Here is a 51,683-nt window from a genome sequence, read left to right as displayed (position 1 = left end):
AGTCAAGGTCGAGAAATTGAGTATAAAAAGTTGCATTCACAGCAGCTCCAACTCTTCTAAATACCTCGAAGCTCTGCTTCGAGGATCCTTTATTTAGATGGCTATAACAATCGCGCAAAATGAAATGACACCGCTTATCCCTTTTCAGTTTTGAAGGGTAAAAAATAACTCTTTTAATACGATAAGCAATAAAAATAGCACTCCGATCAAATATAGAAAATATATGCAGCAAAACGAATTGCGATATAAAAAAAGCATCAAAACGTAAAATCAAACGAACTATTCTATTTTTTTTATATCATTCATTTCATATCAAAAACCTCTTCTGAAACCTGTTTCGCATCGCGATTTCAGTGTTGATTCCGACATCTGGATCATGACGCTTTTTCGCGATGACTGTTCACCGCTCCGCCGAAAGGTTGATGCGACGGAAGGTTTCGAAGCAGGTTCCGCTTGGCTGAAGGGTGCGCTCGACCATGCGACGGGCGACGGAGTCGCGGAATGAGCCGCGCTGGCTTTCAGGCAGGCAGGGCAGCAGCGGCACGATGCTCGGCTGATCGATCCAGCGGATCATCGCCTCCTTGTCGGGGAAGTAGCGGTCGGCGTTGCCGCCTCAGACCCTGACGTTGCGCAAGCCGCTCTCTTCGGCGAGCGCCGTGTAATCGGCGACGGAGGGCATGTACCACGGCCACTCGAAGCCGTCGAACGCCTCCGCGAAGGGGTCGAGCGCCATCGCTTCCCGGATCGTCGCGAAGAAATTGATGCAGTTGCCGTCGCCCGCGAAGTCGAAGCGCACCCGCCCGCCGGGCCGCAATGCGCGCCGGACGTTGCGCAAAAGGCGGCGGTGATCCTTCACCCAGTGCAGCGTGGCGTTCGAGAAGATAACGTCGAACTCATCGTCGAAATCGAGATCGTCGATGTCCATCACCCGGAACTCCAGCCCCGGCTTCGCCTTCGGCGTGGTGGCCTCGATCATGCCCCGCGAAGCGTCGATGCCAGGCACGCGGCCCGCCGGAAGCTGGTCGGCGATCATGCGGGTCAGCGCGCCGTCGCCGCAGCCGAGATCGAGCACGCTTTCGTTGCCCCGGAGATCGAGTTCCGCGATCACCTTCGCGCCCCACTCCTTCTGGTGAGCCGAGGCCTGCTCGTACTTTTTTCCGTCGAATTCGTGCGCCATGGTTCAGGGGTTGATAATTGAGGAAATGCGGATTGCCAAACGGCTACTCGCTGTTGTCGCCATTATCATCTATGTCGAGCGTGCCCTGGGCGGCGATCGCGCCGGAGGTGGTGGGCGGGCCTTTGAGAATCCATTCGAAGACGACACCGATCAGCGCTCCCGAGAGCGGCCCGGCGACGTAAATCCAGGCAAGCGCGGTGTCGCCGCACACCAGCGCGGGAGCGAGGGAGCGCACGGGATTCATCGAGGCTCCGCTGACCGGCCCGGCCCACATTCCCGCCAGCGCGATGTAGCCGCCGACGGCAATGGCGCCGTTGGTGCCGATGTTCCGCGCGCCCGACGAGGTGCCGAGAATCGTGTTCACCAGCGCGGCGGTCAGCACGGCCTCCATGGCGAGCGCTTTCGGCGGCGTGATCCCGTGGCCCGGCAGCGTCATGCCTGCCGCGACAGCTCCGTCGCCGAACATGAAGCCGAGAAAGAGCGCCGCCAGCCAGCCTCCAGTGATCTGGGCAATGATGTAACCGGGTACGCGAATCCAGGGAAAGTTGCGGCGGATGGCGAAGGCGATCGTCACGGCGGGATTGAGATGCGCGCCGCTGACCGTACCCATGAAGTAGATGATGGCCATCACCATGAGGCCCGGGGCAACCGGCAAGAGCGCATCGCCCGAATGATTCCCGGAACCGGCAACCGCGACCGGGCCGCCAGCCGCCACAAGCACCAGCAGAAAGGCGCCCCACAGCTCGGCGAAAATCCGTTGCCATTCGTGTTTCGGATCGAGAAAGTTCGGCGCAAGCTGCGTCAGCAGCATCCGGTCGCGTTCCGCTTCCGGGCAGTTGAAATTGTTGGCCGTCATCACGCCTCCTTTTCAGATACTCTGTTTAGCGAACTCCCGCGAAAGCCGGGCAAACCCGGTTAGCGTAAAGGTAATCAATGAAAGAGATGCAGCTCCATTCCTGCTGGCAGACAATTGCGCGGGTTGCCGAAGAATCGCTATCTTTCCTGCACTTCAGAATTCCGACAAATCCCTTTCAAGGAGCCAGCGTCCATGACCGAACACGAAGCTATCGTCCAGCACTTTCAGGCCGTCCAGAACGCCAGCCGCAAGATCGTCACGCTCGACGAACAGACCATCAACGCCCTGCTCGTCGATCTGGCCGACCGCATTCCCGCCGCCGCCGAATCGATCCTCAAAGCCAACCGCAAGGATCTCGAACGGATGGACGCCGCCGATCCGCGCTACGACCGGCTGCTGTTGAACGAGGCGCGTCTCGACTCGATCGCCTCCGACCTGCGCAACGTGGCCGCGCTCCCCTCGCCGCTCGACCGGGTGCTCGAAGAGCGCACGCTGCCCAACGGGCTGGAGCTGAAGAAGGTCTCGGTGCCGCTCGGCGTCATCGGCATTATTTATGAATCGCGCCCGAACGTCACCTTCGACGTCTTCGCGCTCTGCCTGAAATCGGGCAACGCCACCGTGCTCAAAGGCGGCAGCGACGCGGCGTTCTCGAACATCGCCATCGTCGAGCTGATCCAGACCGTGATCCGAGACCGCGGCCTCGATCCGGAGATGATCTACCTCCTGCCCGCCGAGCGAGAGGCGGCGCACATCCTGCTCAACGCGGTGGGCTACATCGACGTCATCATTCCGCGCGGCAGCCAGCAGTTGATCGACTTCGCCCGCAAGCACTCCACGGTGCCGGTGATCGAAACCGGCGCGGGCATTGTGCACACTTACTTCGACGAGAGCGGCGACCTGGCGATAGGCCGCGACATCGTCTTCAACGCCAAGACGCGCCGCCCGAGCGTCTGCAACGCGCTTGACACGCTCATCGTGCACGAAAGCCGCATCGACGACCTGCCGGTGCTGGTGGAGCTGCTCGAAGAGAAGATGGTGCAGCTTTACGCCGACGAAGCGTCGTATTACAAACTGCTGAACCGCTATCCGGACGAGCTGTTGCAGCTCGCCACGCCGGAGAATTTCGGCACGGAGTACTTGTCGCTGAAGATGTCGATCAAAACCGTCGCAAGCTTCGAGGAGGCGCTCGACCACATCGCCCGCCACAGCTCGAAGCACAGCGAAGCGATCATCGCCTCCGACCAGGCGCAGATCGACGCCTTCATGAAGCGGGTCGATGCGGCGGCGGTCTATGCCAACACCTCGACCGCCTTTACCGACGGGGCGCAGTTCGGCCTCGGCGCGGAGATCGGCATCAGCACGCAAAAGCTGCACGCGCGCGGCCCGATGGCGCTCCGGGAGCTGTGCACCTACAAATGGCTGATCGAAGGCCAGGGGCAGGTGAGGCCCGCCTGATGCTCGAAGCACGCAAGCTCGTCAAATCCTACGCCCTGCCCGGCCAGCCGCCGCTGCGCATTCTCGACGGCATCGACCTCTCGGTGGGGCCTGGTGAAATGGTGACCGTCATCGGCGCGTCAGGCAGCGGCAAGACCACGCTGCTCAACCTGCTCGGCACGCTCGACGCGCCCGACGAGGGCGAATTGCGCTTCGACGGCTCGCCGATCTTTGAGGGAAGCCGCTGTATGCTGTCGAAAAAGGAGCTGGCCGCTTTCCGGAACCGCAAGATCGGCTTCGTCTTTCAGTTCCACCACCTGCTCTCGGATTTTACGGCGCTCGAAAATGTCGCGATGGCGGAGTTCATCGGCACCGGCAAGCTCAAGCCCGCCAAGGAGCGAGCCGCCGTGCTGCTGGAAAAGCTCGGCCTCAAGGCGCGGCTCGACCACCTCCCCTCGGAGCTGTCGGGCGGCGAACAGCAGCGCGTCGCCATCGCCCGCGCGCTGATGAACGAGCCGAAGCTCGTGCTCGCCGACGAGCCGAGCGGCAACCTCGACAGCCGCAACAGCCGGATGCTCTACGAACTGATGGCCACGCTCAGCAAAGAACGCCAGACCTCGTTCGTCATCGTCACCCACAACGAAGAGTTCGCCGCCACCGCCGACCGCTGCCTCCACATGCAGGACGGCCGCCTGCGGGTGTGCGGGGGGTGAGGCATTCTGACGACTCACAATCCAAATCGAAATCGGCATCGCTGACATCATTGAGCATTACATTGCCTTGCAGGGGCATTTCAACGAATCGCGACACACACGAAACCACCTGACCAACGCACGGCATGAACGAACAAATACCCGAGGCACAGATGCTGCTGGAGGTGGCCAATAAATCCTCGGAGCGGCTTGCGGTTTTGCACGCCGGGTTCATGGCGACCTGCGTGTATGTGCTGGTGATCGTGTTCGGCACCACCGACCTCGACCTGTTGATCGGCAAGGGGGTGCAGTTGCCGTTGGTAAATGTCGAGGTGCCGATAGTCGGTTTTTACGTCTTCGCGCCGTTCATCCTGACGCTGGTGCATTTCAACCTGCGGCTCCAGCTTCAGTTGCTCTCCCGCAAGCTCCACGCCTTCGATGCAGCGGCAGCGCCGGAGGACGGCGAAATTGGCGGCCTGCGCGACCGGCTGCACATCTTCCCCTTCACCTACTACATCGCCGGCAGACCCGGCCCCCGCGTGCAGCCATTCGTGGCGCTGATCGTTTCAATCACCGTCATCATGCTGCCGCTCGTTACCCTGCTCGTGCTCCAGATGGTGTTTCTCGCCTATCAGGAAGAGCTGTTGACGTGGATGCAACGCATCGCCATCTGGATGGACATGTTGTCGGTCGCCTACTTCTGGCCACTCATCATCAACCCCTCCGGCTCACTGGGCAACTACTATCGCGACCTCTACCGCGCTCACCTGCCGAGGAAAAGAGACTGGATACCGGTCGGGCTTTTTGCGAGCGGGCTGATACTGTTTTTGTTTGGAACGACTTTCGATGTTGAGAAACCAACGCCATTCACCGACAAAATCGTCGAGATATTACCACCACTGACGGGAATGCTCCTGATTCCCCTTTCCGCCATTACAGCACTTTTTCTGCGCAAATCGAAGCTGCTTGCGCGACCCGGCAGCCTGCTGCTTGCACTGCTCGGTACTGGAACCTGTTTCTTCCTGATCTCCTCGCTCGCTCCCTATCTCGTGATCAGAACAGGCGTTGTTGCGTCCGTAACCTTGATCGTACTGTACGCTATCCTGCTTTTCCGGCAACCCGACGCACCTCGCGGCAGCCTTGCCTTGCTGCTCTCGCTCTTCCTGGGCTTGCCTCTGACGCTTGCCATGCTGGTGGATGGAGAAATACTCGAACGCAGCATCACAACCATGCAAGGCTCACATGACCGCCAAACGCCGTTTTGCTACTTTTTTTTGAAGGGCAAGCGAACGCTGGAACTTCGAGAACAAGTGTTGTTCGCCAAACAGCCACAACCGGAAACGCTTGCGCTGATTCGTTCTGATGAGTGGGAAAAAGGTATTCGGCAGATCGAGCCACTCAATCTAAAAGGCAGGAAGTTACGACATGCTGACCTTTCTGGGTGTATTCTTGTTCGGGCTGATTTAAGGGGGGCTGATCTTAAAGGTGCTAATCTCACCAGCACTCAGCTTCAGGGCGCTGATCTCGGAATGGCTCAGTTCCAGGGTGCTTATCTCGAAAGTGCTCAGCTTCAGGGCGCTCATCTCAGAGGCGCTCAGCTTCAGGGCGCTCATCTCGTAGGTGCTGAGCTTCAGGGCGCTGATCTCGGACGTGCTCAGCTTCAGGGCGCTGATCTCGAAATTGCTGCACTTCAGGGCGCTGATCTCGGAATGGCTCAGCTTCAGGGCGCTGATCTCAGAAGTGCTGAGCTTCAGGGCGCTGATCTCGAACGTGCTCAACTTCAGGGCGCTTATCTCGGAGGTGCTCAGCTTCAGGGCGCTGATCTCGAACGTGCTCAGCTTCAGGGCGCTGATCTACGTGAGTCTGACATGTACGGCGCTTCATTTGGCGAGACAGAAACAGCCCTTGTCGATGCAAGAGGTATCGTTTTCTCCCCTATGCCGGATTCAGTATATGAAGAGCGACGCAACGAGTTACAGGCGATCTACATGGATAAAAAAACAAAGGATGCCGCTCTGGAACGTTTGAAAAAAGCTACCCAACCTGGACTCCCTGCCCCGACTCTTGACTCCTGCCTCATCTCGGAAAATTCGCCGATCAAGTGCACGAATCGACTCGTTGAACCAGAGTACACCGCGCAGCTGCACACCTATCTTGCCGACCTTGCCTGTAAATCTCCAGACATCGCTCGCGGAATCATTCAACAAATAACCAATGCTGAGTCTTACAATTCTACATCATCCCGTATTGGCCTGAAACCCATCCTGCGCAAACGCCTTCAAGCCGGAAATTGCAACGAGCTGAATGGGTTGACGGATGAGGAAAAACGTAAGTTATTGGACACCAGCGAATGAGCATCGGATTCTTCGGAGGCCAAAAGATGCCGAGCAGGCGCTCGGCGCTCCCAGAGAACCCAAAACACCGCAACCCTTTGGAACCAAAGCGCAATAATTTCATTTATACAACAACACCTTATTCAACCCTATCCACCGCACATCTATCCCGATGACCGATAACTCCTCCTCCAACGCCAAATTAGGCCCCATCGAACTGGCTCCGTCGGTACTGCCCCGCCATGCGTGGAGCTTCCTTTTCGCGTCGTTCTTTTCGATCGGTATGGTCACGTTCGTGTCGATTGGCCAGGCCTACATCATGAACGAGCATCTGCACATTCCGGTGTCGGAGCAGGGCACCCTCAGCGGCGACCTGGTCTTCTGGACGGAGATCGTCACGCTCCTGCTCTTCGGCCCGGCCGGGGCGATCATGGATCGCATCGGCAGAAAGCCGGTCTATGCCACGGGCTTTCTCGTGCTGGCCATCGCCTACCTCGTTTACCCGCTCGTGACCGACGTGTTCCAGCTCACCATCGCCCGCATGATCTACGCGGTCGGCGTGGTGGCCGTCACCAGCGGCCTGGCGACGGTGCTGGTCGATTACCCGAAGGAGCGGTCGCGGGGCAAGCTCATCGCCATCGTGGGATTCCTCAACGGCCTCGGCATCGTCATCCTGAACCAGTTTTTCGGCGGTCTGCCCAAGACGCTCGTGGCGAGAGGATTCAGCGGCACGGAGGCCGGATTCTGGGCGCACGCGGCCATCGCGGGCACGGCGGTGCTCGCGGCCATTGTGCTCTTTTTCGGCCTCAAGGGCGGCACGCCGGTGCGCCACGAGGAGCGGCTACCGTTGAAAGAGCTGCTCACCAGCGGCTTCCGCCACGCCCGCAATCCGCGAATTCTGCTCTCCTACGCGGCGGCCTTCGTGGCTCGCGGCGACCAGTCGATCATCGGCACCTTCGTGCCGCTCTGGGGCATGACCACCGGCATCGCCATGGGCATGGAGCCAGCCGAGGCGGTCAAGAAGGGCACTTTCATCTTCATCGTCTCGCAGGCCGCCGCGCTCCTCTGGGCGCCGGTCATCGGCATTTTCATCGACCGCTGGAACCGCGTCACGGCGCTCACCTTCTGCATGGGGCTGGCGGCCATCGGCTACCTCTCGCTGGCGATGATCGGCAACCCGCTCGAAACGTACTCGCTCATCTTCTTCGTCTTGCTCGGCATTGGCCAGATCAGCGCTTTCCTCGGCTCGCAATCGCTCATCGGCCAGGAAGCCCCGAAGGAGGCGCGCGGTTCGGTGATCGGCGCATTCAACATCAGCGGAGCCATCGGCATCCTCTTCATCACCACCACCGGAGGCCGCCTCTTCGACGGCATGAGTCCCAAAGCCCCCTTCATCATCGTCGGCGCGGTGAATTTGCTGGTGATGGCGGGCGGCATGTGGCTGCGGGCGCGGGAGGCAAAGGATGGGTGACCTGTAGGGACGGGTCTTGTGCCCGTCCTGAATGACGTGCAGGGGCGGGTCTCGCGTCCGTCCCTCTTGAAATGCAAAATTATCCGGCAATGATCCAGCAACGCTCCGTCAAACCGTATCGGCACAGCCGCCAGAGAGAGCGGCTTCTGGCGATCCTTCGCTCCACCGAAAGCCATCCGACGGCGGCGTGGCTCTACGACCGGCTGAAAGCGGAGTTTCCCAGCCTGAGCCTCGGCACGGTCTATCGAAACCTCGCCATCCTGATTGAGCAGGGGCTGGTACGTAAAATCGACGCGGGCAGCACCTTCGACCGGTTCGAGGCCAAAACGAAGCCGCACTACCACCTGATCTGCAACAAATGCGGCAAGATCATCGATTTCGAGGAGTGCTTCTTTCCGGAAATCAACGATACCATCGGCACATCGGCAGACTTCGATATCGAGTCACACCGCATCGACTTTTTCGGAATCTGCTCCGATTGCCGGACAAAAAGCTGAAATCCTCTGGGAATATGGGGATATTTTTTTAATCTCTTATTAGTAATCGTTCCGATTTGCAGTTATGACGAAAAGGCGCGCCGTTTCACGTCAAGAACCAATGCGAGCGAATAAGACTTATAAAAAGGAGTAACTGAACGTTCCCATCAAGAAAACAGGAGAAACATCATGAGCGAACAGAGTAAATGCCCGGTTACGGGCCGAACAGCCGCTCATCCGGCCACGGGCGGCGGGCGGTCGATCCGCGACTGGTGGCCGAACCAGCTCGATCTCGACATGCTGCATCAGCACTCCTCGCTGAGCAATCCGCTCGACGAGGAGTTCGATTACGCTGAAGCCTTCAAAACGCTCGACCTGGCAGCCGTCAAGCGCGACCTCCACGCGCTGATGACCGATTCGCAGGAGTGGTGGCCCGCCGATTACGGCCACTACGGCGGCCTCTTCATCCGCATGGCGTGGCACAGCGCGGGCACCTACCGCATCAGCGACGGGCGCGGCGGCGGCGGCACGGGCAACCAGCGCTTCGCGCCGCTCAACAGTTGGCCCGACAACGCGAACCTCGACAAGGCGCGCCGGCTGCTCTGGCCAATCAAGCAGAAGTATGGCAAGAAACTCTCCTGGGCTGACCTCATGATTCTGGCGGGCAACTGCGCGCTGGAGTCGATGGGTTTCAAGACCTTCGGTTTCGGCGGTGGACGCGAGGACATCTGGGAGCCGGAGGAGGATATTTACTGGGGCAAGGAGGTCGAGTGGCTCGGCAACAATCGCTACACCGGCGAGCGCGATCTCGAAAACCCGCTGGCCGCCGTGCAGATGGGGCTGATCTACGTCAATCCCGAAGGGCCGGATGGCAACCCCGATCCGGTTCTGGCGGGCAGGGACATCCGCGAAACCTTCGCCCGCATGGCGATGAACGACGAGGAGACCGTGGCGCTGGTCGCGGGTGGGCACACCTTCGGCAAATGCCACGGCGTCGGCGATCCGGCGCTGCTCGGCCCGGAGCCGGAAGCCGCGCCTATCGAGGAGCAGGGTCTCGGCTGGAAGAGCGGCTACGGCAGCGGCAAGGGGGACGAAACGATGACGAGCGGACTGGAAGGCGCGTGGACGCCCGACCCGATTCACTGGGACATGGGCTACCTCGGAATGCTCTACCGGTACGAGTGGGAGCTGACCAAAAGCCCCGCTGGAGCCTGGCAGTGGCAGCCGAAAGATGTGGCCGAGGAGGATTTGGCTCCGGCGGCGCACGATCCATCGAAGCGCGTGCCCACCATGATGACCACCGCCGACCTGGCGATGCGCATGGATCCGCTCTACGGGCCGATCTCGAAGCGCTTCTACGAGCATCCCGACCAGTTCGCCGACGCTTTCGCACGGGCGTGGTTCAAGCTGACGCACCGCGACATGGGGCCGCGCTCGCGCTACCTCGGCGCTGAAGTGCCGGATGAAGACCTGATCTGGCAAGACCCGGTGCCGCCGGTCGATCACGAATTGGTCGGCGACGAGGAGATCGCGGAACTCAAGAAGCGGCTGCTCGCCTCCGGCCTGTCGATCCCGGAGCTGGTCTCGACCGCCTGGGCCTCGGCCTCGACCTTCCGAGGCTCCGACAAGCGCGGCGGCGCGAACGGCGCTCGCATCCGGCTCACCCCGCAGAGGGAGTGGGAGGTCAACCAGCCGGAGCAACTGCAACGGGTGCTGGGCAAGCTTGAGGAAATCCGCGCCGCGTTCAATGGCGAGCGGACGGACGGAAAGCGGGTGTCGTTCGCCGACCTGATCGTGCTCGCCGGATGCGCCGGAATTGAAGAGGCCGCAAGACGCGCAGGCAGCGAGGTCGCCGTCCCCTTCACGCCGGGCCGCACGGACGCCACGCAGGAGCAAACCGACGCGGAGTCGTTCGCCGTACTCGAACCGAGAGCCGACGGATTCCGCAACTACGCCAAACAAAAATATAGCGTATCGGCGGAGGAGATGCTGGTTGACCGCGCGCAACTGCTCACTCTCACTGCCCCGGAAATGACCGTGCTCATCGGCGGCCTGCGCGTGCTGAACGTGAACTACGGCCAGTCGCAACACGGCGTCTTCACCAAACGACCGGAAACGCTCAACAACGACTTCTTCGTGAACCTGCTCGACATGGGCACGGAGTGGAAGCCGCTCTCCAGAGAGCACGACACCTTCGAGGGCCACGACCGCAAAACCGGCGAAGCGAAATGGACGGCCACCCGCGTCGATCTCATCTTCGGCTCAAACGCAAGGCTACGCGCCGTCGCAGAAGTTTACGGAAGCGATGACGCGCAGGAGAAGTTCGTGCACGACTTTGTCGCCGCATGGAACAAGGTCATGAACCTTGATCGGTTCGATATTGGGTGAGGTTTAGTGGGGAAAAGCCCGGTAGGCTGAGGGATAGCTGTTATCCTGAGGCCTGCCGGGCGTTTTTGTGTCGTAAGGCAAGCGCTTCTCAATTTTCTGAGAGAGGCAGAAGGAATAAATGCCTTGTCATGCTGAGCGAAGAGATGCATCCAGCTTAGACTCGATCCCAGAAAAACGCCGTAAACCAGAACGCTCAGCGCGGGTGCCGCTGACCGTCATGGCCCGTGAACACGATGGCGTCACCCAGGCGATGTCGGTGTGATTAGGAAGATTGAGATTTTTGGCTACATCTGTGAGGTTTTGACAGGAACGATCATCAGATTATTCCTACTTTAGTAGAATAAGAAAGCCAAGCCAAGCGCACTGTTTTTATGAAGATTGACTTTGATTGAGAGGAGCACCATGTCAACACCTGCCATCAGTACAGAATATTTGAAGCTTTCCGTGTCCGAGCGGATTCAGCTTGTCGAAGACATTTGGGACAGCATTGCCGCTGAGGCATCTGAGACGATTGAACTGTCACAGGCGCAAAAGGATGAACTGCATCGTCGCGTCGCCGAACATCGCGCTGATCCTTCAACAGCCGTTCCGTGGGAACAGGTCAGATCGCGATTGTTTTCAGGGAAGTCGTGATGAGAATTGTTGTTCGACCAGAGGCGGAAAAAGAGCTTCTGGAGGCTCAGGCATGGTATGAATCAAAAGCCCAAGGCCTTGGCTTTGAGTTTGCCCGAGCTGCCGATGCTGCAGTCGCCTCCGCACTTCGGACTCCTTTGGGGTATGGACGTATCGAAGCAGAGTTTCGCCGTGTACTCCTTCGCAAGTTTCCTTATTCGCTTATCTATCTACCGAGTGATGACGAGTTGCTCGTGGTGTCGTTCTTTCATCAGCATCGTGAGCCGGGCGTTTGGCTTGAGAGGCTTTGACAGCTATTATAACTGATTTTATTATGGCAAACCCTTAATTGCTACCTTTATGAAGTCGGAAATAAAAAATTATCATATCTGGCTCATTGGTTTAGCTATTATTTTTATAACTGGAATTATAGCTGGCAAATATGGCAGCAATGATACCAGTATTTTTTTCAGCAATAATAAGTCGGCTGACAAGTGTAAATGTAAAAAAGAGAAGTCGGGCGACGGATATAAATATAAAAAATCCTACTGCCAATACGACATTGATTCGACTACAACTGCAAAACGAGAACAATATCGTTTAAGACTTAAAACCGCATCTTATTCGCTTAATATCCCTTCAAGTGTAAAAGTTGACACTCCATTCACAATTTATTTTGTATTGAACCCTGTTGAAAATCCAAAAATACTGGCTAAGAAGCTCGAAAAAATCATAAGCCAAGACCCTGCAAAAACACAAAGAATAGAAGCAGATACGACGAAGTTGAGTTCCAAAATGCGTGTAAAATTGACAGGTGAAGATTTTGAGATTACGCCAGTCGAGGGGAAAGAGTTTGATGGATTAAAATCAACACAACCATCTGGTGATACTCGTTGGGGATGGCATATACAGGCAAAACATGCTGGTGAAAGTTTGCCGTTATACCTCAATGTGTGGTGTGAATTGCCTGTCGCGCTTGGAGGCCCTATAGATATGCTACCTACTTTAACCAGGTATATCAATGTTGAAGTGACACCAATTTGGCTAATAAATACTTATTGGGAAAGGTGGCAATGGTTTATTGGAGGTATTGGGGCTGTTCTTGTAACTGCTATCGGATGGTGGCTGAAAAATAGATACGAGAAAAACAATACGCCCTCAGAACAAAATAACGAAACTTAAAGGAGGTATCTGAAAACATTACATTGCATAGCTATTCTTTTCCAACAAAGCATTGGCGAAACCGGAAGCGCCGACAGCTTCGGTTACTACACCGTCGAGCGCTCCCGGCAATTTCTCACGCCCTCGTAATCACCCCGCAAATCTGATCGATCTCCTCTTCCTTCAAGTACGGATGCATCGGCAGGGCGAAAACCCTTGCGCTGAACTCTTCCGAAACCGGGAAGTCGCCCGGTTTGTAGCCGAGATTTTCGTAGGCTTTCTGGAGGTGCAGCGGAATCGGGTAGTAGATCGCCGAGGGAATACCCGCGTCTTTCAGCGCGCCCATGAGCTTCGTGCGGTCGTCGGTGGTGTCGGCAGGCATCGCGAGGAAAGTCGCAAGGCTGGTGCCGGTGGGGGTGATGAAAGGGTAAGGCGAATTATGAATTATGAATGCTGAATTATGAATTGAAAGAGAAGATCACCCGCGCTTTCCTGTCCACCAAGTCCACAACGTCCACCAGCAGCTACCCTCTCGGGTGAAAGCTCCGGTGCACCTCTTTTATGAACGAGCGGTCGATGTGGGTGTAGATTTGGGTGGCGATGATGGAGCTGTGGCCGAGCATCTCCTGCACGACGCGCAGGTCAGCGCCGCCTTCGAGCAGGTGGGTGGCGAAGGAGTGGCGGAAGGTGTGCGGGCTGATCGGTTTTTCGATGCCCGCGATGATGGCGTACTGCCGCACGATGTTCCACGTACCCATTCGCGAGAGCTTGCCACCGCGCGAGTTCAGGAAGATCGTGTCGTACGACGCCGCGCTCGTCATGGCGGGGCGCAGCTCGTCGAGGTAGCGTTTCATCCACGAAATGGCCGTCTGGCCGATAGGGACGAGTCGCTCTTTCGAGCCTTTGCCGAAGACCCGCACGAAGCCGTCATCCATGTGCAGATTCAGCCGGCTGAGGTCGATCAGCTCGCTGACGCGGACTCCCGTGGCGTAGAAAAATTCGAGCATCGCCTTGTCGCGCAGCATGAATTTACCGGTCGGGTGACGCCTGAGCGGGGCGTCGAGCAGCAGCGTCATCTCTTCGACGGTCAGCACGGCGGGCAGGTAGCGGGCCAGTTTTGGCTGGTGGATGTTCTCGGCGGGGTTCATCGCCGCGAGCCGCTCGGTGAGCAGGAACTTGTGGAACGAGCGGATCGCCGAAATGTTCCGGGCCACCGAACTTGCTTCGAGGCCAATGTCGTGCAGCTCCTGTATGAATTTGCGGATGTCGCCCGGCGCGGCCTCGCCTGGCTTGACGCCGCCCTCGTGCAGCCAGGCGAGGTAGCGGCCAAGATCGTTCAGGTACGAGGCCCGCGTGTTGGCAGAAAAGTTGCGTTCGAGGGTCAGGTAGTTCAGGAAGGTTTCGAGCGCGTCGCGCCACGGCGCATCGGGTTCGGCCATCCTCACGCCTCCAGTTTGCGGAACCGCGCGGCGTAGCCGCCGTCGAATCCCTCGCTCGATCCCGGCAGGGTGAGCCGCGACGCTTCCGTCACAAAATCGGGATGGCGTTGCAGAAACGCTTCGGCCTGTTGCTCGTTCTCCTCCGGTTCGACCGAGCAGGTCGCGTAGATGAGCACGCCGCCGGGCCGGAGCAGCGAGGCGGCGCGGTCGAGCATCGCTTTCTGGAGACCCGCAAGTTCCCGGAGCTTTTCGGGCGTCGTGCGCCAGCGCAGTTCGGCGCGGCGACCGAGAACGCCCGTGCCGGTGCAGGGGGCGTCGAGCAGGAGGGTGTCCACCGCGCACTCCGGATCGAAGGTGAGCGCGTCGCCTTCGCGCGGCTCGATGATAGTGATGCCGAGCGCCTCGGCGTTCGAGGCGATGCGCGCGACTTTGGCCGGGGTGCGGTCGAGCGCGATGACGCGGCCCCGGTTCTCCATCAGCTCGGCCATGAAGGTCGCCTTGCCGCCCGGCGCGGCGCACATGTCCAGCACGGCGCCGCCCGGCTGCGGCGCGGCCAAGAGGCAGGCGAACCCCTGCGCCGGATTCTGCACACTGACGAGGCCCTCCTTGAGCAGCGGTTCCATCCTGTCGAACGACTTCGAGAAGAAGAATCGGTCGAGTCCTTCCGCGTCCGCAACTCGTTTTGCGTCCGAAAGTTCAGGCCTCGCCAGCAGCGTTTCGGGATCGGCCTTGAGCCGGTTGATCCGGTAGCCGGTGGCTGGCGGCAGGTTGCCGTGCGCGAGCATCGCGAGCGTTGCGTCGGGGCCGTAGCGCGCGAGCCAGCGGGCGGCGAGCCACTCCGGGAAGGAGTAGAGAATCGAGAGGCGCTGTGCCTCCGGCATATCAGCCGTCCATGCGTCGAGATCGATGGTCGCTTTCGAGATGTTGCGCAACAGACCGTTGACCAGCTTCGCCAGATGGTCGCCCTTGAACTTGCGGGCCAGCTTGACCGATTCGTTGACCGCCGCCGATTTTGGCACACGGTCGAGGCGCAGAAGCTGATAGACGCCGAGGCGCAGGATGTTTTTCAGCACTTCGGCGGCTTTGGCGTAGTCGTGGCGATAGAATCGCTCGATGACGTAATCGCACTGCCGCCGGTACTTCAGGGTTCCGGCCACCAGCTCTTTTGCCAGCGCCCGGTCGCTGCGTTCGAGGTGGGAGGTTTCGAGCATCCGGTTGAGCAGCTCGTCGGATTTCTTCATTCCGTCGAGTTCGACGAGGACGCGGAGGGCGATTTCACGTGCGGTCATAGGCGGAGCAGATGGCGGGCAATATTTCGGAAAGCAGATGGCAACGTCTTGTAAAATAGTATCATCTGTCGTAGATTCATGAAATTTGAACGTTCTTTTCAAGATTTCGAGCTATCATCCAGAAAGGCGGAGGGACTGGCCCTGCGAAGCCTTGGCAACCTTCATTCCACATGAGCGGTGCCAAATCCATCCCGGAGGAGATTCGGGAAAGATGATGTATGCATGACCTTTGACTTCATACCTCACCTGAGCGCTTACCGCACCTATATCCTGACCACGATTCCCCTGCATGGAGCGTAAGCTTCAACTATCCATTTTTTTGCCATGACCCAGGACAATTCCTACCGGTTCGAGACCTTGCAGGTTCACGCCGGGCAGGAGCCTGATCCGGTGACCGGATCGCGCGCCGTGCCGATTTACCAGACCACCTCCTACGTGTTCGAAAACGCCGGGCACGGCGCCGATCTGTTCGCGCTTCGCAAGGCGGGAAATATCTACACGCGCCTGATGAACCCGACCACCGACGTGCTCGAAAAGCGCATGGCGGCGCTCGAAGGGGGCAAGGCGGCGCTTGCCGTGGCGAGCGGCCACTCGGCGCAGTTCATCGCCATCGCCACCATTTGCCAGGCGGGCGACAACATCGTTTCGTCGAGCTACCTGTACGGCGGCACCTACAACCAGTTCAAGGTCGCCTTCAAGCGCATCGGCATCGAGGTTCGCTTCGTTGACGGCAACGATCCCGAAGCGTTCCGCCAGGCCATCGACGGTAACACCAAGGCGCTCTACACCGAGTCGATCGGCAATCCGGCGTTCCACGTGCCGGACTTCGAGGCGCTGGCGGCCGTCGCTCGCGAGAACGGCATTCCGCTGATTGTCGATAACACCTTCGGTTGCGCGGGCTACCTCTGCCGCCCGATCGATCATGGCGCTTCGATTGTGGTCGAGTCGGCCACCAAGTGGATCGGCGGGCACGGCACCTCGATGGGCGGCATCATCGTCGATTCGGGCGCGTTCGACTGGTCGAACGGCAAGTTTCCGCTCTGCGCGGAGCCTTCGGAGGGGTACCACGGCCTGAAGTTCCACGAGACTTTCGGCGACGTTGCTTTCATCGTCAAGGCGCGGGTCGAGGGGTTGCGGGATTTCGGCCCGGCCATCAGCCCGTTCAACTCCTTCATGCTGTTGCAGGGTCTCGAAACGCTCTCGCTCCGGGTGCAGCGCCACCTCGACAACACGCTCGAACTGGCCCGCTGGCTCGACGGTCACGAGTCGGTCGAGTGGGTGAACTATCCCGGCCTCGAAAATCATCCGACGCACGAGCTGGCAAAGAAATATCTGACGCACGGCTTCGGCTGCGTGCTCACTTTCGGTGTCAAGGGCGGCTACGAAAAGGCGATCAGGTTCATCGACAGCGTCAAACTGGCCAGCCACCTGGCCAACGTTGGCGACGCCAAGACGCTGGTGATCCATCCGGCCTCGACCACGCACCAGCAGCTCAGCGCAGAGGAGCAGCAGTCGGCGGGCGTCACCGCGGATATGGTGCGCGTGTCGGTGGGCATCGAGCACATCGACGACATCGAGGCTGACTTCAGCCAGGCTTTCGAGAATTTAGCATGACCCGAATGGAGCATATACCGATCATTTCCGACAGTACCCTCTTCTTCAAATCGCACGAACCGTTGCCGCTCGAACTGGGCGGAACGTTGCCGGAACTGACCATCGCCTACCGCACCTGGGGCAAGCTGAACGCCGAGAAAAGCAATGTCATTCTCGTCTGCCATGCGCTCACCGGCAACGCCGATGTCGATAGCTGGTGGTGCGGCATGTTCGGCGAGGGGCGGGCGTTCGACGAGACCCGCGAGTTCATCATTTGCAGCAACGTCGTCGGAAGCTGCTACGGCTCGACCGGGCCGCTGTCGCTCAATGCCGAGACCGGCAAACGCTACGGCCCCGATTTTCCGCGCATCACCATCCGCGACATGGTTGCCGCGCAACGCCTTCTCTTGCAATCACTTGGCATCGACAAAATCCGCCTCGTCATCGGCGCGTCGCTTGGTGGAATGCAGGTGCTCGAATGGGGCGCGATGTATCCCGACATGGCCGGAGCGCTGATGCCGATGGGCATTTCGGGCCGTCACTCGGCGTGGTGCATCGCGCAGAGCGAGGCGCAGCGGCAGGCCATCGCCGCCGACGCGGAGTGGCTCGGCGGCTGGTACGATCCGGCGACCCAGCCGCGCAAAGGACTTTCCGCCGCCCGGATGATGGCCATGTGCACCTACCGCTGCTTCGAGAACTATCAGGAGCGGTTCGGGCGCAAGCAGCGCGAGGACGGCCTGTTCGAGGCGGAGAGCTACCTGCGCCACCAGGGCGACAAGCTGGTCGGGCGTTTCGACGCCAACACCTACATCACCCTCACCAGAGCGATGGACATGCACGATCTCGGACGCGGACGCGAGTCATACGAAGCGGCGCTCGGAGCGCTGAAGATGCCGGTGGAGATTCTCTCCATCGACTCGGACGTGCTCTATCCCAAAGAGGAGCAGGAGGAACTCGCCCGCCTCATCCCCGGCTCGCGCCTGCTTTTTCTCGACGAACCCTACGGCCACGACGCCTTTCTCATCGACACCGACACGGTCAGCCGCATGGTCTGCGAGTTCAAGGATAAAATCGGCTGAAAATGAAAGAGGCGCGGTGTTTTTCCGCGCCTCGCTTTCCTGTCCACATCGTCCACTTTTCACCATCACCCGATCACCTAAACCCGCGTAAGGCCGCAGCGCCTCCGTGCGGTGGCGTGCTTGTGAAAATGCCCCGTTTTCTGTACCTATAAAGAGTTTACGCTTGGCCGCTTTTCCCCGTTTTCCCGCCTTTTCGCGCGGCCTTCGATACGATTGGCAGTCAGTACGTAACCGGTGTGCTTCGCGTGATCCGATTTCAGTTCATCGTTTGTTCCTGAAACGTTTTCTCTTTTCATCAAAACGACGAGGAGGAACTCATGACCGGGAAATTCAGGGCTGTTTTCGCGCTGCTGTATCTGTTTGCAGCGGCCTGTACGCAGGTGCATTACGTCACCGTCGAAAAAATCAGGGCGACGCTTCCGCCTCAGCCGATTGTCGCCGGATTCGACATCGACGACACCGTGCTCTTCTCCAGTCCCGGATTTTATTACGGCGTGAACAATCACGATGGTCCCGGCGGCAGGAACCGGTATCCCGTCGGCGACAGCTTGTGGACGTCAAAAGCGTTCTGGAACGACATGAACGGAACGTTCGACAAGTTCAGCATTCCGAAAGCCTCCGGCACGGCGCTGATCCAGATGCACAAGCAGCGCGGCGACACGATTGTTTTCATCACCGCTCGCGACAGCTCGCAAGTGAACATTGTGCCGCAGATTCTCAGGCAATGTTTCGATTTGAAGAAAGCCGAGGTGATTTTTACCTGCAACCAGTCCAAAACGCCCTCGATAACCGCCAAGGAGGTGAAGATTTATTACGGCGACTCCGACACCGACATCACCGCCGCGCAATCCGCCAAAGCCCGCCCGATCCGCGTCCTCCGCTCGCCGCTCTCGACGAATAAAACTTCGTACGAGCAGGTCGGCAAAAAGGGCGAGGAGGTGTTGAGGGATTCGGAGAATTGAGGAGGTTGGGGGAGTCGCGATCTTTTTGGTTTGAAGACGGTTCGATACGTGCTGCGGGGCATGTCACAACAGGATAACGCCAAGGCCGGAAGTGAGTGGAGCTTCCGGCCTTGTTGAGGAATGCGGAAAAATCAGACAAACATTTCGGCGGTCAACTCTCCCGGAGCAACTCCGGTCAGGGTCACGGTATCCGTGCCGCAGGTAAGCACCGTACCTCCATGACCGTCGGAAACTGCCGAGGCAAGCAACGCGGTGATATCACAGCCATCCGGGACATCGATCAGATCACCAGGCTCACCATAAGCAAGGATGATGTCATCCATGGCGACATGTTCTCCGCCACCATCAAGTCCGGCATTGGTTCCACCCACTCCATCAATTTCAACGGTGTCGATGCTGGTGAATCGATTGGTTGCATTTTCATAAGCACTGAAATCAATCAATTCCTTGGTTGGATCGAGGAGCAGATTTGCTGTTCCGACAAGGACACCATCATCATATGCCTTAACAGTCACTTCAAGGTCATTATTCCATGCTGCCGCCATATTCGCACTGACAAGGTCAAAATCTTCAGCACTGTTAGAGAACGACAGGCCCAATGCAGCATTATCGAACCCAACATAATTGCCTGAGTTGAGGACATTATCATATCCGCTTCCTGAGTGATAATCGTGACGTAAAGCCGCCGCATTATTCCAGTCAAGACCCATATATCCGTCTGGAACCCAATCAGCAAAAGGAGAAGTAGTTATTCCCTCAAAATCGATGGTGTCGTAGATCTTTACGGTTGCTTCAAAATCCTGGATCACATCCTGCCCACGGGAGAGCGCAAAAGTATCGATGCCGCCATTTCCCATCATGATGTCGTTGCCGGCTCCGCCATCGATGTAGTCAGCACCGGAGCCTCCCGTGATGTTATCATTGCCGAAGCCACCCCGGAAGATGTTGTTCTCCGTGCTGGCGGCAGCGTTGATGACATCGTTGCCCCATCCGGCATCGATTTCCCAGTGATCGGTGTGATAGGGGCTACCTCCAAGGCTGAAGGTCATCCCGAATAATTGACCCATGGTAAAGGTGCTTTGAGCGGGATCGTCTGAGAGGGTAAAGGTGTTGCTGAGAGCAAATGCCATGGATGGCCCGTTGGGCACTTTTTCAAGAAAAGTATAAGGAATAGGCATGGTAGATCTCCATTTCAATTGTTAAAAACACAAATGTTTGTTAAAACAACCAAACAGGTACTACATAAAATAAATACGAAAAGAACTTGTGAAATCAAAGTATAACAATTGTAAAATCGTGTTGATTTTGTAAATTGTTACCTGATAAGTCGTTGTCGTATCTATACGTGATGCGGGCGTGCCGGCGTGAACCGGTCGAGTTGCTACGCAGGCAACAGCAACAGCAACTGCCGATGCCGAGCGAGGTTGCGGCGAGCAACCTCGCTCGGCATCGCGAGCGTACAGTCGTATTGCGCGGCCAGGGCTTCGGGATCGTCGGAGATGATGACGAGCATCGGCGCATATGGTAGAACGCGGCATCCCTGCTGTCGTGCGATTTCCCGCAGGGCTTCGTTATTTGATTCGAGGAACGCCTTCTTGTAGTGTCCTTTGAGCTTGCCGAGCAGTTCGCGGTTGCCGATGAGCGTAAAGCGCCACAACTACCAGTTACGGTTTATGCTTATTCTTGCTATTGATGAGCGCTGGTTGGTAGAGTTCGAAATTCTCCAGAATCTTGCACAGGCCTTTGATGACTGCGGTTTGCGGTTCGTCGCAGATTGTTACCGGCAAGCCGGTTTCTGAGTGGATTATTTTGTCGATTCCCGCCAGCAGCGCACCGCCTCCCGTCAAAAAAATTCCGCGTTCGAGAATATCGACGGCGACATCGGGCTTGTCGGCCAGCACTTCGATGCACTTCTTGATTGCCTTCACGATCTCCTGTAACGACGCGGCGATGACTTCGCCGAGAGCAGTGGTGCTGATCTCCTGCGTTTCGGGAAAACCCGAACGAAGATTGAAGCCCTTGACCGGCAACCGGCTATCACGGTCGAGCCTGTCGGCTGCCGCGATTTGCAGCTTGATCTGTTCAGCGGCGTACTCACTGATTGCCAGATTGTTTTTTTCTCGCAGGTGCTGGATGATTGCGTTGTTGATCTGATTGCCCGAAACCGAAAGCGATTCTCCGGAAACAATGCCGCCAAGCGACAGTACGGCAATTTGCGTGGTTCCGGCTCCGAGATTGACGATCAGGGTTGCAACCGTGTCGAGCGGGTTGATTCCAGCTCCTATCGCCGCGGCTATCGGCTCAAAAACCAGCCAGGCCTCCTTTGCGCCCAGATGTTCAGCCATATCGAAGAATGCGCGCTTTCCGACTTCAGTCAAACCGATCGGAACGCTTGTTCCCATCCTGTGAATGCCGAAGAGGATTCTCGGCTTGACATGGTGCAGCAGCTCCCTGAACAGCTTCTGGGCATTGTCGTAATCGCCGATGAGTCCGTTGTTTACAGGAAAAATAGTCTGGATGCCCGGATGCATTTTCTGGTGCATGTTGAGGGCATCGTGCCCAAAGGCAAGCAATTTGCCGGAATCGCTTTCAACAGCGACAATCGTGGGTTCATTGACAACGATGCCCTGATCCTTTATGCACATCAGCGTATTTGCCGAGCCGGGATCCAGACCGAGGTCGATGAAGGTTTCGATGTTTAATACGTTTCCTAAAATCATGGTTCAGGATTGTTAACTATTGCGAAAGCGCTGTCTCCTGATGGTATCGTATAGTCATCTGATGCCGGTGAGCCGCTTGAGTTTAAAAAACAAAATATAGTACTTTTGTTGTATTCGAGCATCCGGTATCCCAAGCGGCGCGGAGCGCTTCTCCCAGAGGTTTTTCGGCGTTGTCGGTAGAACAACAACCGGAAAGTACAATCTGTTTATTTGTCCGCGAAGCGAGCGCTTGGCGGAAGTGGGCGAAGTGGATGTTGTGAATGGCGTGGACGTTCGGGCGATCTTTTGTTGGTTATTGCTTTTTGCTTAAAGCATGACCTCGCTTTGCGATAACCCGGCGCACCACAAGAATCACAACCATCACCGCGGCTGCCAGGAGCGTGGCGGCGGTGGCGGTGAGCCAGTTGCCTCCGGCGACCAGCGCGATTGGGTTCCATGTGGCTACGGCGACGATGCGCCCTTCGGGTTTGGCGTAGCGTTCGGGCACCGTCGGAATGCCGTTCTTTTCCGGGAACGACGCGAGGTATTCGGCCAGGGCGACCCATTCGCGCAGCGGCTCGCCGTTGTTCCGCATCACCGTAAGCCTGCTTTCGTCTTTGGCGCTCACCGGATTGCCCGCCTGGTCTCGCGGCGTGATGGCGAGGATGCCGTGCGATTTCTTGCTGATGAGGCCGATCAGGTTGGCCAGGTAGGAGTTGATCGCCACGCTGTAAAGTCGCCCGTTTTCGACTGTCCGGTAGCGGTGGTCGGCTCCTTCGATTTCGACTGAGGTGACGCGGTCGAACGGTACGCGGTTGGGGTTAAAGCGGAACCGGATGCCGGAGACGCTGAGCGAGGCGTCCTTTTTCGACGGGGCGATGCTGGTGTGGACTTCGAGCAGGTTTTTCAGGTCGCGGCCTGTGAGATAGACGACCACGATGGTGTTGCCGCAATAGCCGTACTGCACCGGGCCGAGCGAGGCGGTCTGGAAGGCGTCCGCCACGCGCAGGTCGCCCCGGTAGAGCGACGAGCGGATGCAGCCGAGCACATCGATGGCGGCGTCGATGTGGCGTCGGCGGCCCTCCGCCTCTTCGACGGCGTAGCGGCAGGCGTCGGTGACGAGGTTGCCGAGCCCTGTTTCGCCGGGGCGGGCGTAGGTCTGTTCGGTGGTCTCGACGTCGAACGTCTGGCGGGCGAGCACCTGGTTGAAGCGGTAGCCGAAGTGCGAGAGGTATCGCCGCTCGACGAGGCTCTGGAAGCCGTCGATCATACGGGCGATTTTCGGCTCTTCCGGCACACTCGCGTCCATTTTCCGCAAGCGGTATTCCGTCACCGAAACGCGGCGGTCTTTCTCGACCTTCAGGTCGAGCACACCGAGCCACGTGCCGTACGATCCGGCGGAGACGATAGCCGTCTTTCCGACCATGATCGGCGAGTGCCGTACGGTGTGGGTGTGGCCACTGACGATCACGTCGATGCCGGGCGCGATGGCGGCGAGCTTTTCATCCTCGGAGCGCCGCGAGTCGGGATTGGTGCCGCTGTGCGACAGGCAGACGATGAGGTCAACTTTCTCGCGCTCCCTGAGAATTCTGACCGTTTTTCTCGCCGCCTCGACGGGATCGGAGAAGGTGAGCGGCGCCGCGAAGGTAGCGTCTTCGGCGGCATCCCTGCCGACGAGGCCGAAGATGCCGATGCGCACTCCGTTGCGCTCGATGACCGTGTAATCGCGCACCGGGTAGTCGCGGAAAGCCTTTTGCAGCGCGTCGTCGCGGGAGTCGCTCTGGCTGAAGCGGAGGTTCGAGATGAGCAGTTGCGGCAGTACGCTGGTTCTGGTTCGCGCGGCGCGAAGCATTGCGGCAGTGCCGGAGGGTCGAAAGTCGAAGTCGTGATTGCCGAAGGCGACGGCGTCGTAGCCCATTGCGCCCATGAGGCGCAGTTCGAGCGCCTCCTCCCGTAAGACGGTGTGGTAGAGCGTGCCTTGGGTGAAGTCGCCCGCATCGACGACGAGCACACCGCCGTTCGCCCGACGGCGCTCCGTTTCAATCGCCGTGGCCAGCCGGGCGTAACCGCCCGCGTCGCGGACGTTTCCGTCGCTCGCGAGTTCGTGATGCGGCGAAAAGTGCGAGTGCAGGTCGCCGGTGAAGAGCACGGTGAGCCTCGCCGGTTTCGCCAACGCTGCCGCCGCCGGGAAGAGGTGCAGCGCGGCCAGGAGCGAAACGACCGCCAGCAGCAATCCGAACCGTCGCGGGATTGCGGCGAAGTGCGGCGGCGCTATCCGGTTGCCGGAATCGGTGTGACAAAAAAGGATGAGGCTGTCGGGGGCGATCATGCGTGGAAGCTGATGATGTTGGCGGGGCGATTTGTGTGGCGTCCAGCTTGAGGGCCGAGCGCTGCGGGATCGCATCTCGTTCCAATATAAAGATTAAACCCCCGGCCTCGATGCGCTGAAGCCGGGGGTTTTGATCGTGCAGTGCCTGTGCTTGTTACTTTCTCAGGTACTTGAAGCTTGGGTTGGGACGGCCAACGAAGCACGAGCGCGAGAAGCCATATTTTTTGATGATGGCAAAGGCTTTTCTGGCCTCGCTTTCTTTGCTGCCGAAATTGAAGAGCCAGTGGCTGCCATCGACGATCTTCCAGCTTCCGCCGATGTTCCTGACCTCGATGGTGTTGGGGTTGAAGCTCACGCAATCCTCACCCGGCATGTTTCCCTGGGGCGCGTTGCCGTTGACCAGCAGGTACTGGAAGCTCGGGTCGGGACGTCCCACGAAGCAGGAGCTGTTCATCCGGTAGAATTTGATGATTTTCAGCGCCTTCAGCGCTTCCGCTTTTTTATCGCCGAAGTTGAACATCAGGTGGTTGCCATCGACAATCGTCCAGTTTCCGTTGATATTCGTGACGGTCGCAGTTGCCGGGTTGAACGACACGCAATCCTCTTTGACTATTGGCATGGGCAGTGGCATCGGCCTCACCGGGGCGAGCTGTAACTGCCGTTTGAAGGTGTAAACCGCCGTGTAGTTGTTGCGATTGCTGTAACCGGTGAAGCGGGTGAAGACCTCGGCGCGGAGCGTATTGTTTCCGGCGGGCCTGACGATGACGAGCGTCTGGCTGAAGCTCGTGGTGAACATTGCCGAGGCCGCCTTGGCCGTCATTTCGAGCGGAGCGGAGACGTCGGGAGCGTAAGGGTAAGCCGCGACTTCGCCCCAGTCGCAATCATTCGGATGGCATTTGCCCCAGGCGTGCATCGTCAGGTTGCGGGCGTTGCCGTCGATGACGAGGGTCGTGATGCCTCTGGCGCCTGAATCGGTGTTTTCCCACTTGCCGGTCATCTGGCTGAGGGCTGCGAAGCTGATCGAATAAGAGAGCAGGCAGAGGATCACCAGCGAGGTTGAAACGATGGTTTTTTTCATGTTTTCTCCGGTTGGGGGGTTGCAACGGGTTGTGAAAAGAGCAGTATGAAGTACTGCTTCAACAAGTTAGAGATTAATGTCCGTAATAAAAAAGAGCGCGGCGGCGCTTTTCGGGCGCGGCTTTTTTGTGTTGGCGCGGCGGAGCAGGCGGGAAGTCGGCCGCATCTTTTTTGTAAACAGATGCGGCCGGGGGATTTACAACTGTGGTTGAGAGGCTGTTTTGGTGGTGTTGCCGAGACAGCCTCTCAAATCGAGCGAAGGGTTTGCGACCATCAATCCATCAAGGTCACGCACTCCGATTTTTTGGGCGGTGTTTCGGGCCACTCAGCGGCAGGGTAGCCAAAGGCTGCGGCGGCGTAGGGCCGGTAGCCTTCCGGGAAGGTGACGCCGAGTTCCCTGAACTTCGCCTTGCCTTTTTCGGTGGCGTAGTACATCATGACGGCGTTCGTCCAGCAACTGCCCAGGCCGAGCGAGGTGGCGGCGAGCAGCATGTTCTCCATGGCGAGGGTACAGTCGTACTGCGCGGCCAGCGCATTCGGATCGCCGGAGATGATGACGAGCATCGGCGCATGGTAGAAAACGCTGAACTCCTCTTGTTTGGCGATCTCCCTCAGTGCTTCGTTGGTCGATTCGAGGAACGCGCTCTTGCAGTGCTCTTCGAGCTTTCGGAGCAGTTCAGGGTTGCCGATGACCGTGAAGTGCCACGGTTGCTGGTTCATTGCCGTGGGGGCGTGACGGGCGGCCCGGAGCATCAGGTCGAGTTCCGGCTGGGCGACCGGGTCGGGACGGTAGGCGCGCACGCTTCGCCGTTTGAGGATGGTGGCTATGGTTTCGTTCATGGCTCTGAATCAAGGTTGACGGCGAAATTGCATCCGCCGGAAGCGCATCGCTTCAGGGCGACCGTTTCACATGGATGCCTTGTTTTGAAGCGGGATCGACCACCTGATAGTTCCGGTCCACATGCAGATCGGCCAGGTGCATCAGCGACCGGACGTGATGGTGCTCGCGTTCGAGTACACTCCAGCGGTAGCCGTCGGTCGGCTCCTTGCAGCGCAGGAGCTGGCTGAGCTTGGTTTCGTGGTAGGTGAGGTCGATGAAAACCCGCAGGTCAACTCTCTCGGTACGAATGGCGTAGAGGCCATCGATGACGAGCACCCGGATCTTGTTGAAATCGGTGACCAGCTCATCGACCTCTTCGGTGATGATGTCGATGCAGGGCACGGAAACCTTGCGGTTCTGGTGGAAGTCGTCGATGTTTCGATGCAGCGTATCCCAGTCATATTCGTCAACGCCGACCAGTTCGTAGTTGTTGCTGATCCGGTGTTCCCGGCGGTCGAGAGGGTGGACGCGGTAATAGTTGTCGGTATGCAGGATTTTGACGCGGATATTCTGCGCCTTGAGCAACAGCGCCAGCGAGTGGGAGATTTCCGATTTTCCGGCTCCCGATTCGCCCGATATGGCCACGGTGAACTTTCCGCCCTCGCCCCGCTCTTCGAGCAGCTTCAGGTCATAAAGTACGCGGTCAAAAATGGCTTTGGCCGCTGATTTGTGCTGATCGTTGATCAGCAGAACGTCTCCCAGCATAGATGGCTGTTCCCTGGTAATGAACTATGAATGGTAAAAATTAAAACTTTTCTATGGGAATTTGCCAATAGAAAGTGAACGCTGATAAGAATTGAGTAAAAATGACGGATAACGAGGAGGGGCGACGGCTTTTCGCGAAGGCGGGGTGAAGGGGATGTTGATGCTGCTCCGGGTGTCATCGCTTTGCCCGTTATCGGGGCCTCGATGCTTTTCGTCAGCTTTTTTGCGAATTCTGATCGCTTTGCCGGATTTGATCCGCTTGACGCGCAGGGTGTTTTTCAGGGTGGCGTTGACCAGAAGATAGACGTTGTGGCGACCAATGCGGACATCACAGTTGCGTATGGTGAGGCTGTCGATGACCAGGTCGATGGTTCTGCCGGCTTTGGCTCTGGAGACCGCGCTGGTGATGACTTGCGGAAGGCGGTTGACGAGCGAGCCGATCTGCACGTCGAGCCGCGTGGCGATGCTGTCGCGGATGGCGTCGTGCAGCAGGAGTTCGCCGGTGCGGACAACCGGATGGCCGGTATCGAGGGAGTAGTCGAAATTGTCGATATTGATGGTGTGGGTTGGTATGTCGTAGCGTGGCCGTCCGCTCATGATGACGTGGCCTTTCAGGTCGCGGTCGGTCATGATGGCGACCGAAAGCCCTCTTGACGAGCCGTAAGCCCTGACGCTGCGCACCATGACGTCGTATCCCGAACGGCTGAAGTTCCGGTTCATCAGATAGCCGTTGAGATGCCTGTTGATGCTCGTGAAGGGAACCAGGGCGTAGAAGTTGACATCGGAGATGGTTGCAATGCTGTCTCGTGGCGTTTGACGGAATCGGGGCAGCGGCGTTGGCGGAAGCATTGCCGTGGTGTCGGTCAGCACTCTCATGCTGGTTCTGATGCGGGTGTTGCAGACGATGGCCCTCCTGTTCAGGGCGATGTTGCCGCTGATGCTGTTGCAGCGGAAGCGAAGCCAGACGGGCAGCGGCTTTCGGGTCAGCACAATCGGTTTTTGCAGATCATGCCAGACCTCGCCAATGGTGGGGGAGAGACTTGCCGCTTTGTGAATTTCGGTGTCGAGCAGGGCGGTCAGACCGCGGCTGTTGCCGGTGAGCAGCGAGTCGAGGTTGGCGCGGATGTTTTTGCGGAACGGCCCGATTTTGACCACCGGCTCCTCTTCCCACCGAACATCCACAATGCGGAATCGCGTCCGGAGACGCCAGTTTCGGTCGAGCGAAATCGGCGTCGAAAAGGTGAAGACCGCTTTGGCGCGAACCGGCCTCACCAGCAGCTTGGCCAGAAACTTGCCGAGGCGGCTGTCGGTGAGCCGCGCTTCCGCCGAAACCGGAAAGGCGCAGAAGAGCTTGCGGCCATCCGAGCTGATGGTGATGGGTTCTTCCCGGGTCAGGGCGAGGCTGATGCGCTCTTTGTGCTTTTCTTGCAGCCACAGGTCAGCGTTCAGAAAGTTGCCGCGAATTTTGCCGTTCAGGTAGTTCGAGAGCACGGTGTGTTCGATGCTGATTGGCAGGTTGAAAAGCGATGACGGGCGTTCGAGTTCGACGTCGCTCTTCAGAGGCACGGGGGGTTTGGTTTTGAGGATCGTATAGCTTTGGTGCAGCCAGAAGCCGAGGCCCGTGAGAAGAGCGATGACGATGCCGGTGACGAGGAGGACTTTTTTCATTTTGCCTGTTTTCCGGATGGAGGTCGGCAATAGCTTGAGAACTCTTTGAGTAGTGTTGAAAATATAATACGTATTCTCACCGCAGCTTCAAAATTGCCGTCGGTGTGGCAGGAAACCATGAGCGCCCGGTTTGCGTTCGGGCTGAGAGCATCGATGAACTTTACCTAACTTCGTTATGAGCACTTACCGTATCGCTGTACTTGTCGGCAGCATCAGACGCGAGTCGCTGAACCGCAAGCTTGCCGACGCGCTCGTCCGGCTCGCGCCCGCCGATTTTTCGTTCCATCACCTCCGCATCGACAACCTGCCGCTCTACAGCCAGGATGACGAAGCGCATCCGACCGAAGCGATGCAGCGCCTGCGGCGAGAGATCGGCGAGGCCGATGGCCTCATGTTCGTCACGCCGGAATACAACCGCTCGATTCCCGGTGTGCTCAAGAACGCCATCGACCACGGCTCGCGCCCCAGCGGGCACAACGCCTGGGAGGGCAAGCCCGCCGGCATGATCGGCGTGTCGCCAAGCGCCTGCGGCACGGCGCTCGCCCAGCAGCACCTGCGCAACATCCTCGCCGTGCTCGACGTCTCGACGCTCGGCCAGCCCGAAGCCTTCATCGGCTATTACGACGGCCTGTTCGACGAGGAGGGCGGAATAGGCCCCGCCAGCCGCGAGTTTTTGCAGGGGTGGATGGATCGTTTCGCCGCCTGGGTGCGGCTGAACGCGGGGAAAACATCTCAGAGTTTCTGATGTGTTTCTTTCCCGTACAGGATGTTGTTGCCAACCTTCCATGCGTAAACAGCCGCCGGGACGAAGTTGAGTTTTATACTATCACACTCCCTGGTTCCCTGTTTGTCGATGGTGGTGACAAGCGCCTCCTTGAGCTTGTTGGTCTGACAGAAAGAGAGCAGTGATTTCAGTTCCGACGGCCGCTCGAAGCAATGGTTACTCCATTTGATCTCGACAGCCCATGATGGTTTGAATGAGTGCTTGTTGAGTTCGACAAGATCGACTTCTCCTTTGGGCCATCGCGCGTACCAGAGATGGGACTGCTCACTGTGCATCCATTGCGCAAGCACGGCGGTTTCAACCATAGCGCCGATATGGTCGTCTGTTGCGGTAATAGGGCCAAAAAGAGCGCTTCTCAGTGATGGATTGGTCAGATATATCTTGAATTGCACCATGCGTTTGAACCGTTTTGCGCTGTTGTCTGTCCGCAGCAATTTCCTGACAAGAAAAGCCGCTTCAAGGTATTCGATATATCGTTTCAATGTGTTTTTATCGACACCTCCCGAACTTTTGCTCAGCTCTTCGAGTGAAAACTCCTGACCGGAATTCCAGGCGATCATCGTAAAAAGGCTGTTCAACTCTTGCACGTCCTTGATGCCATACAGGCCGGGCAGGTCCCGGAGCAGCACTTTTTCGACAATGTCCGAGCGGATGTATCGGCCAGGATCAGCGCGGATCGATTCAGAAAAAATCACTTCCGGGTACCCGCCATAGTTGATGTAGTTGAGAAAATGTTCATTCAGCTTTCCTGTGTCGAACGCTTCATAATCGAAGCCGGGGGGAGATTGTTCAGACGCCCGCAGCAGATTTTGAAGACCGAGCAGGTGGATATATTCGTTGAATGTCAGCGGGGGGAGCATGAATTCAGTGAATCTGCCCGCACCGCTTTCAGTACTTTTAAGCTTCAGGGCTGCTGCTGCCGATCCTGAAACCACGAATTTTGTTTCAGGGTAGCTGTCAACCAGTGACTTCAGGTGCCGCTTCCACTCCTTGAGGTACTGGATTTCATCAAGAAAAACATACCACCCCTTTGGATCGGCATTGCCGGTCACTTTTCTGCAAAGCCTGAAAAGCGCGTCAGGCGAGGCGTTGGTATAGACCGGCGTTTCAATGGAGATGAAGGCGATTTTCTGCGGATCATGGCCAGCATCGAGCAGCTCCTGAATCGAATGGTACAGTAGCACGGTTTTGCCCACACGACGCGGCCCCATAAGAATGACGGCGCGTTTGACGGAGTGATCGATGACCAGTGGGAGGAACAGCTTCTTGTAAAGTCTGGGTGACATGGAGGAGTAGTACGCCTCGATGTTTCCGGTTATCCACCACGGATTTTCAAAACGAAGACGTTCCGTCACCAGCTCTTCTGAAAATGGAAATAGTGACATGGGTCTGATGGCTTGCTCTTGTTTGGGTTTTATGATTAAAATAAGATAAATCAAATAATCTTATTTTAATTTTCTTTCGTAAAGAAGAGGATTTATTGTTTCTGGAAGCTCTTGTTTTACCTGATGGCGGGTTTCTTGTCGAAAGGAGTGCGAGCCTGAATGTGCGCCCGCGTAATTTGGAAGCCAGAGGTGTTTCGCTGGAGCTGAGGGCGGACACGCAGACTCGTCCCTATCGCATGATTGACGTCAGGGTTTCAGCGCGGTCGGGTGTCATCCAAATCGAAATCGGGATCGGATTCCGTCGTGTGATGTGGTTGTCGCGGGGCTGGGGAGCAGGGCAGCCACAAGGGACTGCCCCTATCGGGGAAAAATTTACAGAATCAGAAGATGTCGTCCCGAAAGCTTTGGGTGGCGCTTCTGGTTTTTTTACGGCACGATATACAGATGATCGTAGTGGATCACCGGCTTGTGGTCTTTCTGGCCCATTGTCGAGCGGGCTTTTTCGGCGGAAGAGGAGGCCATGCCGTAGCCGATGACTTTGCCGTCTTCCGAGCAGATGCGGATGACGTCGCCGCGCAGGAACGAGCCTTCGACGCCGGTGACGCCGACGGGCAAGAGGCTTGTCGCCCGCTCGTCGGAGGTGAGGGCCTCCTTGGCGCCCTGGTTGATGATGACCGCTCCTTTTTCGAGTCCTCCGCTCAGGGCGATCCAGCGCTTGCGGCTGTGCTCCGGTTTTTGAGCGATGAATTTCGTGCCGGTTTTGCCGCCGTGCGCGATGGTCTGCAAAATGCCGGGGGTGGTGCCGTTGGCGATGTGCACGGTGATACCGAGGCGCGAGAGCTTGTGCGCGATGGTGCACTTGGTGAGCATTCCGCCGCGTCCGAACTCCGATTTGCCGGGGCGGATGTACTGGCTGAAGTTCTTCGAGCCGGGGTCGATCTCTTCGATCACCGGATTGCCCTCCGTCTGCGTGTCGAACAGGCCATCGACGTTGGAGAGAATGATGTGCGCGTCAACCTGCAACATCGAGGCGATCAGGCCGGAAAGCTCGTCGTTGTCGGTGAACATCAGCTCGGTGACGGCCACGGCGTCGTTCTCGTTGACGATGGGCACGATTTTCTGCGTGAGCAGCGCCTCGAAGCAGGTGCGCATGTTGAGGTAGTGCTGCCGGTCGCGGAAGTCCCCCTTGGTGACGAGAAGCTGCGCGCCGGTCATGCCGTGCTTTTCGAAGCGGCTGTTGTAGGCGTTGATGAGCCGGATCTGCCCGGTGGCGGCGAGTACCTGCCGCGTTTCGACCGGCGTGAGCGAGCCGGTGAGCGAAACGATGCCGCGCCCCGCGCCGACGGCGCCCGACGAGACGAGAATCACCTCCACCCCGTCCGCCGAAAGCGAGGCGATCTGGGAGGTCAGGCTGTCAAGGATCGCCGGATCGAGCTTGCCGTCGCGGCCCGTGATAACGTTGGTGCCGACCTTGACGACGATTCGCCGGTAAACCGGATGTTGGTGAGTCATGCCTTTTCGTCTTACTTCATGATTTCCTGACTGAAATGCAATCCGGCGATGCCCGCGATGATGAGGATCAGGGAGATCACCTTGATGGTGTTCATCCCCTCTCCGAACCAGAGCACGCCGATTGCCGTGATGAGCGCCGTGCCAAGCGCCGACCAGATGGCGTAGGACATGCCGACAGGCAGCGTTTTGAGCGCCAGCGTGAGGAAGGTAAGACTCAGGCCGTAAAAAACGAAAATCAAAACTGATGGCATCGGTTTGGTAAAGCCCGCCGAGAACTTCATGCTGGTGGTGCCGGCGACTTCGGCGACGATGGCGAGGATCAGGTAGAGCCAGGGCATGGTGTCGGTGGTTTCAGACTTTCTCGTTGCGCTTGTTTTTGATTTGCCGGGCGCAGGCCTCTTTGTCGAGGCACTCGCCGAAGAGCTGCAAGCTGAAGCTGCCAAGCCAGTAGCCGTGTTCCCGGCAGAGCTTTTCCATCATGCCCGCCAGCTCCTGGCTCGTGGCTTCCGAAACCCTGCCGCACTTCAGGCAGATGATGTGCAGGTGGTTGGCCACGCCCCACGATTTTTCGTAGTGGGTGTGCTTGTGACCGAGGTCGATCTTGGTGACGAAGTTGAATCTAAAGAGTAAATCGAGCGTATGATAGACCGTCGCGCGGGAAATCGCCACCCCCTTTTCACGCAACCGGACGAACAGCTCGTCGGCGTCGAGGTGCGTGCCCGCGCGGTAAATCTCCCTGAGCACGCTGAGCCGTTCCTGGGTGCAGCGAAGCCCCTCCTTCTTCATGAAGGATTTGAAGAGGTTTTCGACCTTTGCCGTTGTATCGCCACCCTTTGTGCTCACCGTTGCGCTGTTGTTTTTGCGATTGGTCGTTGCCTGCCGTTTCTTTGCTGCAATGTACCGTTTTTCCCTGAATTACCTGTTGCCACTGGCCGTAAAGGGGTTCAGGCAATGGCTGCAAAAAAGGGCTGAAAATTGTACATTGCATTTTTTTCAAGCCTGTTAACGGGGCAACTATTTGTAGTTCCGCAGGGTTTTTCTGGAAAGTGGACTTTTTTTGTCCGCTTCTATTTCAGCAGGGCTGGCGCTCGATGCCGCCAGCGCAATTCAGGAGAGAGACGTTCAATGATTTTACCGATCAATACCTTCAGCGATCCGGTGCTTGCCATGAAGGCCAGGCCCCTGAAAGGGATCGATTCAGCCATCGAGGAGCTGATCGCCGGGATGTTCGACACCATGTACAAAGCGCCGGGTATCGGCTTGGCCGCGCCCCAGGTGGGCCAGTCGCTGCGCCTGGTCGTGGTCGATATTTCCACCATCGAGGAGTACGCCGACTTCAGGCCGATGGTGGTCATTAATCCGCGCATCGTTTCGGTTCGCGGGCGCAACTCGATGGAGGAGGGGTGCCTCAGCGTGCCCGGCGTCGCGGGCGACGTCGTCCGCCCGTCGTCGATCACGCTGCACTACCGCGACGAGAAGTTCGAGGAGCAGACCGCCAGCTTCAGCGACATGATGGCTCGCGTGCTTCAGCACGAGATCGACCATCTCGACGGTACCCTCTTCGTCGATCGCATGGTGAAGCGAGATCGGCGCAAAATCCAGAAGGAGCTGGAGGCCATTGCAGAGGGGCGCGTGAAGGCGAGCTATCCGCTTGCTCGCAATGTCGAAAAGGTAGAGGCGGAGGTCTGAGGGGTGGCGCTGAGAGTTGTTTTCATGGGGACGCCGCAGTTTGCCGTCCCCTCGTTGCGCCGTATCGCCGACATGACGCCGGAGTTCGAGACGGTGCTGGTCGTCACCGGTTGCGACAAACCTCGCCGCAGCAAGAACTCGGCTCCGGAGCCGACGCCGGTCAAACAGGCTGCCCTGGAGCTTGGCTTGCCGGTTCTGGAGGCTGACGACGTGACGACTCCGGAGTTCGCCGCAGCGCTCGCCGCCGCCCGCCCCGACGTGATCGTGGTGGCCGCATTCCGCATTCTTCCGCCCGCCGTCTTCGAGCTGCCGCCGCTCGGCGCGTTCAACCTGCACGGCTCGCTGCTCCCGGCCTATCGCGGCGCGGCTCCCGTCAACTGGTCGATCATCAATGGCGATGCTGAAACCGGCGTGACCACTTTTTTCCTCCGTCAGTCGGTCGATACCGGCAACATCATCACCTCGGACAGTACGCCCATCGCTCCGGACGAGAATGCCTCGGAGCTGCTTGAACGGCTCTCCGGGATCGGCGCGGGCACCGTCGAGCGCACGCTCAGGATGATCGCCGCTGGCGCGGTGATGCCCGCAAAGCAGGACGAGACGTTCGCCACCAAAGCGCCGAAGCTCAACCGCCAGAACACTCGCATCGACTGGAATCAGCCCGTCTGCCGCCTGCACGACTTCATCCGCGGCCTCGCGCTCAAGCCGACCGCCTGGACAACCTTCGGCGGCAAGAGCCTCAAAATCTACCGCGCCCGTCCGTTCGTCGGCGGAGGAGCGTTGGAAGCGCCGGGTACGCTGCGTGTCGAGGACAGGCGGTTGCTCGCCGCCGGTTCGGATGGCTGGCTGGAGCTGCTCGACGTGCAGGCCGAGGGCAAGAAGGCGATGGATGGCGAGTCGCTGGCCAGAGGGCTGCGCCCCGGAGCCGAGGCGTTGCGGCTGGAGTGAGGTCGAGGCAGTCGATTTCGAGAAAGAGCACTGACCGTGACCGTTCGTCAGCGTTGCCCAGTTCATGCACATCGCGCTCGACGGTCACGATTTTCTTCGTATATTCATCGATTTGATAATTTGAGGTCTGCCACTTTTTGGTCGGCCCGTTTCGCAACCCTATCACTTGTCAGGACAGATACTTATGCCTCCGTCAGGAACAGAAGTCGGCATGATCCGGAATTTCTGCATTATCGCCCATATCGACCATGGTAAATCGACGCTTGCCGACCGGCTTCTCGAAGTGACCCATACCCTTGAACGCAATCAGATGTCCACCGCCCAGGTGCTCGACGACATGGACCTGGAGCGGGAACGCGGCATCACCATCAAGAGCCACGCGGTGCAGATGCGCTACAAGGCCAATGATGGCCAGGACTACATTTTCAACCTCATCGACACTCCCGGCCACGTGGACTTCAGCTACGAGGTCTCGCGCTCGCTGGCTGCCTGCGAGGGCGCGCTGCTCGTGGTCGATGCCACGCAGGGGGTCGAGGCGCAGACCATCGCGAACCTGTATCTGGCCATCGAAGCGGGTCTGGAAATCATTCCGGTTATCAACAAGATCGACTTGCCTTCGTCGGATGTCGAGGGCGTTGCGCGGCAGATCATCGACCTGATCGGCGTCAATCGCGATGAAATTCTCCAGGTGTCGGCCAAGGCGGGCATCGGCGTGGACGAGCTGATGGAGGCGATCGTGGATCGCGTGCCCGCTCCGGCGGACAATCGCCAGATGCCGCTCCGGGCGCTCATCTTCGATTCGGTCTTCGACGCTTATCGCGGCGCGGTGGCCTACATCAGGATCGTCGATGGCGTGCTCCGCAAAGGCGACCGGGTGCGCTTTTTCGCCAACGACAAGATTTTCATGGCCGACGAGATCGGTACCATGAGCCTCAAGCGCAATCCGAGAGAGGTGCTCGAAGCGGGCAACGTGGGCTACCTGATCTGCTCGATCAAGGATGTCAAGGACGCCAAGGTCGGCGATACGGTGACGCTGCTCGACAATCCCGCCTCGGAGCGGCTCGCCGGTTACAAGGATGTGAAGCCGATGGTCTTCAGCGGCCTTTATCCGGTCGAATCGAACGAGTTCGAAGACTTGCGCGAGTCGCTCGAAAAGCTCTCGCTCAACGACGCCTCGCTGGTCTATACCCCCGAGACCTCGGTGGCGCTTGGCTTTGGCTTCCGTTGCGGCTTCCTCGGCCTGTTGCACATGGAGATCATCCAGGAGCGGCTGGAGCGCGAGTACGGCGTCAACATCATCACCACGGTACCGAACGTCGAGTACCGCGTCATGATGACCACCGGCGAGACGGTCGAGGTCGATAACCCCTCGCAAATGCCCGAAACGACCAAAATCAACTGGATTGAGGAGCCGTATGTTTCGATGCAGATCATCACCATGTCGGAGTACATCGGCAACATCATGAAGCTTGGCATGGATCGCCGCGGCGAGTACAAGAACACCGACTACCTCGACACGGCGAGGGTGAACATGCACTTCGAGTTCCCGCTGGGCGAGGTGGTGTTCGACTTTCACGATAAGCTCAAGTCGATCTCCAAGGGGTACGCTTCGATGGACTACGAGTACATTGGCTACCGTCGCTCCGACCTGGTCAAGCTTGACGTGCTGCTCAACGGCGAGCCGGTCGATGCTTTGTCGTCGATCGTGCACCGCTCCAAATCCTACGAGTGGGGGCGCAAGCTCTGCCAGAAGCTCAAGGGCATCATTCCCCGCCAGATGTACGAGGTGGCGATCCAGGCGGCCATCGGCAGCCGGGTGATCGCCCGCGAGAGCATCTCGGCCATGCGCAAGAACGTGCTCGCCAAGTGCTATGGCGGCGATATCAGCCGAAAGCGCAAGCTGCTCGAAAAGCAGAAAGAGGGCAAAAAGCGCATGAAGCAGGTGGGGCGCGTCGAGGTGCCGCAGGAGGCGTTCCTCGCCATCCTGAACATCGATGAATGATGATTTACCGACGAGAAAACCGGCGCGGTCGCGCCGGAAACCGCGACGTCTGACGTCTCAAAGATCGTGTGGTCAGGCAATCGCGGCAACGCATGCAAAACAGATAAAGCGTGAAAAAACAGAACACAACCCCAAAAGGAAAAAACGGTAAGACGCAGTCGCGTGAATGGTTCGAGGCCCTCATTATCGCAGCGCTCGTGGCGACGGTTCTCAGGATGTTCGTCATCGAATCATACAGAATTCCGACCGGATCGATGGAAAAAACGTTGCTTGCCGGCGATTTTCTGTTTGTCAACAAATTCGTCTATGGCGCCAGGGTGCCCTTCACCGACATCCGGCTTCCGAAGGTTCACGACGTCCGCCGAGGCGACATTATCGTCTTCAAGTTCCCCCGCGACCGCAGCCTGAACTACATCAAGCGCTGCATCGCCCTGCCGGGAGACAATCTCGAAATCCGCAACCAGCAGGTTTACATCAACGGCAAGCTTTCGCCACAGCCGCCTCACGCCCAGTTCATTGGCGCAAAGATGCCGCCCGGCGTACCAGAATTCCAGATTTTTCCGAGTATGTCCGATTTCAACAAGGACAACTACGGCCCGATCCATATTCCGCATAGCGGCGACCAGATCACGCTCTCAGCGAAAACGCTTCCGCTCTATCGCGACCTGATTGCCTACGAGGGGCATACGGTCAGCCAGTCCGGCGACCAGGTGTTTATCGATGGCCAGGCGGCCAGTCGCTACATGGTGAGCCGTAACTACTATTTCGCGATGGGCGACAACCGCGATAACAGCCTCGACAGCCGTTACTGGGGTTTTCTGCCGGAAAGCGACATGGTGGGCCAGGCGATGATGGTCTATTGGTCATGGGATCCCGATCTGCCGCTCTTGTTCGATCCGGTTGAAAAGATCGCCTCCATTCGCTGGAATCGCATGGGGCTGGTGGTTCACTGAGGGCTGTTCGAGAGTATCTTGCGGCAGACTTTGCGAAGGGCGGGCATCTCGTCCGCCGGCCTGAATGGGAAGAAACTGAGGTCGGGGCATTCAATCTGAAGCTCCGCGATTTCGAGGGATGGCCGGTTTGTTCTCAGGTTTTCGGCGCCACCGATCGGGGTCAGTTCCAGCTTTTTGAGCATCAGCGAATTCAGGTCGGCGCCTGAGCGGAGCGAGCCGATGTCGATCTGGAAGCGCTGACCGGCTTCGGAGATGAAAACCTGCTCCAGATGGCCCTTGAAGGTGTGGTCGAGCCAGAGATTCATCGACAGCCAGACCAGAAGGTAAGCCGAGGCAAAAATCATTCCCGGCGAAAACATGAGTGCGGTGAACCACTTCCGGCTCGACCGGCTTGTAATTTTCATGGCGACAGCTTCTTTTGCGTATTCGAGAAGCAGCTTGATGGTCATCGTGTTTCGGGCGTATCGGTAATCTGAACGCCATGCGGTATTCAGAGTACTTAATATAGAAACGGCGAGACTGTCATCATATGATTTTTTTACTTTATCGTAGTATCCACTAATTCATGATCAGATCTTTTTCAGAGCAGGCGACCGATCCCAAAGAGGAACCCGCCTTTATCCTGACCCCTCTTGTCAGAACCTTTCAGGCCGATACGGAAACTCCGGTTTCGGTCTATCTCAAACTCCAGCGCCCCTACTCCTGCCTGCTCGAATCGGTCGAGGGGGAGGAGCGCATGGCCCGTTACTCCTATATCGCCGTCGATCCGGTGGCTGTGCTGAAAGGTACGGTTGGCGGCGAGGTTTCGCTCGACGTACGTGACGCACGGTTCGGCGCTCTCTCGTCGCTCATCGGCGACCGGAGCGATTTGCGCGCTGTCGTGGATCGTTGCATGGCGATGTTCACCTCCGGCGAGACGCCGCGCAGCAAGAACGGCTCGCCTCAGATGACCACCTCCGGCATGTTCGGTTACTTCGGTTATGACACCATGCACCTCATCGAAAAGATTCCCGCCGCCGAACAGCCCGATCCGGCGGAAATGCCCGACCTCTGTCTGCTCTTCTGCGACACGCTGGTCATTTTCGACAACGTCATGCGCAAGCTTTTCGTGGTGGCCAACTATCTCGGCGACGCCGACCGCGAGCGAGCCGGGCGCAAGATCGACGAGCTGGCGGCGCTGTTGCAGAAGCCGCTCGTTCCGGCTCTCGTGCCGTTCCAGCCGGAGAGGCCGGAGCCGGTCGTCTCGAACACCACGCGCGACGAGTACTACGAAAAAGTGCTCAAGGCCAAGGAGTACATTCTCGCCGGCGACATCTTCCAGGTGCAGATTTCGCAACGCCTGAAGCGCACACTGCACACGCGGCCCTTTGACGTCTATCGCGTACTGCGCACGATCAATCCGTCGCCCTACCTCTACTTTTTCGACTTCGAGGATTTCCACGTCGTCGGCTCCTCGCCCGAACTTCTGGTCAAAGTCGAGCGCGACCACACGGGGCGACGCATCGTCGATACCCGCCCGATCGCCGGAACGCGGCGGCGCGGCGAGAGCTTCGAGGAGGACGAGCGCAATGCCCGCGAGCTGATCTCCGACGAGAAGGAGCGGGCCGAGCACCTGATGCTCATCGACCTGAGCCGCAACGACATCGGGCGCATCGCCAAGATCGGCACGGTCGAGACCAACGAGATGATGGTGATCGAAAAGTACTCGCACGTCATGCACATCGTCAGCAACGTCCGGGGCGAGTTGCAGGAGGGGCTGACCGCGATGGATGCCTTCTGGTCGTGCTTCCCGGCAGGTACGCTCACCGGTGCGCCGAAGGTGCGGGCGATGGAGATCATCTACGAGCTCGAGAAGGAGAAGCGCGGCTTGTATGGCGGCGCGGTTGGCTACCTCGATTTCCGGGGCGGGCTGAATACGGCCATCGCCATCCGAACGATGGTGATCCGTGATGGCGTCATCTATTTTCAGGCGGCGGGCGGCATCGTGGCCGACTCGACGCCCGAATTTGAATACGAAGAGACCATGAACAAGATGAGGGCCGGCCTGACCGCCCTCGAGAGTATTGAGAAATCTCACTGATAACCTCAACACTTTGACGCACTATGAAAAAGAAAAGAACCATGCTCAAGTCTGCGGCGCTCATTTCCGTTGGCGTTGTTGCCGGAGCGCTTGCCTTTTCCAATCTCGATGTTTCGTTTCACAGCAATGATGGCGGCGGCTTTACGGTTGGCAACCATCCTCGCGCGAGCATAGCCGCCGAAACCCTGCGGAGCCATCCGATCAGGACGCTTGCTGACTTCAACGACGCCTTCGTCCGGATCGCAGAATCGGCTACCCCTTCGGTGGTGACGATCTATACCGAAACCGAGGTGGCCCGGCGCGTCATGACCCCCTTCGATTTCTTCGGCAAATCCTTTGGCGAGATGTTCAACTTCCCTTCGCCCGAAGCGCCAGGTGTGCGCAAGGAGGTCATCCACGGGCTGGGATCGGGCGTCATCGTCAGCCAGGATGGCTACATTCTGACCAACAACCATGTGATCGACAAGGCGGGTTCCATTTCGGTGATGACCTCCGATAACCGCAAATTCACGGCAAAGATCGTTGGCGCCGATCCCCGCACCGACCTGGCCGTGCTGAAGATTTCCGGTTCCGGTCTCAGGCCGATCGCGTTTGGCGACAGCGACAAGCTGCGTGTCGGTGAGTGGGTGCTGGCCATCGGCAGTCCGCTCGGCAAAAATCTCGCCCGCACGGTAACGCAGGGCATCGTCAGCGCCAAGGGGCGGGTCAATGTCGGCGTGGCCGATTACGAGAATTTCATCCAGACCGATGCGCCCATCAATCCCGGCAACTCCGGCGGCCCGCTGGTCAACATCGGCGGCGAGCTGGTGGGCATCAACACGGCCATCGCCAGCCGTACCGGCGGTTTCGATGGCATCGGCTTTGCCGTGCCCTCGAACATGGCGTACCGGGTCTATACCTCGTTGCTGAAAAATGGCAAGGTGGTGCGCGGTTATCTCGGCGTCACCATTCAGGATGTCGATGAAAATATCGCCAAAGGGCTGCATCTCAAGACGCCCGAAGGGGTCGTGATCGGCACGGTGATGCAGGGCGGCCCGGCGGCCAAAGCGGGGCTGAAGAGCGGGGATGTCATCCTCGAATTCAACGGGCGAAAGGTGAGCAATTCAGCCGAACTGCGCAACCAGATCGCCGCCCAGGCGCCAGGCAGCAGGGCGGATATCAAGGTCAATCGCGATGGCGCGATCCGCACCATCAACGCGCTTCTCGAATCACTGCCGGACAACGCGGTCGCATCGGTCCAGAGCGCCGAGTCCGCCAATGAGCTGCTCGGCTTCGCGGTCGCTCCGCTGACCGCCGATTTGGCCGACCGGCTGAATCTGAAAGCAGACTCGCACCGGATCGTGGTGAGCGCGGTCAGTCGGTCGAGCAAGGCCTTCTCGGTTGGCCTCCGTCCGGGCGACGTGATTATTTCGGTCGATAAAAAGCCGGTGGAGTCGGTTGCCGCATTCAATGCAATCGCTGGGAAAAAGAAAAAAGGGGAGCTGCTGTTCCTGCTCGTCGAACGCGGCCCGAGCCGCATGTATCTGGCGTTTAATCTGTAACGGGTTTTGCTTGCAGGGGAAAGATTCTTAAATTCATCTGAACGAAGTAAAGTCAGCCCGGCTGCTGACTTTACTTTTTTTGTTTGCCAAGCCATCGCTGCTGTAACGTCTGGTGGACATCGCTAAAAACCTTTTGCCTCGAACGGTTTCGGGGCGGGACGGTTATGACCGTTTTTAGCGGTGCCCGAGCGAGCATTCGCTCTCCAGCACCGCCAACCAAAACCATGAACTGACATGAGTGAACGAATTTATCTGACACGGGATGGGTATAACCGGCTCAAGGATGAACTTCACCAGTTGACAACCGAAACCCGCAAGGCGGTGCTCGAAAAGATCGCCGAAGCGCGCTCACATGGGGATTTGAGCGAAAATGCCGAGTATGACGCCGCCCGCGAAGAGCAGTCTCAGCTCGAAGCGAAAATCGGCGAACTGGAAAACAAACTGGCATCGGCCACCATTCTCGATCCGAAGCAGATCAAGACCGATCGGGTTTACATTCTCACTTCGGTGAAGCTTCGTAATCTGGACGACGAGGAAGAACTCATCGAATACACTCTGGTGTCATCCGAGGAGGCCGATTCCGATCTTGGCAAAATATCCGTGCGCTCACCTGTCGGCCGATCGCTGATTGGCAAGTCGGTGGGCGACAAGGTCACGATAACCGTGCCGAAAGGGGAGTTACATTATGAAATCCTCGATATTTTTGTTAAATAGCGAGCCAAATCAAACACCATATCCATGGGCAAACGACAGATAATCTATACAAACCGGCAGATCGGCGGAGCACGCGAACTGCTCGACAAGGAGATCAACCTGATTACCCGTGAGCAGCGTGTCTGGCACGGCTACGTCACGGCAATCGATCAGGACAAGATTGAACTCAAGGACTCCCGCTTCTGGAAGCACACTTTCAAGGTGGCCGATATCGATAAAATTTACAGTGAAGTTATAACCGATTACTGATATGCGCAGAAAAATTGTGGTTGGCAACTGGAAAATGAACAACACCATTGCCGAATCGATAGAGCTGGCGACCGAGATTGCCGAGAAGGCCGGTAGCGACGGCGTGACCTGCGAAGTGGGCATAGCGCCTGCATTTCCGGCACTGTACGAAGTTGGCAAGGTGATCGAATGGAGCGGCGTCAAGCTTGCCGCGCAGAACTGTCATTACGAAAATGATGGCGCGTTTACCGGTGAGGTTTCGACCCGGATGCTTGCCGCCGCCGGATGCAACTACGTCATCATTGGTCACTCCGAGCGTCGCCAGTTGTTCGGCGAAACCAATGCCACGGTCAATCTCAAGGTCAAAAAGGCGCTGGCCGAAGGGCTGCGCGTCATCCTCTGCGTCGGCGAAACGCTCGACGAGCGCGAGCGCGGCGTGACCGGCGAAATCGTCACTGCCCAAGTGGTCGAGGGGTTGGCTGACGTGTCGGACATCAGCAATCTGGTGATCGCCTACGAACCGGTCTGGGCCATCGGCACCGGCAAGACCGCCACCAAAGAGCAGGCGCAGGAGGTGCACGCGATGATCCGGGCCAGGGTCGCCAAACTCTACGACCAGAAAACCGCCGATCACCTCAGAATCCAGTACGGCGGCAGCGTCAAACCCTCCAACGCAGTCGAACTGTTCGCCATGCCCGACATCGACGGCGGCCTCATCGGCGGCGCAAGCCTCAAAGCCGATGATTTCATGGCGATCGTGGAAGCTGCGGGGTAAAAGTAAGAGGTTGGAATTTCAGCATTGAAAGGCTGCTCAGTGATTGGGCAGCCTTTTTTGTTTTTTATGGCTGGGAGAATAGGTCTTATAAGTCCTATAGGTCGTATAGGACTTATAGGGAAAAGAGTTACGATTCGGCAGTTGTTTCCTGCGAGCGTTTCATCGAGCAGAAGTCGGTGCTAACATGGTGCAGAGTTTTGCGGTGGCGGCGGTGTTGCCGGTGAAGGCGGGGTAGTAATGGGGGTTGGTTTTGTGGGTGGATTTGCGGTAAATTATTTTTTTGAGAATGAGCGCTGATTGGTCGGTCGCGTTTGAACAAATGAGTGTTATGCTGATCCGTATAACACCGCAGAATAAAATTCGCTGATGGATGTAAGGCTTTGAAGTAGAATGTTTTATCTGATTTTATGACTGCGAATAGCTGGCGGCTTATGCTGACACGAATCAAGAATCAGGTTTCTTATATGGAACCATATAAACACTGTTATGCACTTTAAGGACTGAGCATGTCACAGAACATTGAATCAATCGGAAGTCTCACTGAGTATCTCCGTGATCGTATGGGAACCGAAAACCGTATTCTTTGGTTTCGAGGTCATCGAGATGCGCAATGGGCAGTAACACCAACAATAAAACGAGGATTTGACTCTGGAGATGAACGTAATTTCACGCATCGGTTTCGATCCCGCGCGGGAATACGGCATCAAAGATTGCCCGAATACGATCGGTTAGCATCGTGGCTTGCTCTAATGCAGCATTATGGGCTGCCAACAAGATTATTAGATTGGAGCAGATCGCCCATGGTCGCATTGTTTTTCGCTTTGGAAAATGCATGGCGGATAAATGGCCAGCCAAATGATGCATGTCTTTGGGTACTTGAACCTCATGGGTTGAATGAATCGCAAGGGATCGAAAATGTAACTGCCGCATTGGATGCCAAAATGTATGAAGAACATATTTTTCCTGCGTTCTATCATCAAAGCAAAGAGCCAAATACCATTGCAGCTGCAATGGCATCCGAAACCGATCAAAGAATGTTTGTGCAGCAAGGGTGCTTTACCATTCACTCCTCAAATATAGCACTGGAAAAAGCCGGGCTGCCTTCTGAGGTGCTTACCAAGTTAACAATCCCAAAGCAAAAGGTTCGCGAATTATCATTTGACATTGAAACACTTGGGTTTCGCAGAGGTGAATTGTTTCCTGATCTTGAAAATTTATCCAATGAATTGCGGACAACCTACTCTGCAAATATTGCATAACAATGGGCTACAGCCGACCCCAAAAACGCTGGCGCGTTTTCGGGTCGGCTGAGCCCAGGCGTTATGATCCACGTGAACTACGATCATCAAAAACATCATCGCCACTCGATTCGGTTGGCCGAGTATGACTATTCAAAAGGTGGCGCGTATTTCGTAACGATTTGCACTCGCAACGGCGACCTGATATTGTCAAAACCGCCAAAACCTATACATCCTGTAGGGGTAGCCCTCGCGGCTACCCATTCTCACGAATCTCCTCGCAATTCCGAACCCGATTCTACAGATTCATTCAAACTGACACCAATTGGTGAAATTGTGGAACGCAATTGGCGAACGTTGCCTGACCGGTTTCCGATGGTTTCGCTGGACGAGTACGTAATTATGCCTAATCACTTGCATGGCATTGTGGTTATCAACGAACGGGACCAATCGAATTTTTGTGGTGCCGGGGAAAGGGTAGGCGCGAGGCCTACCCCTACAGTTCCAAGAACCGCAGCAATACCGACATTGGGAATGATTGTTGGGGCGTTCAAATCAATGTCGATCCACGATGTTCTTGCTCACATTGAGGAGAATGGTTTGGATATGATCGGGAAAATCTGGCAGCGGAATTACTTTGAACGGGTCATCAGAAATGAACGTGATCTGGACAACATCAGAACCTATATCAGAAACAATCCCAGGAATTGGGAACGAGACGACGAAAATCCGGCAAGGTGATCGCAACGGCGGCCTGATATTGTCAAAACCGCCAAAACCTACTCATCCTCTCGATATGCCTCCTAATCCAGAACCCGATACTGCACACCTATTCGAACTGACGGCAATCGGAGCTGTCAAGTGCGCGCTGAAGGCCGAATAAGTCCTATACGACCTATAGGACTTATAAGAAAAGAAGACGATTTACATCCCCTCAGTCGTTTCCTGCGAGCGTTTCATCGAGCAGAAGTCGGGGCCGCACATGGTGCAGAATTTGGCGGTGGCGGCGGTGTCGCCGGTGGCGGCGATGTTTTGGGCGTGGATTTGCCGCGTTTTGAGCGGGTCGAGGGCGAGGCTGAACTGGTCTTCCCAGGCGAAGGCGTAGCGTGCCTTGCTCATCAGCTCGTCGCGCAGCCAGGCGGTCGGGCTGCCTTTGGCGATGTCGGCGGCGTGGGCGGCGACGCGGTGCACGATGACGCCTTCGCGCACGTCGTCGCGGTCGGGCAGGCCGAGGTGCTCCTTCGGTGTGACGTAGCAGAGCATCGAGCAGCCGAGGCTGGCGATGAGCGTGCCGCCGATGGCCGAGTTGACGTGGTCGTATCCCGCAGCCACGTCGGTCACGAGCGGGCCGAGGGTGTAGAAGGGCGCTTCGTGGCAGTGCTTCAACTGCATCTCCATGTTTTCGCGGATCATGTGCAGCGGCACGTGGCCGGGGCCTTCGATCATCACCTGCACATCGCGCGCCCAGGCGCGGAGCGTCAGCTCGCCGAGGGTTTTCAGCTCGCCGAACTGCGCCGCGTCGTTGGCGTCGCCGATGGAGCCGGGGCGAAGCGCGTCGCCGAGCGAGACGGCTACGTCGTAGCTGCGCAAAATGTCGCAGATGTCGTCGAAGTGGGTGAAGAGAAAATTCTCCCGGTTGTGGGCGCGGCACCAGCGGGCCATGATCGATCCGCCGCGCGAGACGATGCCGGTCTGGCGCGCTTCGGCGGCGGGCAAGGTGGCGGCGAGAATGCCGGAGTGGATGGTGAAGTAGTCAACCCCCTGCTCGGCCTGCTCGACCAGCGTGTCGCGATAGACCTCCCAGCTCAGCTCCTCGGCTTTGCCGCCCACCTTTTCGAGCGCCTGGTAGAGCGGCACCGTGCCGATCGGCACCGGCGAGTTACGCAGAATCCACTCGCGGGTCTGGTGGATGTTCCTGCCCGTGCTCAGATCCATCACCGTGTCCGCGCCCCAGCGGCAGGCCCAGACCGCCTTTTCGACCTCCTCGTCAATCGACGAACCGAGCGCCGAGTTGCCGATGTTGGCGTTGATCTTGACCCGGAAGTTGCGCCCGATAATCATCGGTTCGATCTCCGGGTGGTTGATGTTGGCCGGAATGATCGCCCGTCCGCGAGCCACCTCGTCCCTCACCATTTCGGGTGTCACCGGTGTGCCGCCGTGCTTTTCGATCCACGCTTCCAGCGCCTGGTTCTCGCGGATCGCCACGTACTCCATCTCCGGCGTGACGACGCCCTTGCGGGCGAAGTGCATCTGCGTGACCGCCTCGCCCGCCTTCGCCACGCGCGGCTTGCGGCCTGTCATCGAGAGTGCCGCGCCCGCCGACTCGACCGCGCCGCAGTCGAAGCCCCACTGGTCGCGCACCGGCTCCAGCCCTTTGCGTACGTCGTGGCTGAAATCGGGATCGCCGAACGGGCCGCTGGTGTCGTAGAGCGGCATCGAGTCGAAACGCTCACCCTTGCACTCGTAGCTGCGGGTGAGGGTGACGCTTCTCATGCCGACCACGACGGGCCAGATGCTGCCATTGAGGGTTATGCGGGACGATGCGGGGCCGAAAAAGTGCTTTTCGGGGCAGGACGGGTTCTCTTGGTTCATGGAGCGAGTCAGAAAGAAAAGCAGGCGTTCCGTGTCGGAAGGGATGGTGAAGCAGAGCTGGTCGGGGTGGCGTGCTTCATCTTTCCTTGCGTCAGCATTACCTGCATCAAGTTACAGGGGTATGATCTCAGCCTTGCCGCAGCAAAGCACCCCCAAGATGATTTTTCGGCGCTCGCGAACCAGCGCCATTTTGACAAGTCACGATAACCAAAATCGCCCTGATTTCCAAAGCAGCTAGCCTGACCGATTCCTTGAGAAAGCGGGGGTTTTGTGTAAATTAAGGCCGCATTTGCCGAAGAGGCTTTCAGGCAGTCCCAATCCATTTCCGCGCTTCATGAATAAATTTTTTCGGGTTTTCAACCTTGTCCGGCTTTCGCTGTTTCAGATAGGGTTCGGCATCATGCTCGGCTTCGTGCAGGACATTCTGAACCGGGTCATGATTAAGGAGCTGTTTCTTCCCGCCACCATCGCGCTTGGCCTCATCAGCCTCAAGGAGCTGCTCGCCATTCTCGGCGTCAAGGTGTGGGCGGGCAACCTCTCCGACCGCCACAGCATCTTCGGCTACCGCCGCACACCCTACATTCTCATTGGCCTCGTGAGCTGCATCGTGTCGTTCATCCTCGCGCCGACGGCGGCCTACGAAGTGCGGCTCGACGGAGCGGGAAGCCTGGTCAGCATCATCTTTTCCGCGCTAGGCGATGTGGGCCTCTGGAAGCTCAGCGCCATTTTCCTGATCTTCGGCTTTGGCCTCCAGGTGGCCACGACCGCCTATTACGCCCTGATCGCCGACATGGTTGACGAAAAAGACATCGGCAAGATCGCCGGGGCGAGCTGGACGCTCATGGTGCTGACGGCCATCATCTCGAACTACAGCATCGGCGTCTATCTGAAGGTCTTCACGCCGGAGCGGCTGACCCAGGTTGCCGAAATCGGCGGCCTCGTCGCTCTCGTCTTCGGCCTGGTCGCCGTGCTTGGCGTCGAACGCCGGAATGCCGCGGTCGGCACAGGCAAGGAGAAGCACAGCATTCCGTTTTCACAGGCGATCCGCCTGCTCGCTTCGTCGCCCAACACCATGCTCTTTGCGTTCTACATCTTCATCTCCATTTTCGCCCTCTTTGCCAACGAGGTGGTGATGGATCCGTTCGGCGCGGAGGTGTTCGGGATGCAGGTTTCGGAGACCACCAAGCTCTTCAAGCCGCTCATGGGCGGCACGCAACTCATCTTCATGCTGCTGACGGGCTTTTTGCTCTCCCGCATCGGCACAAGACGCGGCGCCTATTTCGGTAACGTGTTCGGCGCGGTCGGCTTCGGGCTGATTATCGCCGCCGGGTTCATGCGCGACATGCAGTTTTTGCGCATCGCGCTGGTCGTGACCGGCATCGGTCTCGGCGCGGCGAGCGTCTCGAACATCACCATGATGATGAACATGACCGCCGGACGCAGCGGCATCTACATGGGCTTGTGGGGCACCGCGCAGAGTCTGGCCATTTTCATCGGCCACTCCAGCGCGGGGGTGATTCGCGACCTTGTCTATCACTTTTCGGGCAACCACATGCTCGCTTACGCGGCCATTTTCGCGCTGGAGATCATCGCCTTCACCGTCTCCAGCCTGGTGCTGCCGCATGTGTCGCGCGAGGCGTTCGAGGCGGAGAGTTCCGCCAAAATGTCGGAACTGGAAACCGCCGCGGAAGCGGGCTGATCGTCAATGGGAGCTTTGTTATGAACTACGTTTTCGGACCGGTCTCCTCGAAACGCCTTGGCCAGTCGCTTGGCGTCGATCTTTTGCCATCGAAGAGCTGCACGTGGAACTGCGTTTATTGCCAGCTTGGCCGCACGAAGGAGTACGTGACGGAGCGGCGCGAATTCTTCCCGAAGGAAGATATTCTGGCGGAGATTCTCGAAACGGTCTTGAGCGGGAAGAAGATCGACTGGATCACCTTTGTCGGCTCCGGCGAGACCACGCTCTACAAGGGTCTCGACTGGCTGATCGCCGAGGTCAAGAAGGCGACGGAAATTCCGGTGGCGGTCATCACCAACGGTTCGCTTTTGAGCGATCCGGAAGTGCGCCGGGAGCTGCTCCGGGCCGATGCGGTGTTGCCGTCGCTCAACGCCGGTTCGGCGGAGCTGTTCGAGCGCATCGACCGGCCCGCGCCCGGATTCACTTTCGAGAAGCACGTCGAAGGGCTGCGGCTCTTCAGGCAGGAGTACGCCGGGAAGCTCTGGGTCGAGGTGATGCTCATCGCCGGGCTGAACGACTCGGAGGCGGCGCTGAACGATATGGCGGCGGTGCTCTCCGCCATCAGGCCCGACATGATCCACCTCGTGCTGCCAACCCGGCCCGCACCGGAAAGCATGGCCGACATTCCGGGCGAAGAACTCGTCCAGCGCGCGGTCTTCATTCTTTCCGCCGCCGCGCCGGTGCTGAATCCCGCCAAGGGCGAAATGAACCTCGGTTCGGCGGAGAACCTGCTCGGCACCCTCTCCGGCATCGCCTACCGCCACCCGGTGCAGGAGCGCGAACTCGAAGCGGCGCTCGGCAAGCTCTTCGACGGCGACGCTACGAAAATTCGCGAGGCGCTCGACTCGCTCTTCGCTTCGGGCCGTTTCGAGAAGGTCCGCCAAGGCGGCGAGCTGTACTGGATCGTCAAAACTTCATGAGCCGGGCGCTCAACCGCTGAATCCCGATAAACGGAAAACGACCAGGCATTTCCGGTGATGGTCATGCCTGGCCGTTCAGTTTCAGCGCCTTTCCCACCGGTCGTCGCGGTCACGCTGGTCGTCGTAATCTCTTCGGTCATCCCGGTCTTTTCTGTACTCACGGCGATGCCGGTCATCCCGGTCTCTTCGTCCGTCTTTATGGTATCGGTAAGACGCGCAGCCGGATATCGAGATCAGCAATGTCAATGCAATCAGTTTTTTCATGGTAGCCTCCTGGTCAAGCATTGTTTCGGAACGGTCGTGCAGCGTTTCTGACGCTGTAACAGTTGGACGACGGAATTGCCGAAATCAGTCAGCGGGTTGTTTTTTCAGATGGTTTCCGATAGCGGTTTTCTCCGGTTTCGCTGGTTATTGATCATGAGAGTGCCGGGATCGAAGTGTACATTGGGTGAGCCTCTGAGCCTGAAACCGAAACTTCTGAAGGAATCCGGATGAGAGTTTCAATGCCCACCGAATGAGCTAAGTATAATTTTTATAAGTGTTTATCGATGCTTTAAGCTTGCTGGCAAGCTAACGGTCAAGGGTGGAGAGCACCATGGCTGATCATGGTAAATGCTTGTCTTCTGTATTCGTTTTTTCTACCTTTTGTTTGTGGTTCAGTGTTTTTTTTCTGTGCTGTCGTTTCTGATAACCATAAGCATTTGATGTTATGAGAAATTCGATTGCAGTTTATTGCGCAGGAGTATTGTTGAGTCTGCTTTTGCCCTTTGCGCCAGCATTTTCAGCCCCGCCGAGACCGTCAGAAGTCCAGCGCGATACCTACGAATACAAGATTGCCATGAATGATGGCAAGAAGTGGAGGTATTTCTTACCCGGTGAGACATACCATGTAGATTTTGGCAACGGTCGTGCGGGAGCAGTGATATTTTATGTCGGAGTTCCGAAGTATGACCAGGATTATAAATATCAGGTGCTTTTCGTCAAGACAAGCTACATGAAAGAGCAGCCTATAGCGTTGGTAAAAAATGGTCCCATTCCGTGTTTTATCCCTTTTTTTCCTGCAAAAGAGGATACATGGGAGGATGATTTATCGAGCAATGCTTTTCAGGATTTTGTGAATTACCATGATGACAAGAATGCATACAACGGAAAAAACCGGAAGAAATACAGTTCGTGGCACGACAACTACTTTTGGAATCTTAACCTTAAAAAAGGAACCTATGATTTTGTTCACAAGATTCAGTTACGCTCCGAAAAGAAAAATCCAGGGACGGAACGGCTGATCCGCATGGCTAAAAACCGGCCAAAGATTTCTTGGGCGCGGATTACCTCGATCATTCCAAAAAGGAGAGATACATTGAGGGTAATGGTTTCGTTCAGTGGTGAAAAGACTGATGAGGTTGCGCCTCATGAATACATTTTTGTAAATGTTGACGGCGATTCTTCAGTGCCGGTAATCAAGGTGAAGTGATTGTCCGTCGCCAGGATACAGCGAGTTGATAAGACTCGTTTTTTTCTAACTCTTTGATGCAGAAGACCGGATGGAAAAGTTGCTTGATCTTGTGAAGGCTTACGAACAGCTTCTGATGCTGGATATCGACAATCCAGAAGCCATCCAAACTCCTCATCAGGCGTTTGGGAATATTCTCAATATTCTGGTATCCATTGCGGTTGTGACTGGAATTGCCGGACTGAATGAGCGATTTCAAGATAGTCTGAACGTTGCTAATATTGCATGGTTCACTCTTTTTGCTCTTCTTGCCATGACGCTTCTGACCAGAATTTTTTATAACGGGAAAGAGTGGCCTGCGCTTCTTTCGCTCCATTTAAATCTGACCACTTTTTGGATCGCCGTTACGGTGCTTTTTACTCTCTTTGCTTTTTGGAAATATGCGGATGAATACTCGAAAATGATTCTCCTTGTTTTTTCCCTGCTGTTGGTGTTGATTCCGGTTCACATTCTGCGTTCACGATTGCCACTGAAGCAGAAGCTTTTGTATATCCCGATGTTATGGATATGTACCATGTCCCTCACCTATGTCGTGATTCCCCATTAGCGTTCTGCACAGCGCCAAAGCGATGATTTGACGCAAAGTCCGAAATATGCTGATGGTGCAATCATGTAAAAATCAGGTAAGGGTCGAGTGTCAGCCCCGGTGTCCGTGTCGATGCGTTCGCTTACCTGCCATCATAATCGGCCCAGTTGTTGGGCGTTTCGTACCAGCGGAGGTTTTTGAGCGTGACGCCTTCGGGGAGTTTGCCTT

General features: G+C 57.4%; 48 protein-coding genes, 2 pseudogenes and 2 riboswitches. Of the genes and pseudogenes, 28 read left to right on the top strand and 22 right to left on the bottom strand.

Features of this window, described 5'->3' with window-relative positions; genetic code table 11:
• Positions 1–400: 400 nt before the first annotated feature.
• From EST62_RS13725 to EST62_RS02695, 3 genes are read right to left on the bottom strand one after another with little or no spacing between them, the layout of a single operon-like run.
• Positions 401–574 (bottom strand): hypothetical protein, encoded by a 174-nt coding sequence (locus EST62_RS13725; protein WP_245153424.1) that lies wholly within the window; start codon positions 572–574, stop codon positions 401–403.
• 39 nt (positions 575–613) lie between these two features.
• Complete coding sequence (locus tag EST62_RS02700) at positions 614–1,177, bottom strand: trans-aconitate 2-methyltransferase (protein ID WP_245153423.1); 564 nt, start codon at positions 1,175–1,177, stop codon at positions 614–616.
• 43 nt (positions 1,178–1,220) lie between these two features.
• Complete coding sequence (locus tag EST62_RS02695; RefSeq protein ID WP_245153422.1) at positions 1,221–2,033, bottom strand: MIP/aquaporin family protein; 813 nt, start codon at positions 2,031–2,033, stop codon at positions 1,221–1,223.
• A gap of 192 nt (positions 2,034–2,225) precedes the next feature.
• Here EST62_RS02695 and EST62_RS02690 point away from each other — a divergent pair, with 192 nt between their 5' ends.
• The 9 genes from EST62_RS02690 to EST62_RS02650 all read left to right on the top strand — a co-directional run bounded on the left by EST62_RS02690 (position 2,226) and on the right by EST62_RS02650 (position 12,621).
• Positions 2,226–3,488, top strand: coding sequence for a glutamate-5-semialdehyde dehydrogenase (locus EST62_RS02690; protein WP_129050564.1), 1,263 nt, complete (start codon positions 2,226–2,228; stop codon positions 3,486–3,488).
• A complete protein-coding gene (locus EST62_RS02685; RefSeq protein ID WP_167599136.1) occupies positions 3,488–4,180 on the top strand; it encodes an ABC transporter ATP-binding protein in 693 nt (230 codons plus the stop codon). Before EST62_RS02690 ends, EST62_RS02685 begins: the two co-directional genes overlap by 1 nt.
• A 125-nt stretch (positions 4,181–4,305) precedes the next feature.
• The gene (locus EST62_RS02680; RefSeq protein ID WP_129050562.1) at positions 4,306–6,513 is read left to right on the top strand and encodes a pentapeptide repeat-containing protein; all 2,208 of its coding nucleotides are present in this window, start codon (positions 4,306–4,308) and stop codon (positions 6,511–6,513) included.
• Between the two features lie 151 nt (positions 6,514–6,664).
• Entirely contained in the window at positions 6,665–7,963 is a 1,299-nt protein-coding gene (locus tag EST62_RS02675) for an MFS transporter (RefSeq protein WP_129050561.1), read from the top strand.
• An 89-nt stretch (positions 7,964–8,052) separates the two neighbouring features.
• The gene (locus tag EST62_RS02670) at positions 8,053–8,460 is read left to right on the top strand and encodes a Fur family transcriptional regulator (RefSeq protein ID WP_129050560.1); all 408 of its coding nucleotides are present in this window, start codon (positions 8,053–8,055) and stop codon (positions 8,458–8,460) included.
• A 168-nt stretch (positions 8,461–8,628) separates the two neighbouring features.
• Complete coding sequence (gene katG / locus EST62_RS02665) at positions 8,629–10,827, top strand: catalase/peroxidase HPI (protein ID WP_129050559.1); 2,199 nt, start codon at positions 8,629–8,631, stop codon at positions 10,825–10,827.
• A gap of 402 nt (positions 10,828–11,229) precedes the next feature.
• Complete coding sequence (locus EST62_RS02660; protein WP_167599135.1) at positions 11,230–11,460, top strand: addiction module protein; 231 nt, start codon at positions 11,230–11,232, stop codon at positions 11,458–11,460.
• Positions 11,418–11,750, top strand: a complete 333-nt coding sequence (locus tag EST62_RS02655; RefSeq protein ID WP_245153421.1) for a hypothetical protein — start codon at positions 11,418–11,420, stop codon at positions 11,748–11,750. Before EST62_RS02660 ends, EST62_RS02655 begins: the two co-directional genes overlap by 43 nt.
• Positions 11,751–11,799: 49 nt before the next feature.
• Complete coding sequence (locus EST62_RS02650) at positions 11,800–12,621, top strand: hypothetical protein (RefSeq protein ID WP_129050557.1); 822 nt, start codon at positions 11,800–11,802, stop codon at positions 12,619–12,621.
• 115 nt (positions 12,622–12,736) lie between these two features.
• Here EST62_RS02650 and EST62_RS02645 read toward each other — a convergent pair.
• The 3 genes and pseudogenes from EST62_RS02645 to rsmB form a co-directional block, all read right to left on the bottom strand.
• Positions 12,737–12,976: pseudogene (locus EST62_RS02645) on the bottom strand (DegT/DnrJ/EryC1/StrS family aminotransferase); the annotation flags it as partial.
• A gap of 148 nt (positions 12,977–13,124) precedes the next feature.
• On the bottom strand, positions 13,125–14,039 hold the full coding sequence (gene xerD / locus EST62_RS02640) for a site-specific tyrosine recombinase XerD (protein ID WP_129050556.1): 915 nt from the start codon (positions 14,037–14,039) through the stop codon (positions 13,125–13,127).
• A gap of 2 nt (positions 14,040–14,041) precedes the next feature.
• Positions 14,042–15,328 carry a 16S rRNA (cytosine(967)-C(5))-methyltransferase RsmB gene (gene rsmB / locus EST62_RS02635; protein WP_129050555.1) on the bottom strand — a complete coding sequence of 429 codons (1,287 nt, stop codon included), beginning with the start codon at positions 15,326–15,328 and terminating at the stop codon, positions 14,042–14,044.
• 111 nt (positions 15,329–15,439) lie between these two features.
• Positions 15,440–15,546: riboswitch (SAM riboswitch) on the top strand.
• Between the two features lie 106 nt (positions 15,547–15,652).
• Between rsmB and EST62_RS02630 the strand changes: the two genes are divergently transcribed.
• The 3 genes from EST62_RS02630 to EST62_RS02620 all read left to right on the top strand — a co-directional run bounded on the left by EST62_RS02630 (position 15,653) and on the right by EST62_RS02620 (position 18,962).
• A complete protein-coding gene (locus tag EST62_RS02630) occupies positions 15,653–16,942 on the top strand; it encodes an O-acetylhomoserine aminocarboxypropyltransferase/cysteine synthase family protein (RefSeq protein ID WP_129050554.1) in 1,290 nt (429 codons plus the stop codon).
• Positions 16,939–18,000: a homoserine O-acetyltransferase gene (gene metX / locus EST62_RS02625; protein WP_129050553.1), complete on the top strand. Its 1,062-nt coding sequence runs from the start codon at positions 16,939–16,941 to the stop codon at positions 17,998–18,000. The genes EST62_RS02630 and metX overlap by 4 nt, the downstream gene beginning before the upstream one ends.
• Positions 18,001–18,317: 317 nt before the next feature.
• On the top strand, positions 18,318–18,962 hold the full coding sequence (locus tag EST62_RS02620; RefSeq protein ID WP_129050552.1) for an HAD family acid phosphatase: 645 nt from the start codon (positions 18,318–18,320) through the stop codon (positions 18,960–18,962).
• 131 nt (positions 18,963–19,093) lie between these two features.
• Here EST62_RS02620 and EST62_RS13925 read toward each other — a convergent pair whose 3' ends face one another.
• The 8 genes from EST62_RS13925 to EST62_RS02580 all read right to left on the bottom strand — a co-directional run bounded on the left by EST62_RS13925 (position 19,094) and on the right by EST62_RS02580 (position 28,320).
• Positions 19,094–20,140 carry a calcium-binding protein gene (locus EST62_RS13925; RefSeq protein ID WP_129050551.1) on the bottom strand — a complete coding sequence of 349 codons (1,047 nt, stop codon included), beginning with the start codon at positions 20,138–20,140 and terminating at the stop codon, positions 19,094–19,096.
• A gap of 203 nt (positions 20,141–20,343) precedes the next feature.
• On the bottom strand, positions 20,344–20,619 hold the full coding sequence (locus EST62_RS02610) for a hypothetical protein (RefSeq protein ID WP_129050550.1): 276 nt from the start codon (positions 20,617–20,619) through the stop codon (positions 20,344–20,346).
• Between the two features lie 7 nt (positions 20,620–20,626).
• Entirely contained in the window at positions 20,627–21,682 is a 1,056-nt protein-coding gene (locus EST62_RS02605; protein ID WP_129050549.1) for a rod shape-determining protein, read from the bottom strand.
• Between the two features lie 292 nt (positions 21,683–21,974).
• On the bottom strand, positions 21,975–23,990 hold the full coding sequence (locus EST62_RS02600; RefSeq protein ID WP_167599134.1) for a bifunctional UDP-sugar hydrolase/5'-nucleotidase: 2,016 nt from the start codon (positions 23,988–23,990) through the stop codon (positions 21,975–21,977).
• A 154-nt stretch (positions 23,991–24,144) separates the two neighbouring features.
• Positions 24,145–25,068: a hypothetical protein gene (locus EST62_RS02595; protein ID WP_129050547.1), complete on the bottom strand. Its 924-nt coding sequence runs from the start codon at positions 25,066–25,068 to the stop codon at positions 24,145–24,147.
• A 272-nt stretch (positions 25,069–25,340) separates the two neighbouring features.
• Positions 25,341–25,907, bottom strand: a complete 567-nt coding sequence (locus EST62_RS02590) for a nitroreductase family protein (protein ID WP_129050546.1) — start codon at positions 25,905–25,907, stop codon at positions 25,341–25,343.
• Positions 25,908–25,959: 52 nt separating this feature from the next.
• Entirely contained in the window at positions 25,960–26,652 is a 693-nt protein-coding gene (locus tag EST62_RS02585) for a uridine kinase (RefSeq protein WP_129050545.1), read from the bottom strand.
• Positions 26,653–26,703: 51 nt separating this feature from the next.
• The gene (locus EST62_RS02580; protein ID WP_167599133.1) at positions 26,704–28,320 is read right to left on the bottom strand and encodes a DUF4403 family protein; all 1,617 of its coding nucleotides are present in this window, start codon (positions 28,318–28,320) and stop codon (positions 26,704–26,706) included.
• 175 nt (positions 28,321–28,495) lie between these two features.
• Here EST62_RS02580 and EST62_RS02575 point away from each other — a divergent pair, with 175 nt between their 5' ends.
• Positions 28,496–29,065 (top strand): NADPH-dependent FMN reductase, encoded by a 570-nt coding sequence (locus tag EST62_RS02575; RefSeq protein ID WP_129050543.1) that lies wholly within the window; start codon positions 28,496–28,498, stop codon positions 29,063–29,065.
• Here EST62_RS02575 and EST62_RS02570 read toward each other — a convergent pair.
• From EST62_RS02570 to EST62_RS02555, 4 genes are all read right to left on the bottom strand, one after another.
• A complete protein-coding gene (locus tag EST62_RS02570; protein ID WP_245153418.1) occupies positions 29,053–30,543 on the bottom strand; it encodes an ATP-binding protein in 1,491 nt (496 codons plus the stop codon). The two genes, EST62_RS02575 and EST62_RS02570, sit on opposite strands and share 13 nt — an antisense overlap.
• A gap of 372 nt (positions 30,544–30,915) precedes the next feature.
• Positions 30,916–32,001 carry a glutamate 5-kinase gene (gene proB / locus EST62_RS02565; protein ID WP_129050542.1) on the bottom strand — a complete coding sequence of 362 codons (1,086 nt, stop codon included), beginning with the start codon at positions 31,999–32,001 and terminating at the stop codon, positions 30,916–30,918.
• An 11-nt stretch (positions 32,002–32,012) separates the two neighbouring features.
• Positions 32,013–32,339: a multidrug efflux SMR transporter gene (locus tag EST62_RS02560; protein WP_129050541.1), complete on the bottom strand. Its 327-nt coding sequence runs from the start codon at positions 32,337–32,339 to the stop codon at positions 32,013–32,015.
• 13 nt (positions 32,340–32,352) lie between these two features.
• Entirely contained in the window at positions 32,353–32,787 is a 435-nt protein-coding gene (locus tag EST62_RS02555; protein WP_129050566.1) for a Fur family transcriptional regulator, read from the bottom strand.
• A 339-nt stretch (positions 32,788–33,126) separates the two neighbouring features.
• Between EST62_RS02555 and def the strand changes: the two genes are divergently transcribed.
• The 4 genes from def to lepB all read left to right on the top strand — a co-directional run bounded on the left by def (position 33,127) and on the right by lepB (position 37,593).
• Entirely contained in the window at positions 33,127–33,690 is a 564-nt protein-coding gene (gene def, locus EST62_RS02550) for a peptide deformylase (RefSeq protein WP_129050540.1), read from the top strand.
• Between the two features lie 9 nt (positions 33,691–33,699).
• Positions 33,700–34,638, top strand: coding sequence for a methionyl-tRNA formyltransferase (fmt, locus tag EST62_RS02545; RefSeq protein WP_256372348.1), 939 nt, complete (start codon positions 33,700–33,702; stop codon positions 34,636–34,638).
• 184 nt (positions 34,639–34,822) lie between these two features.
• Positions 34,823–36,640, top strand: coding sequence for a translation elongation factor 4 (gene lepA, locus EST62_RS02540; RefSeq protein WP_129050538.1), 1,818 nt, complete (start codon positions 34,823–34,825; stop codon positions 36,638–36,640).
• A 110-nt stretch (positions 36,641–36,750) separates the two neighbouring features.
• Positions 36,751–37,593, top strand: coding sequence for a signal peptidase I (lepB, locus tag EST62_RS02535; protein WP_129050537.1), 843 nt, complete (start codon positions 36,751–36,753; stop codon positions 37,591–37,593).
• Here lepB and EST62_RS02530 read toward each other — a convergent pair.
• Positions 37,587–38,042 carry a hypothetical protein gene (locus tag EST62_RS02530; protein ID WP_129050536.1) on the bottom strand — a complete coding sequence of 152 codons (456 nt, stop codon included), beginning with the start codon at positions 38,040–38,042 and terminating at the stop codon, positions 37,587–37,589. The two genes, lepB and EST62_RS02530, sit on opposite strands and share 7 nt — an antisense overlap.
• Before the next feature lie 116 nt (positions 38,043–38,158).
• Between EST62_RS02530 and trpE the strand changes: the two genes are divergently transcribed.
• The 7 genes from trpE (at position 38,159) to EST62_RS02495 (ending at position 44,910) form a co-directional block, all read left to right on the top strand.
• Positions 38,159–39,673, top strand: coding sequence for an anthranilate synthase component I (gene trpE, locus EST62_RS02525; protein ID WP_129050535.1), 1,515 nt, complete (start codon positions 38,159–38,161; stop codon positions 39,671–39,673).
• A 23-nt stretch (positions 39,674–39,696) separates the two neighbouring features.
• The gene (locus EST62_RS02520; protein WP_129050534.1) at positions 39,697–41,214 is read left to right on the top strand and encodes a DegQ family serine endoprotease; all 1,518 of its coding nucleotides are present in this window, start codon (positions 39,697–39,699) and stop codon (positions 41,212–41,214) included.
• 234 nt (positions 41,215–41,448) lie between these two features.
• Positions 41,449–41,928: a transcription elongation factor GreA gene (greA, locus tag EST62_RS02515; protein ID WP_129050533.1), complete on the top strand. Its 480-nt coding sequence runs from the start codon at positions 41,449–41,451 to the stop codon at positions 41,926–41,928.
• A 24-nt stretch (positions 41,929–41,952) separates the two neighbouring features.
• The gene (locus tag EST62_RS02510; protein WP_129050532.1) at positions 41,953–42,177 is read left to right on the top strand and encodes a hypothetical protein; all 225 of its coding nucleotides are present in this window, start codon (positions 41,953–41,955) and stop codon (positions 42,175–42,177) included.
• 1 nt (position 42,178) lies between these two features.
• Positions 42,179–42,931: a triose-phosphate isomerase gene (gene tpiA / locus EST62_RS02505; RefSeq protein WP_129050531.1), complete on the top strand. Its 753-nt coding sequence runs from the start codon at positions 42,179–42,181 to the stop codon at positions 42,929–42,931.
• Positions 42,932–43,437: 506 nt separating this feature from the next.
• On the top strand, positions 43,438–44,190 hold the full coding sequence (locus EST62_RS02500) for an FRG domain-containing protein (protein ID WP_129050530.1): 753 nt from the start codon (positions 43,438–43,440) through the stop codon (positions 44,188–44,190).
• Between the two features lie 63 nt (positions 44,191–44,253).
• Positions 44,254–44,910, top strand: coding sequence for a transposase (locus EST62_RS02495; protein WP_129050529.1), 657 nt, complete (start codon positions 44,254–44,256; stop codon positions 44,908–44,910).
• A 183-nt stretch (positions 44,911–45,093) separates the two neighbouring features.
• Here EST62_RS02495 and thiC read toward each other — a convergent pair whose 3' ends face one another.
• The gene (gene thiC / locus EST62_RS02490) at positions 45,094–46,761 is read right to left on the bottom strand and encodes a phosphomethylpyrimidine synthase ThiC (RefSeq protein ID WP_129050528.1); all 1,668 of its coding nucleotides are present in this window, start codon (positions 46,759–46,761) and stop codon (positions 45,094–45,096) included.
• A gap of 66 nt (positions 46,762–46,827) precedes the next feature.
• Positions 46,828–46,925, bottom strand: a riboswitch (TPP riboswitch).
• A 170-nt stretch (positions 46,926–47,095) separates the two neighbouring features.
• On the opposite strand from thiC, the gene EST62_RS02485 reads away from it, so the two are divergent.
• On the top strand, positions 47,096–48,460 hold the full coding sequence (locus tag EST62_RS02485) for a BCD family MFS transporter (RefSeq protein WP_129050527.1): 1,365 nt from the start codon (positions 47,096–47,098) through the stop codon (positions 48,458–48,460).
• A 20-nt stretch (positions 48,461–48,480) separates the two neighbouring features.
• Positions 48,481–49,419: a radical SAM protein gene (locus tag EST62_RS02480; protein ID WP_129050526.1), complete on the top strand. Its 939-nt coding sequence runs from the start codon at positions 48,481–48,483 to the stop codon at positions 49,417–49,419.
• Between the two features lie 81 nt (positions 49,420–49,500).
• Here EST62_RS02480 and EST62_RS02475 read toward each other — a convergent pair whose 3' ends face one another.
• Positions 49,501–49,683: a hypothetical protein gene (locus EST62_RS02475; protein WP_129050525.1), complete on the bottom strand. Its 183-nt coding sequence runs from the start codon at positions 49,681–49,683 to the stop codon at positions 49,501–49,503.
• A gap of 445 nt (positions 49,684–50,128) precedes the next feature.
• Between EST62_RS02475 and EST62_RS02470 the strand changes: the two genes are divergently transcribed.
• Positions 50,129–50,890 (top strand): hypothetical protein, encoded by a 762-nt coding sequence (locus EST62_RS02470; protein WP_129050524.1) that lies wholly within the window; start codon positions 50,129–50,131, stop codon positions 50,888–50,890.
• Positions 50,891–50,960: 70 nt separating this feature from the next.
• On the top strand, positions 50,961–51,476 hold the full coding sequence (locus tag EST62_RS02465; protein ID WP_129050523.1) for a hypothetical protein: 516 nt from the start codon (positions 50,961–50,963) through the stop codon (positions 51,474–51,476).
• Positions 51,477–51,597: 121 nt separating this feature from the next.
• Here EST62_RS02465 and EST62_RS13715 read toward each other — a convergent pair.
• A pseudogene (locus EST62_RS13715) lies at positions 51,598–51,683 on the bottom strand (6-carboxytetrahydropterin synthase); the annotation flags it as partial.

The sequence above is a fragment of the Chlorobaculum sp. 24CR genome (genome assembly GCF_004118635.1).
Classification (GTDB): Bacteria; Bacteroidota; Chlorobiia; order Chlorobiales; family Chlorobiaceae; genus Chlorobaculum.
The sequence above is the reverse complement of the archived record's forward strand: the minus strand, read 5'-3'. Positions and strand labels throughout refer to the sequence as shown.

Bases quoted from the DNA above. Each gene is read 5' to 3' on its own strand.
- EST62_RS13725 (WP_245153424.1), bottom strand. From the start codon at position 574: ATGATCCGCTGGATCGATCAGCCGAGCATCGTGCCGCTGCTGCCCTGC.
- EST62_RS02700 (WP_245153423.1), bottom strand. From the start codon at position 1,177: ATGGCGCACGAATTCGACGGAAAAAAGTACGAGCAGGCCTCGGCTCAC.
- EST62_RS02695 (WP_245153422.1), bottom strand. From the start codon at position 2,033: ATGACGGCCAACAATTTCAACTGCCCGGAAGCGGAACGCGACCGGATG.
- EST62_RS02690 (WP_129050564.1), top strand. From the start codon at position 2,226: ATGACCGAACACGAAGCTATCGTCCAGCACTTTCAGGCCGTCCAGAAC.
- EST62_RS02685 (WP_167599136.1), top strand. From the start codon at position 3,488: ATGCTCGAAGCACGCAAGCTCGTCAAATCCTACGCCCTGCCCGGCCAG.
- EST62_RS02680 (WP_129050562.1), top strand. From the start codon at position 4,306: ATGAACGAACAAATACCCGAGGCACAGATGCTGCTGGAGGTGGCCAAT.
- EST62_RS02675 (WP_129050561.1), top strand. From the start codon at position 6,665: ATGACCGATAACTCCTCCTCCAACGCCAAATTAGGCCCCATCGAACTG.
- EST62_RS02670 (WP_129050560.1), top strand. From the start codon at position 8,053: ATGATCCAGCAACGCTCCGTCAAACCGTATCGGCACAGCCGCCAGAGA.
- katG (WP_129050559.1), top strand. From the start codon at position 8,629: ATGAGCGAACAGAGTAAATGCCCGGTTACGGGCCGAACAGCCGCTCAT.
- EST62_RS02660 (WP_167599135.1), top strand. From the start codon at position 11,230: ATGTCAACACCTGCCATCAGTACAGAATATTTGAAGCTTTCCGTGTCC.
- EST62_RS02650 (WP_129050557.1), top strand. From the start codon at position 11,800: ATGAAGTCGGAAATAAAAAATTATCATATCTGGCTCATTGGTTTAGCT.
- xerD (WP_129050556.1), bottom strand. From the start codon at position 14,039: ATGGCCGAACCCGATGCGCCGTGGCGCGACGCGCTCGAAACCTTCCTG.
- rsmB (WP_129050555.1), bottom strand. From the start codon at position 15,328: ATGACCGCACGTGAAATCGCCCTCCGCGTCCTCGTCGAACTCGACGGA.
- EST62_RS02630 (WP_129050554.1), top strand. From the start codon at position 15,653: ATGACCCAGGACAATTCCTACCGGTTCGAGACCTTGCAGGTTCACGCC.
- metX (WP_129050553.1), top strand. From the start codon at position 16,939: ATGACCCGAATGGAGCATATACCGATCATTTCCGACAGTACCCTCTTC.
- EST62_RS02620 (WP_129050552.1), top strand. From the start codon at position 18,318: ATGACCGGGAAATTCAGGGCTGTTTTCGCGCTGCTGTATCTGTTTGCA.
- EST62_RS13925 (WP_129050551.1), bottom strand. From the start codon at position 20,140: ATGCCTATTCCTTATACTTTTCTTGAAAAAGTGCCCAACGGGCCATCC.
- EST62_RS02605 (WP_129050549.1), bottom strand. From the start codon at position 21,682: ATGATTTTAGGAAACGTATTAAACATCGAAACCTTCATCGACCTCGGT.
- EST62_RS02600 (WP_167599134.1), bottom strand. From the start codon at position 23,990: ATGATCGCCCCCGACAGCCTCATCCTTTTTTGTCACACCGATTCCGGC.
- EST62_RS02595 (WP_129050547.1), bottom strand. From the start codon at position 25,068: ATGAAAAAAACCATCGTTTCAACCTCGCTGGTGATCCTCTGCCTGCTC.
- EST62_RS02590 (WP_129050546.1), bottom strand. From the start codon at position 25,907: ATGAACGAAACCATAGCCACCATCCTCAAACGGCGAAGCGTGCGCGCC.
- EST62_RS02585 (WP_129050545.1), bottom strand. From the start codon at position 26,652: ATGCTGGGAGACGTTCTGCTGATCAACGATCAGCACAAATCAGCGGCC.
- EST62_RS02580 (WP_167599133.1), bottom strand. From the start codon at position 28,320: ATGAAAAAAGTCCTCCTCGTCACCGGCATCGTCATCGCTCTTCTCACG.
- EST62_RS02575 (WP_129050543.1), top strand. From the start codon at position 28,496: ATGAGCACTTACCGTATCGCTGTACTTGTCGGCAGCATCAGACGCGAG.
- proB (WP_129050542.1), bottom strand. From the start codon at position 32,001: ATGACTCACCAACATCCGGTTTACCGGCGAATCGTCGTCAAGGTCGGC.
- EST62_RS02560 (WP_129050541.1), bottom strand. From the start codon at position 32,339: ATGCCCTGGCTCTACCTGATCCTCGCCATCGTCGCCGAAGTCGCCGGC.
- EST62_RS02555 (WP_129050566.1), bottom strand. From the start codon at position 32,787: ATGAAGAAGGAGGGGCTTCGCTGCACCCAGGAACGGCTCAGCGTGCTC.
- def (WP_129050540.1), top strand. From the start codon at position 33,127: ATGATTTTACCGATCAATACCTTCAGCGATCCGGTGCTTGCCATGAAG.
- lepA (WP_129050538.1), top strand. From the start codon at position 34,823: ATGCCTCCGTCAGGAACAGAAGTCGGCATGATCCGGAATTTCTGCATT.
- EST62_RS02530 (WP_129050536.1), bottom strand. From the start codon at position 38,042: ATGACCATCAAGCTGCTTCTCGAATACGCAAAAGAAGCTGTCGCCATG.
- trpE (WP_129050535.1), top strand. From the start codon at position 38,159: ATGATCAGATCTTTTTCAGAGCAGGCGACCGATCCCAAAGAGGAACCC.
- EST62_RS02520 (WP_129050534.1), top strand. From the start codon at position 39,697: ATGAAAAAGAAAAGAACCATGCTCAAGTCTGCGGCGCTCATTTCCGTT.
- greA (WP_129050533.1), top strand. From the start codon at position 41,449: ATGAGTGAACGAATTTATCTGACACGGGATGGGTATAACCGGCTCAAG.
- EST62_RS02510 (WP_129050532.1), top strand. From the start codon at position 41,953: ATGGGCAAACGACAGATAATCTATACAAACCGGCAGATCGGCGGAGCA.
- tpiA (WP_129050531.1), top strand. From the start codon at position 42,179: ATGCGCAGAAAAATTGTGGTTGGCAACTGGAAAATGAACAACACCATT.
- EST62_RS02500 (WP_129050530.1), top strand. From the start codon at position 43,438: ATGTCACAGAACATTGAATCAATCGGAAGTCTCACTGAGTATCTCCGT.
- EST62_RS02495 (WP_129050529.1), top strand. From the start codon at position 44,254: ATGATCCACGTGAACTACGATCATCAAAAACATCATCGCCACTCGATT.
- thiC (WP_129050528.1), bottom strand. From the start codon at position 46,761: ATGAACCAAGAGAACCCGTCCTGCCCCGAAAAGCACTTTTTCGGCCCC.
- EST62_RS02485 (WP_129050527.1), top strand. From the start codon at position 47,096: ATGAATAAATTTTTTCGGGTTTTCAACCTTGTCCGGCTTTCGCTGTTT.
- EST62_RS02480 (WP_129050526.1), top strand. From the start codon at position 48,481: ATGAACTACGTTTTCGGACCGGTCTCCTCGAAACGCCTTGGCCAGTCG.
- EST62_RS02475 (WP_129050525.1), bottom strand. From the start codon at position 49,683: ATGAAAAAACTGATTGCATTGACATTGCTGATCTCGATATCCGGCTGC.
- EST62_RS02470 (WP_129050524.1), top strand. From the start codon at position 50,129: ATGAGAAATTCGATTGCAGTTTATTGCGCAGGAGTATTGTTGAGTCTG.
- EST62_RS02465 (WP_129050523.1), top strand. From the start codon at position 50,961: ATGGAAAAGTTGCTTGATCTTGTGAAGGCTTACGAACAGCTTCTGATG.